Origin of the sequence: Nocardioides flavus (ex Wang et al. 2016), assembly GCF_014653115.1 — a bacterium.
Lineage (GTDB): Bacteria > Actinomycetota > Actinomycetes > Propionibacteriales > Nocardioidaceae > Nocardioides > Nocardioides flavus.
Window position 1 is genome coordinate 1 of the sequence record NZ_BNAD01000018.1, and the last position, 53,592, is coordinate 53,592.

The 53,592-nt window shown below is 69.6% G+C and carries 55 protein-coding genes, 1 tRNA gene and 1 rRNA gene; 36 read left to right on the forward strand and 21 right to left on the reverse strand.

Annotated elements, in window-relative coordinates; genetic code table 11:
* Positions 1–2 precede the first annotated feature (2 nt).
* A 5S ribosomal RNA gene (gene rrf / locus IE200_RS18640) occupies positions 3–120 on the forward strand.
* Between the two features lie 209 nt (positions 121–329).
* Positions 330–728 carry a single-stranded DNA-binding protein gene (locus IE200_RS18645; RefSeq protein ID WP_191280999.1) on the forward strand — a complete coding sequence of 133 codons (399 nt, stop codon included), beginning with the start codon at positions 330–332 and terminating at the stop codon, positions 726–728.
* Here IE200_RS18645 and IE200_RS18650 read toward each other — a convergent pair.
* Complete coding sequence (locus IE200_RS18650) at positions 703–1,821, reverse strand: DUF1015 family protein (RefSeq protein ID WP_191281000.1); 1,119 nt, start codon at positions 1,819–1,821, stop codon at positions 703–705. The two genes, IE200_RS18645 and IE200_RS18650, sit on opposite strands and share 26 nt — an antisense overlap.
* 48 nt (positions 1,822–1,869) lie before the next feature.
* Here IE200_RS18650 and IE200_RS18655 point away from each other — a divergent pair, with 48 nt between their 5' ends.
* The 8 genes from IE200_RS18655 to IE200_RS18690 are packed head-to-tail and all read left to right on the forward strand — an operon-like array spanning position 1,870 to position 10,481.
* Positions 1,870–2,889: an HAD-IIA family hydrolase gene (locus tag IE200_RS18655; protein WP_191281001.1), complete on the forward strand. Its 1,020-nt coding sequence runs from the start codon at positions 1,870–1,872 to the stop codon at positions 2,887–2,889.
* A 10-nt stretch (positions 2,890–2,899) separates the two neighbouring features.
* Complete coding sequence (locus IE200_RS18660; RefSeq protein ID WP_191281002.1) at positions 2,900–3,097, forward strand: hypothetical protein; 198 nt, start codon at positions 2,900–2,902, stop codon at positions 3,095–3,097.
* A gap of 6 nt (positions 3,098–3,103) precedes the next feature.
* A complete protein-coding gene (locus tag IE200_RS18665; RefSeq protein ID WP_191281003.1) occupies positions 3,104–3,943 on the forward strand; it encodes a TlyA family RNA methyltransferase in 840 nt (279 codons plus the stop codon).
* Complete coding sequence (locus IE200_RS18670) at positions 3,940–4,905, forward strand: NAD kinase (RefSeq protein WP_191281004.1); 966 nt, start codon at positions 3,940–3,942, stop codon at positions 4,903–4,905. The genes IE200_RS18665 and IE200_RS18670 overlap by 4 nt, the downstream gene beginning before the upstream one ends.
* Complete coding sequence (gene recN, locus IE200_RS18675; protein WP_308433029.1) at positions 4,844–6,670, forward strand: DNA repair protein RecN; 1,827 nt, start codon at positions 4,844–4,846, stop codon at positions 6,668–6,670. The genes IE200_RS18670 and recN overlap by 62 nt, the downstream gene beginning before the upstream one ends.
* 15 nt (positions 6,671–6,685) lie before the next feature.
* Positions 6,686–7,885: a putative cytokinetic ring protein SteA gene (gene steA, locus IE200_RS18680; RefSeq protein WP_191281005.1), complete on the forward strand. Its 1,200-nt coding sequence runs from the start codon at positions 6,686–6,688 to the stop codon at positions 7,883–7,885.
* Positions 7,882–8,775: a copper transporter gene (locus tag IE200_RS18685; RefSeq protein ID WP_191281006.1), complete on the forward strand. Its 894-nt coding sequence runs from the start codon at positions 7,882–7,884 to the stop codon at positions 8,773–8,775. The genes steA and IE200_RS18685 overlap by 4 nt, the downstream gene beginning before the upstream one ends.
* Positions 8,776–8,786: 11 nt before the next feature.
* A complete protein-coding gene (locus IE200_RS18690) occupies positions 8,787–10,481 on the forward strand; it encodes a CTP synthase (RefSeq protein WP_191281007.1) in 1,695 nt (564 codons plus the stop codon).
* 40 nt (positions 10,482–10,521) lie between these two features.
* Here the strand turns inward: IE200_RS18690 and pepN are convergent, their stop codons facing one another.
* Positions 10,522–12,969, reverse strand: coding sequence for an aminopeptidase N (gene pepN / locus IE200_RS18695; RefSeq protein WP_191281008.1), 2,448 nt, complete (start codon positions 12,967–12,969; stop codon positions 10,522–10,524).
* A gap of 45 nt (positions 12,970–13,014) precedes the next feature.
* Between pepN and IE200_RS18700 the strand changes: the two genes are divergently transcribed.
* From IE200_RS18700 to der, 14 genes are all read left to right on the forward strand, one after another.
* Positions 13,015–13,659, forward strand: a complete 645-nt coding sequence (locus tag IE200_RS18700) for an NUDIX domain-containing protein (RefSeq protein ID WP_191281009.1) — start codon at positions 13,015–13,017, stop codon at positions 13,657–13,659.
* Positions 13,660–13,738: 79 nt separating this feature from the next.
* Complete coding sequence (gene ald / locus IE200_RS18705) at positions 13,739–14,854, forward strand: alanine dehydrogenase (protein ID WP_191281010.1); 1,116 nt, start codon at positions 13,739–13,741, stop codon at positions 14,852–14,854.
* A complete protein-coding gene (gene xerD, locus IE200_RS18710; protein ID WP_191281011.1) occupies positions 14,847–15,776 on the forward strand; it encodes a site-specific tyrosine recombinase XerD in 930 nt (309 codons plus the stop codon). The genes ald and xerD overlap by 8 nt, the downstream gene beginning before the upstream one ends.
* Before the next feature lie 55 nt (positions 15,777–15,831).
* A complete protein-coding gene (locus tag IE200_RS18715) occupies positions 15,832–18,429 on the forward strand; it encodes a DEAD/DEAH box helicase (protein ID WP_191281012.1) in 2,598 nt (865 codons plus the stop codon).
* Positions 18,430–18,698: 269 nt separating this feature from the next.
* Positions 18,699–19,607, forward strand: a complete 909-nt coding sequence (locus IE200_RS18720; protein ID WP_308433030.1) for a ParA family protein — start codon at positions 18,699–18,701, stop codon at positions 19,605–19,607.
* A complete protein-coding gene (locus IE200_RS18725) occupies positions 19,592–19,954 on the forward strand; it encodes a hypothetical protein (RefSeq protein ID WP_191281013.1) in 363 nt (120 codons plus the stop codon). The genes IE200_RS18720 and IE200_RS18725 overlap by 16 nt, the downstream gene beginning before the upstream one ends.
* A complete protein-coding gene (locus IE200_RS18730) occupies positions 19,951–20,841 on the forward strand; it encodes a segregation and condensation protein A (protein WP_191281014.1) in 891 nt (296 codons plus the stop codon). The genes IE200_RS18725 and IE200_RS18730 overlap by 4 nt, the downstream gene beginning before the upstream one ends.
* Positions 20,838–21,563: an SMC-Scp complex subunit ScpB gene (gene scpB / locus IE200_RS18735; RefSeq protein WP_191281015.1), complete on the forward strand. Its 726-nt coding sequence runs from the start codon at positions 20,838–20,840 to the stop codon at positions 21,561–21,563. The genes IE200_RS18730 and scpB overlap by 4 nt, the downstream gene beginning before the upstream one ends.
* Entirely contained in the window at positions 21,560–22,363 is an 804-nt protein-coding gene (locus tag IE200_RS18740) for a pseudouridine synthase (RefSeq protein ID WP_191281016.1), read from the forward strand. Before scpB ends, IE200_RS18740 begins: the two co-directional genes overlap by 4 nt.
* A gap of 25 nt (positions 22,364–22,388) precedes the next feature.
* The gene (aroH, locus tag IE200_RS18745; RefSeq protein WP_191281017.1) at positions 22,389–22,766 is read left to right on the forward strand and encodes a chorismate mutase; all 378 of its coding nucleotides are present in this window, start codon (positions 22,389–22,391) and stop codon (positions 22,764–22,766) included.
* Complete coding sequence (locus tag IE200_RS18750) at positions 22,759–23,844, forward strand: prephenate dehydrogenase (protein ID WP_191281018.1); 1,086 nt, start codon at positions 22,759–22,761, stop codon at positions 23,842–23,844. Before aroH ends, IE200_RS18750 begins: the two co-directional genes overlap by 8 nt.
* Before the next feature lie 11 nt (positions 23,845–23,855).
* Entirely contained in the window at positions 23,856–24,563 is a 708-nt protein-coding gene (cmk, locus tag IE200_RS18755; RefSeq protein WP_229856810.1) for a (d)CMP kinase, read from the forward strand.
* Complete coding sequence (locus IE200_RS18760; RefSeq protein ID WP_191281020.1) at positions 24,560–25,321, forward strand: lysophospholipid acyltransferase family protein; 762 nt, start codon at positions 24,560–24,562, stop codon at positions 25,319–25,321. Before cmk ends, IE200_RS18760 begins: the two co-directional genes overlap by 4 nt.
* A 6-nt stretch (positions 25,322–25,327) precedes the next feature.
* On the forward strand, positions 25,328–26,695 hold the full coding sequence (gene der, locus IE200_RS18765) for a ribosome biogenesis GTPase Der (protein ID WP_191281021.1): 1,368 nt from the start codon (positions 25,328–25,330) through the stop codon (positions 26,693–26,695).
* A gap of 3 nt (positions 26,696–26,698) precedes the next feature.
* On the opposite strand, the gene IE200_RS18770 is transcribed toward der, so the two are convergent.
* Positions 26,699–27,370, reverse strand: coding sequence for a M23 family metallopeptidase (locus IE200_RS18770; RefSeq protein ID WP_191281022.1), 672 nt, complete (start codon positions 27,368–27,370; stop codon positions 26,699–26,701).
* 168 nt (positions 27,371–27,538) lie between these two features.
* On the opposite strand from IE200_RS18770, the gene IE200_RS18775 reads away from it, so the two are divergent.
* Positions 27,539–27,612 (forward strand) — tRNA-Pro (locus tag IE200_RS18775).
* A gap of 104 nt (positions 27,613–27,716) precedes the next feature.
* Here the strand turns inward: IE200_RS18775 and IE200_RS18780 are convergent.
* Positions 27,717–28,898 carry a tyrosine-type recombinase/integrase gene (locus IE200_RS18780; protein WP_191281023.1) on the reverse strand — a complete coding sequence of 394 codons (1,182 nt, stop codon included), beginning with the start codon at positions 28,896–28,898 and terminating at the stop codon, positions 27,717–27,719.
* A gap of 4 nt (positions 28,899–28,902) precedes the next feature.
* Positions 28,903–29,121 (reverse strand): helix-turn-helix transcriptional regulator, encoded by a 219-nt coding sequence (locus IE200_RS18785; protein WP_191281024.1) that lies wholly within the window; start codon positions 29,119–29,121, stop codon positions 28,903–28,905.
* 475 nt (positions 29,122–29,596) lie between these two features.
* Between IE200_RS18785 and IE200_RS18790 the strand changes: the two genes are divergently transcribed.
* A complete protein-coding gene (locus tag IE200_RS18790) occupies positions 29,597–29,806 on the forward strand; it encodes a helix-turn-helix domain-containing protein (protein WP_229856812.1) in 210 nt (69 codons plus the stop codon).
* Between the two features lie 6 nt (positions 29,807–29,812).
* Positions 29,813–31,003: a tyrosine-type recombinase/integrase gene (locus tag IE200_RS18795; RefSeq protein WP_191281025.1), complete on the forward strand. Its 1,191-nt coding sequence runs from the start codon at positions 29,813–29,815 to the stop codon at positions 31,001–31,003.
* An 8-nt stretch (positions 31,004–31,011) separates the two neighbouring features.
* Here IE200_RS18795 and IE200_RS18800 read toward each other — a convergent pair whose 3' ends face one another.
* From IE200_RS18800 to IE200_RS18825, 6 genes are all read right to left on the reverse strand, one after another.
* The gene (locus IE200_RS18800) at positions 31,012–32,328 is read right to left on the reverse strand and encodes a hypothetical protein (RefSeq protein ID WP_191281026.1); all 1,317 of its coding nucleotides are present in this window, start codon (positions 32,326–32,328) and stop codon (positions 31,012–31,014) included.
* Positions 32,328–32,624, reverse strand: coding sequence for a hypothetical protein (locus IE200_RS18805; protein WP_191281027.1), 297 nt, complete (start codon positions 32,622–32,624; stop codon positions 32,328–32,330). The genes IE200_RS18800 and IE200_RS18805 overlap by 1 nt, the downstream gene beginning before the upstream one ends.
* Before the next feature lie 111 nt (positions 32,625–32,735).
* On the reverse strand, positions 32,736–33,314 hold the full coding sequence (locus tag IE200_RS18810; protein WP_229856813.1) for a hypothetical protein: 579 nt from the start codon (positions 33,312–33,314) through the stop codon (positions 32,736–32,738).
* A gap of 15 nt (positions 33,315–33,329) precedes the next feature.
* Positions 33,330–33,476, reverse strand: a complete 147-nt coding sequence (locus IE200_RS18815) for a hypothetical protein (RefSeq protein WP_191281028.1) — start codon at positions 33,474–33,476, stop codon at positions 33,330–33,332.
* A 108-nt stretch (positions 33,477–33,584) separates the two neighbouring features.
* Positions 33,585–34,801, reverse strand: a protein-coding gene (locus tag IE200_RS18820; protein WP_191281029.1) for an IS3 family transposase whose coding sequence is annotated in 2 segments (ribosomal slippage) — positions 33,585–34,514 and positions 34,517–34,801 — 1,215 coding nt in all. Because the reading frame shifts where the segments join, the coding sequence is not laid out codon by codon here.
* 49 nt (positions 34,802–34,850) lie between these two features.
* Positions 34,851–35,078 (reverse strand): hypothetical protein, encoded by a 228-nt coding sequence (locus tag IE200_RS18825; protein WP_191281030.1) that lies wholly within the window; start codon positions 35,076–35,078, stop codon positions 34,851–34,853.
* A 150-nt stretch (positions 35,079–35,228) separates the two neighbouring features.
* Here IE200_RS18825 and IE200_RS18830 point away from each other — a divergent pair, with 150 nt between their 5' ends.
* From IE200_RS18830 to IE200_RS18840, 3 genes are read left to right on the forward strand one after another with little or no spacing between them, the layout of a single operon-like run.
* Complete coding sequence (locus tag IE200_RS18830; RefSeq protein WP_191281031.1) at positions 35,229–35,945, forward strand: dual OB domain-containing protein; 717 nt, start codon at positions 35,229–35,231, stop codon at positions 35,943–35,945.
* The gene (locus IE200_RS18835; RefSeq protein ID WP_191281032.1) at positions 35,942–36,553 is read left to right on the forward strand and encodes a DUF488 domain-containing protein; all 612 of its coding nucleotides are present in this window, start codon (positions 35,942–35,944) and stop codon (positions 36,551–36,553) included. Before IE200_RS18830 ends, IE200_RS18835 begins: the two co-directional genes overlap by 4 nt.
* On the forward strand, positions 36,553–36,993 hold the full coding sequence (locus tag IE200_RS18840; protein WP_191281033.1) for a DUF488 domain-containing protein: 441 nt from the start codon (positions 36,553–36,555) through the stop codon (positions 36,991–36,993). Before IE200_RS18835 ends, IE200_RS18840 begins: the two co-directional genes overlap by 1 nt.
* A gap of 3 nt (positions 36,994–36,996) precedes the next feature.
* On the opposite strand, the gene IE200_RS18845 is transcribed toward IE200_RS18840, so the two are convergent.
* From IE200_RS18845 to IE200_RS18860, 4 genes are all read right to left on the reverse strand, one after another.
* Entirely contained in the window at positions 36,997–38,814 is a 1,818-nt protein-coding gene (locus IE200_RS18845; RefSeq protein WP_191281034.1) for a nuclease-related domain-containing DEAD/DEAH box helicase, read from the reverse strand.
* A 98-nt stretch (positions 38,815–38,912) separates the two neighbouring features.
* Positions 38,913–40,676, reverse strand: coding sequence for a TraM recognition domain-containing protein (locus IE200_RS18850; protein WP_191281035.1), 1,764 nt, complete (start codon positions 40,674–40,676; stop codon positions 38,913–38,915).
* Entirely contained in the window at positions 40,673–41,161 is a 489-nt protein-coding gene (locus IE200_RS18855; protein ID WP_191281036.1) for a hypothetical protein, read from the reverse strand. The genes IE200_RS18850 and IE200_RS18855 overlap by 4 nt, the downstream gene beginning before the upstream one ends.
* A gap of 2 nt (positions 41,162–41,163) precedes the next feature.
* Complete coding sequence (locus IE200_RS18860; protein WP_191281037.1) at positions 41,164–42,225, reverse strand: ArdC family protein; 1,062 nt, start codon at positions 42,223–42,225, stop codon at positions 41,164–41,166.
* A 221-nt stretch (positions 42,226–42,446) separates the two neighbouring features.
* Between IE200_RS18860 and IE200_RS18865 the strand changes: the two genes are divergently transcribed.
* Genes IE200_RS18865 through IE200_RS18875 form a run of 3 tightly spaced genes read left to right on the forward strand, consistent with a single transcriptional unit; the run spans position 42,447 to position 45,755 of the window.
* Entirely contained in the window at positions 42,447–43,532 is a 1,086-nt protein-coding gene (locus IE200_RS18865; protein WP_191281038.1) for a tyrosine-type recombinase/integrase, read from the forward strand.
* 31 nt (positions 43,533–43,563) lie between these two features.
* On the forward strand, positions 43,564–43,923 hold the full coding sequence (locus tag IE200_RS18870; protein WP_179661755.1) for a helix-turn-helix domain-containing protein: 360 nt from the start codon (positions 43,564–43,566) through the stop codon (positions 43,921–43,923).
* A 38-nt stretch (positions 43,924–43,961) separates the two neighbouring features.
* A complete protein-coding gene (locus IE200_RS18875; protein WP_191281039.1) occupies positions 43,962–45,755 on the forward strand; it encodes a hypothetical protein in 1,794 nt (597 codons plus the stop codon).
* A gap of 338 nt (positions 45,756–46,093) precedes the next feature.
* Here IE200_RS18875 and IE200_RS18880 read toward each other — a convergent pair whose 3' ends face one another.
* Positions 46,094–46,453, reverse strand: coding sequence for a winged helix-turn-helix transcriptional regulator (locus tag IE200_RS18880; RefSeq protein ID WP_179652831.1), 360 nt, complete (start codon positions 46,451–46,453; stop codon positions 46,094–46,096).
* Between the two features lie 122 nt (positions 46,454–46,575).
* Between IE200_RS18880 and IE200_RS18885 the strand changes: the two genes are divergently transcribed.
* From IE200_RS18885 to IE200_RS18895, 3 genes are all read left to right on the forward strand, one after another.
* Positions 46,576–46,992: a DoxX family protein gene (locus tag IE200_RS18885; protein ID WP_188782382.1), complete on the forward strand. Its 417-nt coding sequence runs from the start codon at positions 46,576–46,578 to the stop codon at positions 46,990–46,992.
* A complete protein-coding gene (locus tag IE200_RS18890; protein WP_013601282.1) occupies positions 46,989–47,471 on the forward strand; it encodes a luciferase domain-containing protein in 483 nt (160 codons plus the stop codon). The genes IE200_RS18885 and IE200_RS18890 overlap by 4 nt, the downstream gene beginning before the upstream one ends.
* Before the next feature lie 86 nt (positions 47,472–47,557).
* On the forward strand, positions 47,558–48,016 hold the full coding sequence (locus IE200_RS18895; protein WP_179652835.1) for a VOC family protein: 459 nt from the start codon (positions 47,558–47,560) through the stop codon (positions 48,014–48,016).
* Between the two features lie 370 nt (positions 48,017–48,386).
* On the opposite strand, the gene IE200_RS18900 is transcribed toward IE200_RS18895, so the two are convergent.
* The 5 genes from IE200_RS18900 to IE200_RS18920 all read right to left on the reverse strand — a co-directional run.
* Complete coding sequence (locus IE200_RS18900; protein WP_191281040.1) at positions 48,387–49,043, reverse strand: hypothetical protein; 657 nt, start codon at positions 49,041–49,043, stop codon at positions 48,387–48,389.
* A 90-nt stretch (positions 49,044–49,133) separates the two neighbouring features.
* A complete protein-coding gene (locus tag IE200_RS18905) occupies positions 49,134–49,589 on the reverse strand; it encodes a PaaI family thioesterase (RefSeq protein ID WP_229856814.1) in 456 nt (151 codons plus the stop codon).
* A gap of 22 nt (positions 49,590–49,611) precedes the next feature.
* On the reverse strand, positions 49,612–50,232 hold the full coding sequence (locus IE200_RS18910; RefSeq protein ID WP_191281042.1) for a TetR/AcrR family transcriptional regulator: 621 nt from the start codon (positions 50,230–50,232) through the stop codon (positions 49,612–49,614).
* Between the two features lie 325 nt (positions 50,233–50,557).
* On the reverse strand, positions 50,558–52,897 hold the full coding sequence (locus IE200_RS18915) for an MMPL family transporter (protein WP_191281043.1): 2,340 nt from the start codon (positions 52,895–52,897) through the stop codon (positions 50,558–50,560).
* A gap of 36 nt (positions 52,898–52,933) precedes the next feature.
* Positions 52,934–53,592, reverse strand: a 659-nt coding sequence (locus tag IE200_RS18920) for a TetR/AcrR family transcriptional regulator (RefSeq protein ID WP_229856815.1), incomplete at its 5' end; no start/stop codon positions are given.

The window sequence follows — 53,592 nt, forward strand, 5'->3', positions numbered from 1 at the left end:
GTTACGGCGGCCATAGCGAAACGGGAAACACCCGGTCCCATACCGAACCCGGAAGTTAAGCCTTTCAGCGCCGATGGTACTGCAACCGAGAGGTTGTGGGAGAGTAGGACGCCGCCGGACAAACATTGTGAGAGCGGGGCCACCTTCGGGTGGTCCCGCTTTTGCATGCCCGGAAGCTGCCGCGGCCCGGCTCTCGCGTGCCGCGGGATCTCGGGCGTGCACCACGTACCGTCCACAGCCTCCTGCTGGGGCGACTTCTCCCCAGGCCACGAGCGCTGACCTGTCGAATGTCGCTGACGGCCGGGAGGGTAGGTCACAGGAGGTGAACTGTGACGAAGACACAGAAGACGGGTGCACAGGCGGAGCTCGGGGACACGACCACCGACGACGTCGTCAACGAGGTCCGCCTCGTCGGCCGGTTGAGCGCTCTGCCGGAGACGGTCGAGCTGCCGAGCGGTGACGTGCTGGTGACGTTCCGGGTATCGGTCCCGACGCCGGCGCCGACCAGCGGATCCCGAGGGACTCCCCGGCGTCGGGTCGACTCGATCCCCTGCACGGCCTGGGCTCCGCGGCTGCGGCGCGGGATCGGCACCTGGCGGCCTGGAGACCTCGTTGAGGTGGCGGGCGTGGTGCGCTGCCGCTTCTACCAAGCGGGCGGAACAACGCGCTCGCGCGTCGAGGTGGAGGCGTCGTCGGCGCGGATCATGCGTCGTTCATCGGCCGCATGAGGACGCCCAGGCTCGGCTTCGGCTGGAAGGACGTGGCCTTCTCGGGCAGGAGCCCGCCGGACTCGACGATCGCCCGGACCTGCTTGAAGTCCGGGCTCGGCAGGAGCACGGCTGGGGTGCTGTCAGAGGCGGCCGCGAGCGCGTCGTCGACGCTGTGGTGGTAGTCGACCCGCTTCGGTGGGTCGGCGAGGCGGGTGAGGACCTGCTCGTGCAGCCATGACACGGCGGCCTGATGGTCCAGGTCGCCCGGTCCCACCGTGTACCAGTCGGTTCGGTCGGTCAGCACGAGGTGGGTGCTGTCGAGGGCACCGAGTGCGCGGACGCGGTCGTGTCGGGCGACGTCGGCGCCGGTGGTGCGAGCAGCCCCGACCAGCGCAGGGAGGTCGGCACCAGGCAACGTGCGGTGGATGGCGCCCAGGAACAACGGAGTGTCGTACTGGTCGACGAGCATCGCGAGGCCGGCGTCCCACGCCGTGCCGGGGTGCTGCTCCTGCAGGCGGAGGTAGGCGGCGTACCGATGGTGGCCGTCGGCGATGAGGCAACGCGAGGTGGCCAGCAGGGCGCTCACGCGGGCCAGCTGCTCGGCGTCGCGGATCGCCCAGATCCGCTGGCGCTGTCCCGCCCGGTCGAGGTAGCGCCAGTCGGGCGTGCCCTCGGCGATCGCGGTGATGACCTCGCGCAGGCGTTCGGGGCCGTGGTGGACGAGCAGGATCGGGGCCGGGTTGAGCGACATCTGCGCCATCCGGTCGGCCAGCTCCCCGGCTTGCTCCGGATGGATCGCTTCGTGCGGCCACACCGCTCGCTCCGTGGGTGCCGCGGCGCGTCGGGACACGCGGAGGGCTCCGACCAGACCGCGGACGGTGAGGCCACCGGACGTGTACTCGTGGAGGTAGAGCGCAGGAGCAGTGTCGGCGACCGCTCGTCCGCGCGCGATCCACTCGGTGAGCCGGTCCGCGACGTCGCGGTAGGGTCGCGCCAGTGCTCGCGCGGAGGCCGGGTCCCCGACGCGTCCCGGCGCGAGCATGAGTGCCCGGAAGGGCAGGAGCTCGAGGGGCTTCGCCACGTAGGGGGGCACGATGGTGGCGGAGTCCATCGGAGCATCGTAGGGGGACGAACGTCACGATCCGGAGAGGGGTTCAGCATGCTCGAGGAGTCCACGGCGCCCGTCGTCGAGGCGCACGACCTGGTCATGTTCGACCTCGACGGTGTGGTCTACGTCGGCGGAGAGGCGATCGCAGGCGTCGCTGAGCGCATCGACCGCGTACGGGCGAGCGGGCGGCACGTCGCCTTCGTGACCAACAACGCGTCGCGCACACCCGCGCAGGTGGCCGCGAAGCTGTCCGGAGTCGGCGTCGCAGCGCAATCCGCGGACGTCGTCACCTCGGCACAGGCGGCGGCGCGACTGCTCGTGGAGGCCCACGGCGAGGGAGCCCGCGTCCTGCTCCTCGGCGGTGAGGGCCTCGAGGTCGCGCTGGTCGAGGCCGGACTCGAGCCGACGGACGACCCCAGCTCTGCGGTCGCCGTGGCCAGTGGCTACGGGCCCGACGTCCGCTGGCGCGACATCATGCGGGTCTCGACGCTGGTCAGGGACGGGCTGCCCTACGTCGCCAGCAACGCGGACCTCACCATCCCGACGCCGTACGGGCTTGCGCCGGGCCACGGCGTCCTCGTGCGCACGATCACCGGCTTCGCCGGGGTCGAGGCTACGGTCGCCGGCAAGCCCGAGAAGCCACTGATGGAGGAGACCGTGCTGCGAGTCGGGGGTGACCGCCCGATCATGGTGGGGGACCGCCTCGACACCGACATCGAGGGCGCGCACGCCATCTCCGCGCCGTCCCTCCTGGTGCTCACCGGGGTGACGTGGCTGGAGGAGCTCGCGGCCGCCACGCGCCGGCTCCGTCCGACCTACATCTCGCCGACCCTCGAGGGTCTGTTCGAGCCGCACGCGGCACCCGCGGTGGACGGCGCGAGGGCCGAGCTCGGGGGATGGACCGCCCAGGTCGTCGCCGGGCGCCTCGACGTGTCGGGACAGGGGAGCGACGCGGACTGGTGGCGCGTCGCGGCCACCGCCTGCTGGCTCCACCTCGACGCGTCGGGGGAGGTGGCGGACGTCTCCGACACGACGCCGCCCGGACCCGTCCGGCAGCTCGGCGCCGAGTAGGCTCGCGCCCATGAGCGAGGTGTCCGCCGACGAGTCGACCGGCGTCGAGGCCGTCGACCGCGTGCTGGCCGAGGTGGCCGGCCTGACGGACACGCCGGTGGCCGCGCACGTCCAGGTCTTCGAGCGTGCCCACGACCAGCTGCGCCGTGCCCTCGACGCCCAGCCGGTGGCCCAGGCCAGCCCGACGAGCGACGACCGGGACGCCTGAGCGACCGTGCCCCCCAGACGACTTCGCCTGGACCAGGAGCTCGTCCGACGCGGCCTGGCCCGCTCACGCGAGCACGCCAGCGAGCTGGTGGCCGCAGGTCGCGTGACGGTGTCCGGCGTCCGCGCGACCAAGCCGGCGACCGGTGTGACCACTGACGTGGCCATCGTGGTGAAGGACGACCCCTCGAGGGTGGACTACGTCTCCCGTGGCGGACACAAGCTCGCCGGCGCGCTGGCCGCCTTCGCCGCCCACGGCCTCACCGTGCAGGGCAAGCGCTGCCTCGATGCCGGCGCCTCGACAGGGGGCTTCACCGACGTGCTGCTGCGTGCGGGTGCCCGCGAGGTCGTCGCCGTCGACGTCGGCTACGGGCAGCTCGCATGGTCGCTGCAGAGCGACGAGCGCGTGGACGTCCACGACCGCACCAACATCCGCGAGCTCACCCTCGACGTCATCGGCGAGCCGGTCGACCTCGTGGTGGGTGACCTCTCGTTCATCTCGCTCGCGCTGGTCCTCGACCCGCTGCTGGCGGTCACCCGTCCGGACGGCGAGCTCGCCCTCATGGTCAAGCCACAGTTCGAGGTGGGCAAGGACCGGGTCGGCAAGGGAGGCGTCGTGCGCGACCTCGACCTGCGCGCCGAGGCCGTCACCACCATCGCCGACCTGGCCGCAGAGCGTGGGTGGGGTGCGGTCGCGGTGACCGTCAGCCCGCTCCCCGGGCCGTCCGGGAACGTCGAGTTCTTCCTGCTGCTGCGCCGCGGTCCTGCCTCGATCGGAGCCGGTGAGATCCGTGCCGAGGTGGAGCGCACCCAGGCGCTGGGGGTGGCGGGTGAGAGGGTGGATCCGTGAGCAACGAGAGCCCCGCGCGCCGAGTGCTGGTGCTGGCGCACACCGGCCGTGCCGAGGTCCGCGAGGTCGCGCGGGCCTGCGTCCAGAGCCTGACCGCGCACGGCATCGGCGTACGGCTGTTGGCTGACGAGGCCGCGGACCTGGGACTGGAGGACGCCGACGGGCTCGTCGAGACGACCCTCGCGGACCACGTGCCGGGCGAGGGCTGCGAGCTGGTGCTGGTCATCGGCGGCGACGGCTCGATCCTCCGCGCCGCCGAGCTGACCCACGAGACGAGCACGCCCCTGCTGGGGGTCAACCTCGGCCATGTCGGGTTCCTCGCCGAGGCCGAGCAGGAGGACGTGGAGTCCACGATCGCCGCCATCGTCCGGCGCGACTACACCGCCGAGGACCGACTCACCCTCGACGTGCGCGTCATGGTGGGCAAGGAGGTCCTCTTCTCGACCTTCGCCCTCAACGAGGCCAGTGTCGAGAAGGCCGCCCGCGAGCGGATGCTCGAGGTGGTCGTCGAGGTCGACGATCGCCCACTGTCGCGGTGGGGGTGCGACGGCGTGGTGTGCGCGACGCCGACGGGCTCGACCGCCTACAACTTCAGTGCCGGCGGCCCGGTGGTCTGGCCCGAGGTGGAGGCGCTGCTGATGGTGCCGCTGAGCGCCCATGCCCTGTTCGCGCGGCCCATGGTGGTGGCGCCGACGTCGGTGCTCGCCGTGGAGGTGCTCGCCAACACCGAGGGCTCCGGGGTCCTGTGGTGCGACGGTCGCCGTACGGTCGACCTGCCGCCCGGGGCCCGCATCGAGGTCCGGCGCGGCGCGCGTCCGGTGCGGCTGGTGCGACTGCACCAGGCTCCCTTCACCGATCGCCTGGTGGCGAAGTTCGACCTGCCGGTCGAGGGGTGGCGGGGTGCCTCCGAGCGCCGCCGTCGCGACGGCGCTGACGCGGACGGCGGCGAGCGGGATGCTTGAGGAGCTGCGGATCAGCCACCTGGGCGTGATCGAGTCCTCCACGCTGGAGCTCGGCCCTGGGCTGACGGTGATCACCGGCGAGACCGGCGCCGGCAAGACGATGGTCGTGACGGCGCTCGGCCTGCTGCTGGGCGGTCGCGGTGACTCGGGCGCCGTACGCTCCGGCGCCAGGCAGGCGCGCGTCGAGGGTGTCGTCGCGAGCGGGTCGCTCCCCGGCTTCCGGGAGGCCGTCGAGGAGTCCGGGGGCGAGGTCGAGGACGGCCAGGTCGTGCTGGCGCGCAACGTGGCGGCCCAGGGCCGGTCGCGGGCCTGGGTGGGCGGCGCCGCCGTACCGGTGACCACGCTGGCCGAGGTCGCCGAGCCGCTGGTGGCCGTGCACGGCCAGTCCGACCAGCACCGCCTCCTCAGGCCGGGTGCCCAGCGCGCGTCGCTCGACCGCTTCGGGGGTGACCCGTTGGCCGCCACCGCCGCGACGTACGCCGAGGCGTGGGCCGAGCTCGTGGCCACCGAACGCACCCTGGTCGAGGTCGTCGGTTCCGCGCGCGAGCGAGCGCGCGAGGCCGACCAGCTCCGCTTCGGCCTCGGTGAGGTCGAGGCCGTGGACCCGAGGCCGGGGGAGGACGCCGAGCTCGCCGCGGAGGAGACGCGCCTGGGCTTCGCCGACACGCTGCGCACCGCGGCCGAGACGGCGCGCGAGGCGCTCTCCAGCGAGGACGGGGCCGTCGATGCGATGGCGACCACGAGCGCGGCGCGACAGGCGCTGGAGGGCGTGCGCGACCACGATGCGGCGGCCGGAGAGCTCGCCGACCGTCTTGCCGAGCTGGGCCACCTCCTCGTCGACGTGGCAGGGGACGTCGCGTCCTACGCCGCGTCGCTCGACACCGATCCCGCACGACTCGCCGCCGTCTCCGAGCGCCGGGCCGCGCTGACGGCGCTGACCCGCAAGTACGGCGAGACCATCGACGAGGTCCTGGCCTGGGCCCAGGACGGCGCCAAGCGGCTGCTCGACCTCGAGGACACCGACGGCCGGATCAGCGAGCTCGAGGAGCGCCGCGACCGCCTCCGCGCGGAGCTGGGACGCCTCGCGAGCACCCTGAGCGCGCAGCGGACCGAAGCCGCCCGGCGGCTCGGGACCGCCGTGAGCGACGAGCTCACGTCCCTCGCGATGCCCCACGCCACCGTCACGATCGCCGTGCGGCAGCAGGAGACCCCGGCACCCGAGACGCCCGCCGGCCCGCAGCTGCTGGTCGACGGTCGCTGGCTGCGGGCGAGCGTGCACGGTGTCGACGACGTCGAGTTCCTGCTCGCCGCCAACTCCGGTGCCGACGCCCGGCCGCTGCACAAGGGCGCGTCCGGGGGTGAGCTCTCGCGGGTGATGCTGGCGCTCGAGGTGTCCCTCGCCGAGACCGGCTCCGTGCCGACCTTCGTCTTCGACGAGGTCGACGCCGGGGTCGGCGGCAAGGCTGCCATCGAGGTCGGCCGTCGGCTGGCCGCGCTCGCGCGCACCTCGCAGGTGCTGGTCGTCACGCACCTGCCGCAGGTCGCGGCGTACGCCGACCGGCACGTGGTGGTGCACAAGTCCAGCGACGGGTCGGTCACCACGTCGGGCCTGGTGTCCCTCGCCGAGGAGGACCGCGAGCGCGAGCTCTCCCGGATGCTGGCCGGCATCGACGACTCCGACACCGCTCGTGCCCACGCCCGCGAGCTGCTGGAGACCGCCGCGCCCGAGCGGGCGTGCCTCCCCGAGGGGCGGCGTCGCGGCTGACACCATGGCGCGGTCATGAAGTTCGCAGTCCGCTCCCGCTCAGCCCCTGCCCTTCCCGGCGTGCACGGCACAGCCCGGGTCCACCGACGTACGGCCGGCGCGCTCGGACGCCTGCGCGAGGGTGACGTCGCGGTGCTCGACCACCTCGACATGGACCGGGCGACCGCCCAGGCGCTGGTCGACGCCGGAGTCGTGGCGGTGGTCAACGCCGGGCCGATGATCTCCGGGCGCTACCCCAACCTCGGGCCCGAGCTGCTGGTCGGCGCCGGCGTGACGGTGGTCGACGACGCAGGCCCGGAGGTCTTCGAGCGGCTGAGGGACGGCGTCACGGTCCGGATCGACGGGGGAGAGGTGCACGCCGGGGACACGCTGGTCGCGTCGGCGCGTGAGCTGACGCCCGTCCTGGTGCGTGCCGAGATGGACCGGGCGCGCGCGGGCCTGGTGGCGCAGCTCGAGAGCTTCACCCACAACAGCACCGAGTTCCTCCGACGCGAGGAGGACCTGCTGCTGCACGGACGCGGCGTGCCCAGGACGGCGACCGAGATGGCCGGTCGTGCGGTCGTGGTGACCGTCCGATCACACGGGTGGGAGTCGGAGCTGCGTGGCATCCGTCCCTTCGTCCGCGAGCAGCGTCCGGTCCTCATCGGAGTGGACCGGGGCGCGGACGCACTCGTCAGCGCCGGGCACCGCCCGGACGTGGTCGTGGTGACCGGCGGAGCCGACGACCTGCCGCCCGCCGCCGTCCTGCGCAAGGCCCGTGACGTCGTCGTGCTGGTCGAGCGGGGCGCTCCCCGTGCCGTCACCGAGCCGTTCGAGCGCCTCGGCATCCGGCCGCTGCGCTTCGAGACCACCGCGACCACCGAGGACGCTGCCCTCCTGCTGGCCTCGGCCAGCGAGGCGTCCCTGGTCGTGGGGGTGGGGATGCACGCCACCCTCGACGAGTTCCTCGACCGCCGCCGCCCCGGCCTGGCCAGCACGTTCCTCACCCGGCTCAAGCTCGGGCCCGACCTCGTCGACGCCGCGGCCCTGCCGCGGCTCTACGACGGGGCCGTCCGCCCCCGGCACCTCGCCGCAGCGCTCGCCGCAGGTGTGCTGGCGCTCACGGCGGCCGTCAGCGTGACCCCGGTGGGCCAGCAGTGGGTGGACGAGCTGTCCCCGACCCTCACGAGCAACACGTCCGACCTGCTCGACAACGTACGAGGAATCCTCCCGTGATCACCCTGCGCCACCACCTGCTCACCATCGTCGCGGTCTTCCTCGCCCTCGCGGCCGGGATCGTCCTCGGCGGCGGCCCGCTGTCCGACGTGGGTCAGACCGTCGCCACGGCCGGCAAGGAGGACGAACCGGAGCCGGTCGAGGACCGCGCTCGCACCGACTACACCGAGAGCGTCGTCACCGCCCTCGGGCCCGGCACCGTGGGCGGTCGGCTGGCCGAGCGCTCGGTCGCACTCATGACGCTGCCCGGCGCCGACGAGCAGGTCGTCACCGCGCTCGGGGAGCAGGTGGCAGCGGCCGGCGGCACCGTGAGCGCGCGCTACGACCTGGGCGAGGACCTCGTCGACCCGAGCCAGAAGTCGCTCGTCGACACCCTCGGCAGCCAGCTGCTGACCCAGCAGGCCGAGGGCGACGTCGCCGCGGACGCCTCGACGTACGACCGGATCGGCGCGCTGCTGGGGCTCGCGGTGGCGTCCCGTGAGGCCGAGGGCCAGGAGGTCAACGGCAAGGCACGCGCGATCGTCGACGCCGTCAGCGGCGCCGGCCTGATGGCGGCCCCTGACGGGGTCGCCCAGCGTGCTCCACTGGTCCTGCTGGTGCTCGGGACCGACGCCCGCGACGACGGCTCCGACGCCATCCTGGCCGGGCTGGCGAAGGGACTGGCCGCCCAGTCCGTCGGAGTCGTGCTCGCCGGGACCACCGCCGACGGGGACGCCGGCCAGCTCGGACGGTTCCGCGCCGACCCCGCCGCGGCCGAGGTGGCGAGCCTCGACGGCATCGACACCGTCGCCGGGCGCGTGGCGACGATCCTCACCCTCCAGCGCTCGCTGACGACCCGCGGTGGTGCGTTCGGTGCGTCGGGTGCGGACGGACCGCTCCCGCTCGGGTAGGATCGAAGCCCGTGAAGAGCCGTACGCCGACCAAGCACGTATTCGTGACCGGAGGCGTCGCCTCCTCCCTCGGCAAGGGGCTCACCGCCTCCAGTCTGGGCAACCTGTTGAAGGCGCGCGGACTGCGCGTCACGATGCAGAAGCTGGATCCGTACCTCAACGTCGATCCGGGCACGATGAACCCCTTCCAGCACGGCGAGGTCTTCGTGACCAACGACGGTGCGGAGACGGACCTCGACATCGGTCACTACGAGCGGTTCCTCGACACCGACCTCAACCAGATCGCCAACGTGACGACCGGGCAGGTCTACTCCACGGTCATCGCCAAGGAGCGCCGCGGCGACTACCTCGGCGACACCGTCCAGGTGATCCCGCACATCACCAACGAGATCAAGGACCGGATCCTCGCGATGGGCGGCCCGGACATCGACGTGGTGATCACCGAGGTCGGCGGCACGGTGGGCGACATCGAGTCGCTGCCGTTCCTCGAGGCCGCGCGGCAGACGCGCCACGAGATCGGGCGCGACAACTGCTTCTTCATCCACGTCTCCCTCGTGCCCTACATCGGGCCCTCGGGTGAGCTGAAGACCAAGCCGACGCAGCACTCCGTGGCCGCCCTGCGCTCCATCGGCATCCAGCCCGACGCGATCGTGTGCCGCGCGGACCGCGAGCTGCCCGAGGGGATCAAGCGCAAGATCGCGCTGATGTGCGACGTCGACGACGAGGCGGTCGTCACCGCCGCCGACGCGCCGTCGATCTACGACATCCCGAAGGTCCTGCACCGCGAGGGCCTCGACGCCTACGTGGTGCGCCGCCTCGACCTCCCGTTCCGCGACGTCGACTGGACGACGTGGGACGACCTGCTCCGCCGCGTGCACCACCCGTCGGAGGAGGTCACCGTCGCGCTCGTCGGCAAGTACATCGACCTTCCCGACGCCTACCTGTCGGTCAGCGAGGCGCTGAGGGCCGGCGGCTTCGCGCACGAGGCGAAGGTCAACATCCGTTGGGTCGCCTCCGACGAGTGCGAGACCGAGGCCGGTGCCGCGAAGCACCTCGCCGACGTCGACGCGGTGCTCGTGCCGGGCGGCTTCGGGGTGCGCGGCATCGAGGGCAAGCTCGGGGCGCTGCGCTACACCCGCACCCACGGCATCCCCACGCTCGGCCTGTGCCTGGGCCTGCAGTGCATGGTGATCGAGTACGCCCGCAACGTCGCCGGGCTCGCCAAGGCCGGCTCGACGGAGTTCGACCCCGACACGGTCGAGCCGGTGATCTCCACGATCGAGGAGCAGAAGAAGTTCGTCGACGGCGCCGGCGACCTGGGTGGCACCATGCGCCTCGGGCTCCAGAAGGCCGAGCTCCTCGAGGGCAGCGTCGTGCGCGCTGCGTACGGCGCTGCGACGGTGGAGGAGCGCCACCGGCACCGCTACGAGTTCAACGACGCCTACCGCGAGACGCTGGCCCAGGCCGGCCTGGTCTTCTCCGGCATCAACCCCGAGCTCGGCCTGGTCGAGTTCGTCGAGCTGCCCAAGGACATGCACCCCTACTACGTCGCCACGCAGGCGCACCCCGAGCTGCGCTCGCGCCCGACGCGGCCGCACCCGCTCTTCGCCGGTCTCATCGGTGCGGCGATCGAGCGGCAGCGCTCGGAGCGGTTCCCGATCGACGAGTCGGGGCTGCGCCGCAAGGACGAGGACGCCGAGGTCTGAGACCCGGGTCGAGGAGGTCGCCTCGACCAGCAGGTCTGCGTCAGAGCTGGCGGGCCTGCAGGATGCGCCCGAGGACGAACGAGTTCGACCGGAGCTGGTTGCGGGCGTACGCCATGAGGCTGTCGTCCTCGGCGGCCGTCTCGGCGGCCGCGAGGAACTCGGCGTCCCCGGCACCGAGCGGGTACATCGCGCGGATCGTGAGGCCCTGGTTGAGCAGACCGCCCTTGAGGGTGTGCAGCTCGTCGAGGTAGCGGTGCGTGAACGGCGCCAGCAGGTCGGCCTGGCCGGGGCGCCAGAAGGTGGAGCCGAGGACGAGGGTCTCGCGGCTGGCAGGCACGGAGTAGTCGACGAAGAAGGCGCGCCACACCTCCTCCTTGGCCGCGAGGCTCGGGTGGGCAGCGAGCACCGCGAGGCGTCGCATGCCGGCGTCGGGGTCGGGGTCGGCCTCGAGGAGCCGGGCGACCCGGTCCTCGTCGTAGTCGCCGAGCTCGGAACGTCGCACCGCCATCCGCCACGCGAGATCGAGGTCGGTGGCCTCCTGCGCCGCAGCCTCCAGCGTCGCCCAGTGGGACTCGGTGGACGCGGATGCGGCCAGCGTGCGGAGCGCTGCCTGCCGGGCGTCGGGCAGGTCCACCAACCGGGTCGCCGCGTCCGCCAGGCCACGCAGCAGCTCCGGTGACTCGGTGGCCGGAGCCCACCGGTCGGCCACCTGCAACGCCTGGGAGAGGAACGGCTCGACCAGCGCCGGGCTGGTCTCCGACGACAGGGCGCGGTTGAGGGCGCCCGAGACGTCGCGGGGCGCGACGTCACCGAGCAGCAGGAGCTGGCCCGCCGTGGCGGCCACCAGCGCTCGGTCGAGCGGGTCCTCGAGCTGGTGGATCCTGTCGAGCATCCGGGTGAGCGAGACGGCGTCGGGCTTGATCGCGGCGAAGGTGTGGTCGCCGGCGTTGAGCAGTCGCAGGTCGCCGGCAGGAAGGTCCACGGGAGTCCTGAGGCCGTCGATCTCGTGGGACGAGCGCCCCACGACCACCAGCTCGTCGCCAGAGGCGTCGAAGACGGCGATGTCGAGGCGGTGCGGCCGGGGCTCCTGGTCGTCGGGGGTCTCGACCACGAGCTCGTCGTCGACCAGCGAGATCACGTCGGTGCCCGCCTCGTCGAGCCAGGCCTTGGTCCAGGCCGACAGGTCGCGACCGGACGCGCGGGAGTAGCAGTCCATGAGGTCGTCGAGTCGCGTGTTGGTGAACGCGTAGCGGCTGAAGTAGTCACGCAGGCCCTCCACGAACGCGTCCTCGCCGATGAAGGCGACGAGCTGGTGCAGGACGCTCTGTCCCTTGACGTAGGTGATCGCGTCGAAGTTGGACATGGCCGCAGAGACGTCGGGGACGTCACCGCGGATCGGGTGCCGGGCCGGGCTCATGTCCATCTCGTAGGCGGTGCGCTTGGAGACGGCCAGGAACGTCGCCCACTGGTCGGTGAACTCGCTCGCACCCGCCATGCCCCAGTTGGCCGCCCAGGAGGCGAAGGCCTCGTTGAGCCAGAGGTCGTCCCACCACTGCATCGTCACGAGGTCGCCGAACCACATGTGGGCCATCTCGTGGAAGATGAACTCCGCCCGCACGGCCCGCTGGGCGTGGGTCGGCGGAGTGCGGAAGAGCTGCCCGTCGCCGTAGGTGACGCAGCCCCAGTTCTCCATCGCGCCGCCGAGGTTGGGCACGAACACCTGGTCGTAGCGCTCCTGCGGGAACGGGTAGCCGAACCGCTCACCGAAGAACGCGAGGCCCTGCCGGGTCAGGGTGACCATGTCGTCGAGGTCGCGCTCGAGGACGGGTACCAGCGACTGGCGGCAGTAGAAGCCGAGGTCGTAGCCGTCGTGCTGGCGGCGCACCTCGTGGAACGGGCCGGCATTGACCACCACGACGTACGTCGAGAGGCGCGGGGTGTCGGGGAAGGTCCAGGTCCGGGCGGCGCCGGTCCCGGCGTCGACGACCGACTCGGGGGCGCCGTTGGACGTCACCACCCACGCGGACGGAGCGGTCACCACGAAGCGGTGCGGCGCCTTGAGGTCGGGCTGGTCGAAGCAGGCCCACACGCGGCGTGCCTCGTCGGGCTCGAGGCTGGTCCACACGTAGACGAGCCCGTCGGTGGGGTCGACGGTGCGCAGGATGCCCTCGCCGCGACCGGTGTTGGTGGTGGCGGCCTCGACGACCAGGACGTTGTCGGCGGCCAGCGGAGGCAGCGGGAGGCGCCCGTGCTCGACCAGTGACACGTCGACCTCCTGCCCGTTGAGGGTCGCGCGGCGCACGTCCATCGCGACGTCGACGAACGTCGTCGCGCCGGGGTCGGAGCAGGTGAAGGTGATGGTGCTGACCGAGGCGAAGAGGTCACCCTCGAGCAGCCCGGTCATGTCCACCGCGATGTCGTAGCGCTGCACCTCGAGGAGGTCGGAGCGGACGGCAGCTTCGGACTTGGTGAGGCTCGACAACGTCATGGAGGTGACCGTACTCACTCTGTCCATCCGCGCTAACGTCTGGGCATGCCGGACAACGATGCTGCGCCGCACTCCGTGCAGGTAGGCGGAGCTCCTCGCGAGCCGCTCGCCGACCGCCCGATGTCGTGGCCGGTGGTCGCCAGCCGGGACCTCCACCGCGACGACTGGGTGGTGGCGCTGCGCGAGGATCGCATCACGCGACCGGGACACCCCGAGGAGTTCACCCGGATCAGCCTCGAGCACCCCGGCGCCGTCGTGGTGCTCGCAGTGGACGACGACGAGCGGGTGATGTGCCTGCGCCAGTACCGCCACACGAGCGGCCACGAGTTCGTCGAGCTTCCCGCCGGGCTCTGCGACGCCGGCGACGAGCCCCCGGTGGAGACCGCGAAGCGGGAGCTGCGCGAGGAGGCCGAGCTCGAGGCGAGCGAGTGGCGCCCGCTGCTCAGCACCTACGGCAGTGCCGGGATCAGCGACGAGGTGCACGACATCCTCCTGGCGCGCGGGCTGTCCCACGCCTCGCGCGGAGACTTCGCCCTGCGCCACGAGGAGGCCGAGATGGAGCGCTTCTGGGTGCCGATGGACGACCTCCTCGACGCGGTGCTCGAGGGCCGGGTCCGGCAGGGGCCGCTGGTGCAGGCGGTGCTGGTCTATGCCGTGCTCAAGCAGCGCGGCGCCCTCGACGCCCCCTGAGGCCTCCCGGGAGTAGTCTCGCTCCCGCTGTGAGGCGAGCCACACCGTGGTGGCCACCCGTACCCCTGAGGAGCAAGGCATGAAGGTCGGCGTACCCAAGGAAGTCAAGAACCGCGAGTACCGCGTGGCCCTGACCCCCATCGGCGTGCACGAGCTGGTCCAGCACGGTCACGAGGTCGTGGTCGAGAAGTCCGCCGGCGTGGGCTCGCAGATCCCCGACGAGGAGTACGTCGCCGCGGGCGCCACCATGCTCGACACCGCCGACGACGTGTGGGGCAGCGCCGACATGGTCCTCAAGGTCAAGGAGCCGGTCGCCGAGGAGTACGCGCGGATGCGGGAGGGCCAGACCCTCTTCACCTACCTCCACCTCGCCGCCGACAAGCCCCTCACCGAGGAGCTGATGCAGCGCAAGGTCACCGCGATCGCGTACGAGACCGTCCAGCTCCCGTCCGGCGGCCTGCCGCTGCTCTACCCGATGTCCGAGGTCGCGGGCTGCCTCGCGCCCCAGGTCGGCGCCCACGCGCTGCTCAAGGCCAACGGCGGCCGCGGCGTCCTCATGGGCGGCGTGGGCGGCGTGGCCAACGCCAAGGTCGTGATCATCGGCGCCGGCGTCTCGGGCCAGAACGCCGCCAACATCGCGCTCGGCATGGGCGCCGACGTGACCCTGCTCGACACCGACCTCGACAAGCTGCGGATGTCGTTCTGGCGCTACAACAACCGGGTCCACGGCCTTGCCTCCTCCAAGCTGGCGATCGAGCAGCAGGTGATGGAGGCCGACATGGTGATCGGCGCGGTGCTGATCCCGGGGGCCGCGGCGCCGAAGCTGGTGAGCAACGAGCTGGTCTCGCGGATGAAGCCGGGCTCGGTGCTCGTCGACATCGCCATCGACCAGGGCGGCTGCTTCGAGGACTCCCACGCCACGACCCACGACGACCCCACCTACGAGGTCCACGACTCGGTCTTCTACTGCGTGGCCAACATGCCCGGCGCGGTGCCCAACACCTCGACGTACGCCCTGACCAACGCGACCCTGCCCTACGCGGTGGCGCTGGCCGACAAGGGTTGGCAGCAGGCGCTGCGCGACGACCGAAGCCTCGCGCTCGGGCTCAACACCCACGACGGCCGGCTGACCAACGCGCCGGTCGGCGAGGCCGTCGGCATCGAGTCGGTGCACCTCGACGACGTCCTTGGCTGACCCGGGGGTGCGCCGGGCCGTCCGGACCTACCTCGACCACCTCGCGGTGGAGCGCGGGCTCGCCGCCAACACGCTGAGCTCGTACACCCGGGACCTGGGCCGCTACGAAGAGTTCCTGGCCGGCCAGGGGATCGACGACCTGGACGCGGTCACCGAGGCGACGGTGGCCGCGTTCCTGGTGAGCCTGCGGGAAGGGAGCGAGGGACACCCGCCGCTGAGCGCGACGTCGGCCGCTCGTACGGTCGTCGCGGTGCGCGGCTTCCACCGGTTCGCGGTCTCCGACGGTCTGGCGCAGTCCGACCCGGCAGCAGCGGTGAAGCCGCCGACCCCGGCCAAGCGGCTGCCGAAGGCGCTCCCGCTCTCCGACGTCGAGGCCATCCTCGAGGCGGCGGGGGCGCCCGAGACGGTGCTGGCGCTGCGCGACCGCGCCCTGCTGGAGCTGCTCTACGGCACGGGCGCCCGCATCTCCGAGGCGGTGGGTCTCGACGTCGACGACCTCGACGCGGTCGACGGCACCGTCCTGCTGCGCGGCAAGGGCGGCAAGGAGCGCCTGGTGCCGGTCGGCGGGTACGCGCGCGACGCGGTTGCCGCGTACCTCACCCGCGCGCGCCCCGAGCTGGTCGGTGCCGGGCGCGGGGGACCGGCGATGTTCCTCAACTCCCGTGGGGGCAGGCTCTCGCGGCAGAGCGCGTGGGCCGTGCTGGTCAAGGCGGCCGAACGCGCCGGCGTGACGGCCTCGGTGTCGCCGCACACGCTGCGGCACTCCTTCGCCACGCACCTGCTCGACGGCGGGGCCGACGTCCGCGTGGTGCAGGAGCTGCTCGGGCACGCGTCCGTGACGACGACGCAGGTCTACACCCTCGTCACCGTCGACAACCTGCGCGAGGTGTTCGCGACCGCTCACCCGCGCGCGCGGGACTGAGCCCCGGCCCACCTCCACCTGCCAGCGGGTGGTCGCCGGGTGGTTGGATCGACCCATGCCGGACTCCGCTCGCCTCGACTCCCGGGTCCCGACCGGCGCCGACCCCGACGCCGTCTACGACGCCTTCACCGGCTGGGCACGTGACCGGGGCCTGGACCTCTACCCGCACCAGGACGAGGCGGTCATCGAGCTCCTCGGCGGCAACCACGTCATCCTCGCCACCCCGACCGGCTCCGGGAAGTCGATGGTCGCGATCGGCGCGCACGTGGCCGCACTCGCCCGTGACGAGGTGAGCTTCTACACCGCGCCGATCAAGGCGCTCGTCAGCGAGAAGTTCTTCGCCCTGATCGAGGTCTTCGGCGCCGACAACGTCGGGATGCTGACGGGCGACGCGGCGGTCAACCCCGACGCACCGATCATCTGCTGCACCGCCGAGGTGCTGGCCAACATCGCGCTGCGCGAGGGCCGGTCGGCCGACGTCGGGCTCGTGGTGATGGACGAGTTCCACTTCTACTCCGAGCACGACCGGGGCTGGGCCTGGCAGGTGCCGCTGCTCGAGCTCGTCGATGCCCAGTTCCTGCTCATGTCGGCCACGCTGGGCGACGTCTCCTCCTTCGTCGAGGACCTCCGCAGGCGCACCGGTCGCGAGACCGCCGTCGTCGACGACGCCGAGCGGCCGGTCCCGCTGAGCTTCCGGTGGTCCATGGAGCCGCTCGACGACACCCTCGCCGAGCTCGTCTCCACCGGGCAGGACCCGGTGTACGTCGTCCACTTCACCCAGGCGGCCGCGGTCGAGCACGCCACCAACCTCCTGCGGCACCCGCCAGCCAAGGTGGACAAGGACGCGATCGCCGAACGGATCGGCGCCTTCCGCTTCGGCGCCGGCTTCGGCAAGACCCTCTCGCGGCTGGTCCGCAACGGCATCGGCGTGCACCACGCGGGGATGCTGCCCAAGTACCGCCGCCTGGTGGAGACGCTCGCGCAGGCGGGCCTGCTCCGCGTCATCTGCGGCACCGACACCCTCGGCGTCGGGATCAACGTCCCGATCCGCACCGTGCTGTTCACCGGCCTCGCCAAGTTCGACGGCACCAAGCAGCGGGTGCTGCGGACCCGGGAGTTCCAGCAGATCGCGGGCCGTGCGGGGCGCGCGGGCTACGACACGGCCGGCTACGTGGTCGTCCAGGCACCCGAGCACGTCATCGAGAACGAGCAGGCCAAGGCCAAGGCCGCGGCGCGCGTGGCTGCGGGCAAGAAGAAGTCCAAGGCGCAGCTGAAGAAGCCGCCCGAGGGCACGGTCGTGTGGACCGAGCAGACCTTCGACAAGCTCGTGGCCGGCGTGCCCGAGCGGCTGGTGAGCCGGATGAAGGTCGACAACGCGATGCTCGTCAACGTCGTGGCCCGCGAGGAGGACGCCTTCGCGGTGGTGCGGCGGCTGACGACCGACAACCACGAGGACCCCCGCGGCCGCGTACGGCTGGCCCGACGTGCGCTGCGGCTCTCGCGCTCCCTCATCCGCACGGGCATCGTGACGCGCCTCGACGAGCCCGACGAGCACGGCCGGCGCTTCGTGCTGACGGTCGACCTGCCCGACGACTTCGCCCTCAACCAGCCGCTCGCCCACTTCGCGCTCGCCGCCTTCGACGTGCTCGACCCCGAGTCGGAGACGTACGGGCTCGACGTCGTGTCGGTGGTCGAGGCGGTGCTCGAGGCACCCCGGCAGATCCTCATGGCCCAGCAGCACGCGGCCCGCGGCGAGGCGATCGGGGAGATGAAGGCCGACGGCCTCGAGTACGACGAGCGGATGGCGCTGCTGGAGGAGATCACCTGGCCGCAACCACTGCGCGAGCTCCTCGAGGCCCTCTACGAGACCTACCGCCAGACCCATCCGTGGCTACCCGACGACGCCCTCGGGCCGAAGTCGGTCGTGCGCGAGATGTGGGAGCAGGGGATGGGGTTCACCGACTTCGTCGGCCGCTACCAGCTCGCCCGCTCCGAGGGCCTGGTCCTGCGCTACCTCACCGACGCCTACCGCACGCTGCGCCAGACGGTGCCCGAGGCCCATCGCGCCCCCGAGGTGGAGGACGTCATCGACTGGCTGGGGGAGACGGTGCGCCAGACCGACTCCTCCCTGCTCGACGAGTGGGAGGCGCTGTCGGACCCCGACCACGTCCCCGGCTCCGTCGCGCACCACGAGCCGCCGCCACCGCCGCGCCCGTTGTCGAAGCAGGAGCGGGCGTTCCGGGTGATGCTGCGCAACGCGATGTGGGCACGCGTCGACGCTGTTGCGCGCGACGACCTCGACACGCTCGTACGCCTCGAGCGCAACGCCGCCGACCGCACCGAGCCGCCGCGTCAGGTCGTCGTCGGCAGGTCGGTGTGGGACGCAGCGCTCGAGGGCTACTACGCCGAGCACGACCGCGTGCTGACCGACGCCGACGCCCGCGGCCCGGACCTGCTGGTGGTGGGGGAGGAGCGGACGGGTGAGCCCGTCGGGGTCGAGGAGGGCGCGACCGCGCGCGTGCGCGACGTACGCCAGACGATCCACGACCCGGAGGGCCACCACGACTGGGTGATCGAGGCCGTCGTCGACTGCGACGCGACCGACGCGTCCGGCGAGCTGGTGCTGGCGACCGCCGCGATGAGGCGCCTGTGAGGGCGGGTTCCGGGGGCGCGTAGAGTCCCGCGCGAAACCGGTGCCGTGACTGTCGACGTGTCGACAAAGTCGGACGTCGTCGACGTGGTCCAATCGGGACGTCGGTCGGTGCACCACGCACACGACGCACCCGAGGAGGAGTGGACATGAGCGGTACGGGTTTCCACGGTTCGAACGGCAGCAGTGCCTCCCAGGTGCCGCCGCTCGTCCGACCTCCGCAGCCGCACACCAGCCCCCAGCCCGGCCCGACACCGCGAGACGAGCAGCCCGTGACCCAGCCCATCCCCTTCGAACGCCCTGTCCAGACGCGTACGGTGACCGCCCCCGCGGCCGAGCAGCCGCTCGGACCGACCGGGCGCCCGATGCCCGTGTTCCCGGAGCCGGCTGCGCTCACGGAGCACGGTGGCGCCCGCGTCGTGTCGATGTGCAACCAGAAGGGCGGCGTCGGCAAGACCACCACCACGATCAACCTCGGGGCGTCCCTCGCCGAGTTCGGCCGCCGGGTGCTGCTCGTCGACTTCGACCCCCAGGGGTCGCTCTCGGTCGGGCTCGGCCTCAACCCGCACGAGATGGACCTGACGATCTACAACCTGCTGATGGACCGCGAGGTCACGCTGGACGAGGTCGTGGTGCCCTCGGGCATCGAGGGCATGGACCTGCTGCCGTCCAACATCGACCTCTCCGCGGCCGAGGTCCAGCTCGTGCACGAGGTGGCGCGCGAGCAGACCCTGCAGAGGGTGCTCGCGCCGGCGCTCGCGCACTACGACGTGATCCTCATCGACTGCCAGCCCTCGCTCGGCCTGCTGACCGTCAACGCGCTGACCGCCTCCGACGGCGTCATCGTCCCGCTCGAGTGCGAGTACTTCGCGCTGCGGGGCGTCGCGCTGCTCAAGACGACCATCGACAAGGTCCGCGAGCGGCTCAACCCCAAGCTGGAGATCGACGGCGTCCTCGGCACGATGTTCGACGGCCGCACGCTCCACAGCCGCGAGGTGATGGAGCGCCTGGTCTCCGCCTGGGGCGACAAGGTGTTCCACACCGTGATCCGCCGGACCGTCAAGTTCTCCGACGCCACGGTCGCCGGTGAGCCCATCACCTCGTACGCCTCGTCGTCCACGGGCGCCGACGCCTACCGCCAGCTCGCCAAGGAGGTGGTGACCCGGTGGCCCGCCGAGTGAGCATGCCGGCCGCGGACGACCTGTTCCGGCCGACGTCCACCGCGGAGGACGCGGCCACGAGCGAGGCCGGCAAGCGCCCGCGCCGCGTACGGGCGGTGGCCGACGATGCCGAGCCCGCCGGGCCGAGGCGTCCGAGCGGACGGGTCCGCCACGACGAGAAGATGACGGTCTACGTCACCTCCGACGAGCTCCTCGACATCGAGCACGCCCGCCTCGTGCTGCGACGCGAGCACGGCCTGGCGGTCGACCGCGGGCGACTGGTCCGCGAGGCCCTCGCCATGGTGCTCGCCGACCTCGAGACCCAGGGCGCCGACAGCGCCCTGGTGCAGCGGCTGCTCGAGGAGTGAACGCCACCGCCGACCCCGCGGCGGGCGCGCTGGAGCCCGGGAGCGAGGCTCCGGCATTCGCCGTCCGGCTGGACAACTTCGAGGGCCCCTTCGACCTGCTCCTCGGCCTGATCTCCAAGCACAAGCTCGACATCACCGAGGTCGCGCTGTCGCAGGTCACCGACGAGTTCATCGCCCACGTCAAGAACCTCGGCGACGCGTGGGACCTCGAGCAGACCACGTCGTTCCTCGTCGTGGCCGCGACGCTGCTCGACCTGAAGGCGGCCCGGCTGCTGCCGCAGGGCGACGTCGAGGACGAGGAGGACCTCGCGCTGCTCGAGGCGCGCGACCTGCTCTTCGCCCGCCTCATGCAGTACCGCGCGTTCAAGCAGGTGGCCTCCGTGCTGGAGGAGCGGCTGGCCTCGGAGTCGCGGCGCCACCCGCGCGCCGTGGGGCTGGAGGAGCGCTTTGCCACGCTGCTGCCCGAGGTGCTCATCGGCATCGGCCTCGACGACTTCGCCCGGCTCGCTGCGAGGGCCATGGAGCCGAAGCCCGTGCTGGAGGTGTCCCTCCAGCACATCCACGCGGCCAGGGTGAGCGTGCGCGAGCAGGCGCAGGTCGTCGTCGACCGGCTGCGCCGCAGCGGCACGATGACCTTCCGCGCCCTGTGCGGGGACTCACCCGACCGGCTCACGACGGTGGCGCGATTCCTCTCCCTCCTCGAGCTGTTCCGCGAGGGTGCCGTGTCGTTCGACCAGGTCACCCCCCTCGGCGAACTGACCGTGCGCTGGACGGGGGCCGAGAACGGGGAGGTCGACATCCACGACGAGTTCGACGGCTCGCCCGTCGACGACGAAGATGGGGCCGTGGCGTCGGTGGCGCCCGGCGAGGCCGAGGAGGACCAGTGAGCGAGCAGGACGAGGTCGAGACCCTCGCCGTGGCGGTGGCCGAGCTGCGCCCGGCGCTCGAGGCCATCCTCATGGTGTCCGACGAGCCGCTCGCGACGGTCCGGCTGGCGTCGGTCGTCGGCCACCGCGTCGAGGAGGTCGGGGCGGCGCTCGTGGCGCTGGCGAGCGAGTACACCGACCAGGGGCGTGGCTTCGAGCTGCGTGAGGTCGCCGGCGGCTGGCGCTTCTACTCCCGCCCCGAGTTCGCCGCCGTCGTCGAGTCCTTCGTGCTCGAGGGCCAGCAGGCACGGCTGACCCAGGCGGCGCTCGAGACGCTGTCGGTGGTCGCCTACAAGCAGCCCGTGTCGCGCGCCCGGGTCTCCGCCATCCGCGGCGTCAACGTCGACGGCGTGATGCGTACGCTCCTGTCGCGTGGGCTCGTGGAGGAGGCCGGGCAGGACGAGCACAGCGGCGCGAACCTCTATCGCACGACGTCCTACTTCCTCGAGCGCATCGGCGTCTCCTCGCTCGACGAGCTGCCCGAGCTCGCCCCGTACCTGCCGGACATGGACGACCTCGAGGACGAGCTGGCCAGCGTCGCCGGCCTCGACGCTCCGGCGCCCCCGCCCGAAGCCGCACCCGAAGCTGCATCCGCACCCGACCCCGCGCCGTCCCCGGCGCACCACCACTCCCCGCACTCCGGCTCCGGCACCGAGCCCGACGGCGGGACCGAGGTCACATGAAGCCGCACGACGCCCCCGACAACGACCAGCCCTCCTCGCAGCGGCCCGAGACCGACGAGGACGGCCTGATCCGCCTGCAGAAGCTGCTGGCGCAGTCGGGCGTGGCGAGCCGCCGCAAGTGCGAGGAGCTGATGCTCGACGGCCTCGTGGAGGTGGACGGCGAGGTCGTCACCCGCCTCGGCACCAAGGTCGACCCGCGTACGGCGGTCGTGCGCGTGGACGGCAAGCGGCTGCCGCCGATCAGCGACAAGGTCCACCTGGTCCTCAACAAGCCGCGCGGCGTGGTGTCGACCATGTCCGACCCCGAGGGGCGCCGCTGCCTCGGCGACCTGGTCGCGGACCGGCCCGAGCGGCTCTTCCACGTCGGCCGGCTCGACACCGACACCGAGGGCCTGATCATCCTCACCAACGACGGCGACTTCGCCCAGCACCTGGCCCACCCCTCCCACGAGGTCGACAAGACCTACGTCGCCGAGGTGGACGGCGAGGTGCACGTGCGCACGATCCGAGAGCTGCTCGCCGGCGTCACCCTCGACGACGGCCCCGTCACCGTCACCCGCGCGCGGGTGGTCGGCGGCGACCCGCGGCGCGAGGGCAGCAACCGCTCGATCGTGGAGCTGACGATCCACGAGGGCCGCAACCGCATCGTGCGTCGGCTCCTCGACCACGTCGGGCACCCGGTGCGGCGCCTGACCCGCACGCAGATCGGTCCGGTCACGCTGGCGCGCCTGGGGCCGGGGGAGATGCGCGAGCTGACCGTGGCCGAGCTCGGCGAGCTGATGGACAGCGCGCAGCTCTGAGCCCGTGCGCGGCTAGGCTCCTCGCGTGGCAGTGAGAGCAGTGCGTGGCGCGACCCAGCTCGAGGAGGACACCCGCGAGCACATGCTGGACCGGGTGGCCGAGCTGGTCACCGACGTGATGGAGGCCAACGGGCTCGAGGTCGACGACTTCATCTCGATCATCTTCACCGCGACCAGCGACCTCACCAGCGAGTTCCCGGCGTACGCCGCGCGGCAGCTCGGCTTCTCCGACGTGCCCCTGGTGTGTGCGCGCGAGCTGGAGATCGAGGGCTCGATGCCGCGGGTGGTGCGTCTGATGGCGCACGTGGAGACCGACCTGCCTCGCTCCGACGTCACGCACGTCTACCTCCACGGGGCGGCCAACCTCCGACGCGACCTCAGCCGGACCACCAGCCATGACTGACGACTCGCTGCCGGCCCTCGTCGGGCCGGTCGAGGTCGTCGGCGCCGGGCTCATCGGCACCTCGGTCGCCCTGGTGTGCAGCCGCCTCGGCCTCGAGGTCGTGCTGCGTGACACCTCCGAGGAGAACCTCCGAACCGCGCACGGACTCGGAGCCGGTCGCGCCGTCACCTCCTCCGACCGACCCCAGCTCGTCGTGGTGGCCGTGCCGCCGGCGAGGATCGCCGACGCGATCGTCGGTGCGCTCACCCGCTCGGGCGCGGTGGTCACCGACGTCGGCAGCGTGAAGGCGGCACCGCTGGAGGCGGTCGCCGCACGCGTCGGTGCCGCCGACCTCGCCCGCTACGTCGGGTCGCACCCGATGGCCGGCAGCGAGCGGTCCGGCCCGCTCGCGGCCAGTGCCGCGCTCTTCGACGGCCGCCCGTGGGCGGTGACCCCCCACGCGGGAGCCGATCCCCGCGCCGTGGGCCTGGTCGAGGCACTCGTCCTGGAGTGTGGCGCCGCACCCGTCCGGATGGCGCCCGACGAGCACGATCGCGCGGTCGCGCGGATCTCGCACCTGCCGCACCTCGCCGCGGTCCTCGTCGCCGGACGCCTCGCGTCCGCGCCGGCCGAGCACCTCGCGCTGTCCGGGCAGGGAGTGCGTGACGTCACCCGGGTGGCGGCGAGCGACCCCGCGCTGTGGCACCAGATCCTCGAGGCCAACAGCGAGGCCGTCCTCGACCTTCTGGCCGAGGTCCGCGCCGACCTCGACGCCCTGATGCGGGCGGTGGCGGCCGACTCCGCACCCGACCTCGTCGAGATCCTCGCCCGCGGCAACGCCGGCACCGCGGCCATCCCCGGCAAGCACGGTGGACCGGCTCGTCCGACCCGGTCCGTGTTCGTCTCCGTGCCCGACCACCCGGGCGAGCTGGCCCGCCTGTTCGGCGACGCCGGCGAGATCGGCGTCAACATCGAGGACGTGCACATCGACCACGACCCGGGCCGGCCGGTCGGCCTCACCGAGCTCGTCGTCGAGCGCGGCAGCGCCGACCGTCTGCTCGCGGCTCTCGAATCCCGCGGGTGGACGACCCACCGGTAGCCTTCTCGCCCGTGACCCACGTCGACAGCACCCCCCGTGACACGCACCGCCTCGTGATCGCCGTCGACGGCACGTCCGGCTCGGGCAAGTCGAGCACCTCGCGCGGCGTGGCCGAACGGCTCGGGCTGCGCTACCTCGACACCGGCGCCATGTTCCGGGCGATGACCTGGTGGCTGCTGCGCGAGGGCGTCGACGTCCTGGACGCGGCGGCAGTCGCCACCGCGGCCGGTCGCCCGGCCATCGAGTCGGGCACCGACCCCAGCCGCCCCACGATCACCGTCGACGGCGTCGACGTGTCGGTGGAGATCCGCAGCGACGAGGTCACCGGGGCGGTCAGCCCGGTCAGCGCGGTCCCGGAGGTGCGGGCGCGGCTGCTCGAGCTGCAGCGCGCGGTGATCGGAGACGGTGGCATCGTCGTCGAGGGCCGCGACATCGGCTCCGTGGTGTGGCCGCAGGCCGAGGTCAAGGTCTACCTCAGCGCCGACCCCGACGCCCGAGCCCAGCGGCGCGCAGCCGAGCAGGGCGGCAGTGACGTCGCGAGCACCCAGCAGTCGCTGCTCGAGCGGGACCGGATCGACTCCGGGCGTGCGACCGCGCCGCTGACGATGGCGGAGGGTGCCGTGCACGTGGACAGCACGCACCTCACGCTCGACGAGGTCATCGACCGGATCGTCTCCCTGGCGTCGGGCACCGGGGCCCCGGGGACCCGGGACGCGTGAGCGGGGCAACGCCCGCCCCGGAGCTACCGTCCAGCGCCGAGCGGCACCCGTCCACCCGCCTGCTGCGCCGCCTGCGCCGCCCGGCCGCCGCACTCGTACGACGGCGCTGGCCCGTCGAGGTGCACCACGCCGGGCGGGTCCCGGACGCTGGGGGAGTGGTGCTCGCGGCCAACCACGTCGGGGCGATCGACGGCCCGCTCCTCGCGGTCTTCGCGCCCCGTCCGGTCCACGCGCTGACCAAGGAGGAGATGTTCGCCGGCCGCCTGGCCGGGCTCCTCCACGCATCCGGCCAGATCCCGCTCGACCGCTTCAACCCCGACCCCGGCGCGATCCGTACGAGCCTGAGGGTGCTGCGCGACGGCGGGGTGGTGGGGATCTTCCCCGAGGGCACCCGGGGCGACGGCCAGCTGCACCGCTTCCACCACGGCGCCGCCTACCTCGCGCTGGTGACGGGCGTCCCCGTCGTCCCGGTCACGATGATCGGCACGCGTCCGGCGGGCGGCGGGACCAACGCGCTCCCGGTCCGCGGGGAGCGGATCGACATCGTCGTGGGACGGCCGTGGCGGACGACACAGCAGCCGTGGCCGCGCACACGGGAACACGTGGCTGCCACGTCGGTGTTGTTGCGGGGGCACATGCTGTCCGAGCTGGCGACCGCGCTGGCCGACACGCGCCGATCCTTGCCCGGGCCGCTTCCTGCGGGACAATCCGAGGACGACCCCGACACCGGGCTCGTCGAGCCATCCAGAGAGCTGTGATCTTCCATGACTGAGTACGACGCCGGCGTCGAGGCCACGTCCGCCGACGAGGCGACCGGCCCCACCCCCGTCCTGGCGGTCGTGGGCCGGCCCAACGTCGGCAAGTCCACCCTCGTCAACCGGATCATCGGTCGCCGCGAGGCGGTCGTGGAGGACCGTCCGGGCGTGACGCGTGACCGCGTCTCCTACGACGCCAACTGGGCCGGTCGCGCCTTCACGGTCGTCGACACCGGCGGCTGGGACCCCGACGCCCGCGGGCTCGCCGAGCGGATCGCCGGGCAGGCGGAGGTGGCCGTCACGCTCGCCGACGCCGTCCTGTTCGTGGTCGACGCGACCGTGGGCATCACCGACGCCGACGAGGCGGTCGTACGGATCCTGCGCAAGTCGGGCAAGCCCGTCGTCCTGGCCGCCAACAAGGTCGACGACCAGCGGACCGAGGCCGAGGCCTACGGCCTGTGGAACCTCGGCCTGGGCGAGCCTTTCGCCGTCTCGGCGCTCCACGGGCGCGGCTCCGGCGAGATGCTCGACGCGATCCTGGCCGCGCTCCCCGAGACCCCTCAGGAGTCCTTCGACGAGGTGGGCGGCCCGCGTCGCATCGCCATCGTCGGCAAGCCCAACGTCGGCAAGTCCTCGCTGCTCAACATGCTCGCCAAGGAGGACCGCGTGGTCGTCGACAACGCGGCCGGCACGACCGTCGACCCCGTGGACGAGCTGATCACGCTGGGAGAGCGCACCTGGCGCTTCATCGACACCGCGGGCATCCGCAAGCGGGTCAACCAGGCCTCCGGCCACGAGTACTACGCGTCCCTGCGCACCACGACCGCGATCGACCGCGCCGAGGTGGCGGTCCTGGTGCTCGACGCCAGCGAGACCGTCTCCGAGCAGGACATGCGGATCATCCAGACGATCCGTGACGCCGGTCGGGCGATGGTCATCGCCTTCAACAAGTGGGACCTCGTCGACGAGGAGCGCCGCTACTACCTCGAGCGCGAGATCGAGCGTGACCTCGTGCAGCTCAAGTGGGCTCCGCGGATCAACTTCACCGCCCGTACGGGTTGGCACGTCGACCGGCTCGTGCCGGCCATCGACAAGGCGCTCGAGGGGTGGGAGACCCGCATCGGCACCGGCGCGCTCAACACGTTCCTGGGCCGCCTCGTCGCCGAGCACCCGCACCCGGTGCGCAGCGGCAAGCAGCCCAAGATCCTGTTCGCCACGCAGCCCTCGACCGCGCCGCCGACCTTCGTGCTCTTCACCAGCGGCAAGCTCGACGCGGCGTACGAGCGGTTCATCGAGCGGCGCCTGCGCGAGGAGTTCGGCTTCGTCGGCACCCCGATCGTCATCCAGCAGAAGCCGCGCGAGAAGCGCAAGCGCTGACGCTCAGGGAGCGAGCCCGGCGTCGCGCAGCCAGTCCATCGGGTCGACGGGGCTGCCGCCGGCGGGGCGGACCTCGAGGTGCAGGTGCGGGCCGGTCGAGTTGCCGGTCGACCCGACACTGCCGATGACGTCCGCGACCCCCACCTCCTGGCCGACCACCACGGTCACGTCCGTCTGGTGGCAGTACCAGACCTCGGTGCCGTCGGGCAGCTCGAGGACGGTGCGCAGCCCGTACGGCCCGGCGTAGGACACGTCGGTCACCACGCCGTCGGACACCGCGACGAGGGGCTCGCCGGTCCCGGCGCTGAAGTCCTGGCCCCCGTGCTCGGCCTCCCACAGCGGGCCGGTCAGCCCGAAGCCCGCCGAGACGTCGTAGGAGGCCAACGGCAGCACGACGCGCACCGCGTCCGGGTCGCCGTGGTAGCCGTACCGCGCCAGCAGCTCCTGGCGTCCGATGAGGGCACGGTCGCGCGCGTCCGCCTGCCGGTTGAGGGCGGCGAGACGCTGCTCGCGCTCGGCCACCTGCCGGGCCAGCTCGATCGCCTGCTGCTGGCGCCCGTCCTCGCGCACCACGACCTCCGGGGCAGCGTGCGCCGCCGACGCGCCGAGCGTGAGCGCGACAGCGGTCGCGGCCACGGTGGCCGCGAGACCGGCACGGAACGGAACGGAAGACACGGTGAACCCCCCACAGGTTGACGGTTCATCTTGAGTCGCCGTCGCCGAGGCGGTGGGTGATTCACCGACAAATGGCCCGGTCGGACTAGACGGGCGGGGCGATTCCACGCGAGCCGTGGGGCTGCGGTAGTGTTCCCCTCGCTCCGCAGGCCTCGCGCCGGGAGCGTTCGGGCTGTGGCGCAGCTTGGTAGCGCACTTGACTGGGGGTCAAGGGGTCGCAGGTTCAAATCCTGTCAGCCCGACCGAAGAACCGCCTCTGACTTGCGGAAACGTGGGCCAGAGGCGGTTTCGGTTTTGACGTGGATCCTCGGAATGGTCGTTTACTGGTCGTAAACGATTTCGCGGCCTACGAATCCGAGCTCGCGTCGTCGCCCTCAGCCAGCCGCTCGAGGAGGTCGGAGAGGTCGGCCGAAACCGGCGGCTTGGCAATGTAGTGGTCTCGGGTGACCTGGCTCGAGGAGTGGCCGAGTTGGCGCGAAGCGAGCTCGGACGTCGCTGACTCGGAGATCAGTGTCGCCACCGTCTTGCGGAACGTGTGCGGGGTGACCCATTCGTAACCGGTGTCCTTGCGGATCTGCCGCCACCTCCGCTCGATGTTGACGACCTGATGCCACGTGCCGTTGCGGGTCGCGAAAACTGCGTCGTTCTCATTGGGAGTCGCGAACTCCCGGCGCACCCGGAGCAACTCGGCCGCGAACCGGGGGAGAACCACGGTTCGCCGGCTGGTTTCGGTCTTCGGTGTGGCCTTCCTGTAGGTGCCTTTCCCTGTCTCGGTCTTGATCGTGCCTGACACTGTGAGGGTCGGCAGATCTCCCTCGAGATCCAGGTCACTCCAGCGCAAGGCGAGGATCTCGCCAATGCGGCACCCGGTGGCGAGCATCAGGTCGATGATGTCGGCCATGTCACCGGTGGCTCTGGGTCCGGGCCGGTCCGCGTTGACCCACCGGCGTACGGCTGCGCGGATCTCAATCAAGTCCTCGATCCGCAGGGCCTTGGTCTCCTGCTTGGGTCGGTGAACCCGGGTTGTCCTGCGGGCCGGATTCGTCGGGATCGCGTCGTGTCTGACCGCGAGGTCGAGCATGGCTCCGAGGACGACCTTGGCCTTGCGTTGCCGGTTCACGCTCTGATCGCGCAGCCTTAGCAGGAGCCGGTCCAGGCGCCCCGTGGTGGCCTCGCGGAGCTTCAGACCGCCAACACTCGGTAGCACCAGGTTGTCCAGCACCCGGCGGTACTCGTTGATCGTGGTCTGCTCGATCCGTCCTTCGGCCTCGAGGCCAGTGATCCAGAGGTTGGCGAGATCCATCAGCCGGGTCTCCGCGGTGATGAGCTCACCCGCTGGCGCGGTGCGCGTGCCAAGCACGTCTCGAAGCGCTCGCTCCGCAGCTGCCTTGCTCGGACCAGTCGCAGTCACGCGACGAGTGTTGCCGTCGTGGTCGCGGAACCGGGTCAGTGCGCGGTAGTTGCCGTTGCGGATCTTCTCGGTGGTGATGGTCCCCCATGTGCCGAGGGGGAGTGGTGGCCTGGCCATGGCCCTACTCGCCTGCTGCGGGCTCGAGATGCTCGACGATCCACGCGTCGAGGTCCGCGCGGCGGTAGCGCAGGCAACCGCCCATCTTCACGGCGCGTGGGCCGAACCCGGCCCGGCGTGTCCGCCAGGTGTAGAGCGTCGCCTTCGGGATGGCGAGGTAGGCCGCAGCCTCGTCGATGGTCAGGATCAGGCTCTGGTGACTGGTGTCGACGGTGGTACTCATCGTGTGCTCCTTCGTGATCACGAGGACAGGTTTGCCCTCGTAACTGAAGGTGTGCAGCCCACACCGCGCAGGCTGTGGAGAATTGATTCCTGTTCGACCTCCTGGAGTTATTGAAGGTGTCACGCCGAGCGGTGGGTGCCAACTGGACCGACCGACTGGACTCTCTCGGCGCCCTCTGCTGCTACGTGACGTCGGTGGTCGGGTCGTGATCGAGCTTGCTGTGTTTTGCGCTCTTGGCCAGAGGTCGCAGGTTCAAATCCTGCCCCCGCTACAAAGTTTCAGGCTCGGAATCAACCGATTCCGAGCCTGAAAGCATTTAGAGATTTGATCCAGGTACCACTTACGGTCCAAAAACCCGGTCCAGGAACGTCCCCGCGGCCTCAGCGGCGATCTGGCTGCGGAGTCACTCCGATAGTTGCGGAACGACGCGGTCTGCGCTTTGCACCTAACGTGCATGGAGACCACAGCACCAACGATGAGCGGCCTCGAGCCGCTGATGAGCATCGAGGAACTCTCGGAGTACCTCCACGTGCCGGTCAGGACGCTGTACGACTGGCGCCTCGCCGGCAAGGGCCCCTGCGCCATCCATGTCGGCCGACAGCTGCGCTACTTCGTGAGCGACGTTCACGAGTGGCTCGCGTGCCAGCGGGAAGGACGCCCCGGGGCTTCGCCGGAGGGGTCGTGAAGTCCCATGGCTAGGCCCCGCACGCCGATCGGCACGTTCGGAGACATCTCGTACATCAGCGCGAGTGGAGGTCAGGTCCGTGCCCGCACCCGCTTCCGGGACACCGACGGCAAGGTCCGCCGGGTCTCCGCAACTGGCACAACCAGGCGCGATGCGGAGCGCAACCTCAAGAAGGTCCTTGCGGACCGCACCTCGCAGGGAGCGGCCGGCGAGCTCACGGCCAACAGTTCCTTCACGACGCTCGTCGACGTCTGGCTGGAGGACTTGGATCTTCAGGACAAGCTCGCCGAGAGCACTCGCGCTCTCTACGAACGCAACATGCGCCAGTTGGTGCTGCCGGTGTTCGAGGGCTACAGCCTTCGCGAGATCACCGTTGGCAAGGTCGACCAGTTCATCAAGCGCCTGGCGACGGCTAAGAGCTACAGCACGGCCAAGCAGGCGCGAACGGTCCTTAGTCTGGCCTTCGGGCTTGCTGTCCGTTACGACGCTCTTGAGAAGAACCCGGTTCGCGACACTGCCCGTCTCCACAAGCCGCCTTCGGAGACGATGGCACTGACACTGGATCAGGTCGAGGCCATTCGGGCGGCGGTGCGCAACTGGCGGCGTGCCCCAGGGACGCCGGGCCCACCGCCCGACGGCCAGTTGGAGCACATCATCGAGATCATGCTCGGCACCTCGGCTCGGATCGGAGAGGTTTTGGCGATCCGGCGCTGCGATGTCGACGTCACGGTATCGCCGGCGACAGTTCGGATCTGCGGCACGATCGTGTCGCCGGCCGGAAAGCCCACTTATCGGCAGCACCATCCGAAGACCCAAAAGTCGACGCGTGTGGTCTCGGTGCCGAGCTTCGTGGCTGAGGTTATTCGGCAGCGGCTGGTGCTGATCGGGCACGAGGACCCGGAGCACCTGCTGTTCTTTACGCGCAATGGGACGCCGCTGACGACCAACAACATCCGTCGCCGTCTCCGTGCGGTCTTGTCGGAAGCTGGAATCGAGGGCGTCACGCCGCATGCGTTTCGTCGCACCGTGGCGACCGTGCTTGACCGGGCCAGCGGCCCGGACCTGGCAGCGGAACTGCTCGGTCACACCTCGTCCAAGATCACCAAGGAGCACTACATCCAGCCCGACGAGGCGGTGGATCCAGTGACAGCGGAGATCCTAGAGTCGTTGGCCCCGAAGCGTCCTGACGGGGCGTGAGGCCACGGTCACAGCGACGGGCCAGACTGGGCGCGCCGGGGCTCTGGTCGGTGATTGAGGGCGGCCGCGAACTCTGCGCGGCTCGCGGCCGCCCTCGTCGGTGCTTTGGAAGCAGGAGGCGGTGCGCGGAGTTCGTCACGGACGATGTCGAGGAGGGCCGGGCAGACGTCGGCGGTGATCGGCGTGAAGCGGTGGCGGGTCGGCGTCACCCTGGCCGAAACGCCCGTATCCAGCCTCGGTAGGGGGACGCGGGCGAAGTAGATCCGCTCGCGTGCTCCCTGCTGGATCACCTCAGCGATCCGGTCGTCGATTCCTCGAAAGAGATTGTCGAGGTGCCGGAGTGCATTGGAGTCGGCCGCGGCGTCGAGTACATCAAGGTGCTGGACGCGCGCCGCTGCGAGCGCTGCCTCGCCCGCTGCCGGTCCGCCGTTGCCGAGCATGCCGCCGATGTCGCGGGTTGCACGGGCGAGTCGCAGATACGTTCCAGAGCGGGCCTTCCACTCCTGGGCCAGGTCGGGGTGGGTCGCCGTCACGAGATCGGCGGTGTCCCGAGACACGATCCGCTGAGAGTCGAGAATGAGGCGCAGACTCCGGGCATCGGGGAATGAACCGAGTTGGAACAAGAGGTTGTTCTCGGCCTGGACTACGCCAACGATCCCTGGGAGTCCGGTGCCGTCGATCGGGGTGATCCGTGGTCGCCATCCTCGGAGATCGATCGTGTAGTCGGGCTCGTCGCGGCCGGCGAATGTTGAGCAGGTCTCGGCGGCCCGATTGAGCCATCCAGCATCCTTGAGAGGCTGCCACTGCGGGATGTTGCTGTACCTCCGGTCGAGCGCGACGAGGCCGCGCACAACGTCGGAAGCATCCTTGAGGAGCGTCATGCATTGCACGCGTGTCAGGCGCCCGTGGCCCAGTCCGGCGTCGAAGTCGTGCTCGCCGAGGGCTGCTGCACGGGCGACGTTGCGCCAAGTCTCGACCATCGGAAACTGCTGCTCTGTCGTGAGTTCCTCGAGCGAGGGCGGGCCACTCGAGTGTTCGATCGTGATGTCGAGGCGGTGGCCCAGTTCGTCAGCGGGGCCGCGGGTCCGGGTGCTCGTCCCGAGGAGGTTCATTCGCGGATTCGCCGCCCGAACAGCTTGAACACTCCACACGAGCGCGGACTGTCGGTAGCGGGCGATCTGTTCGCCGAGAAGTCGGCGCTCATCAACGGTGGTGGTCTCTGGGATTGTGTGGCTGCCGGCTCCGCCCAGTCGCTGCTGAATCCGGTGTTGACGAAGGAGCGTGCCGAGTTGGGTGCGGAGCTGGCCGCCGTTCTCGGCGTACATCAGCTTGCGTCCAGGGCCCTGGCTGCGTCGAGCATGTCGAGAACGAGCTCGACCTGGAGGACGTCGATGCCGTGGCCGACGAGGTCTTCGATCGCTTGCTCGGCGATGGCAAACAGCACGTCGCGGTGTTCGCCGGGGACCTCGGTGATGCCGGGGACGTAGTCGCCGTGGATCCAGTCGAGCTGCAGCAAGACGCGCTCGTACTCCGCGGAGGCGTCCTCCGAGCTCGCCCGGTCTGCCAGCGCTGCGACGTACGAGCGGGCCTCGGCGAGGGTGACTGCGTGTGCGAGCAGCATGGGTGATTCCTTTCGACGAATCTGCTTGTTCAGTTCAGGTGGCCGGTCGCCGGTGGCGTGCTGTGAACCGTGTGGCTTGTGGATGGATGCGCCTGAGCTCCAGCGGTGCAGTCATCCCGCGAGGCTGGCTCTGACCCGCTCCTCGATCCGTCGTCGTGCGGCTATGTCCTCGACGACGAACTCGATGAAGTCCGCACCCCGGTTCTCGATGACTACTTCTGCCGCGGGCGGCTGCGGATCCTCGCCTGGCCACGACGTCTGGCGGGTCGCTCGGTCCTTCTCGAGGCGGGTGCCGCAGGTCGCGACCCACTCGCGAAGCCGATGGCGGGCGTCGGCGAAGTCGCGGTGCCACATCAGCGGCGCGGACGGTGAGCCGTCGGGGTCGTAGGAGTTCAACCAGTGCAGGTGAAGTGCCGAGAGTTCCCAAACGAGCTCGTCGTGCCGATGCCAGTACGGCGGAATGACCGTCGGCGGCAACCCGTAGGTGGCACGGAGCCAGTCCACCCAGGCGTTGAGGTCGAGCCACTCGGACTCCGCCTCCTCGCTGGAAAGCAGATTCCAGTTGAGCGGTCGGAGTGGCAGCTCAGGGTCGTCTGGATCGCTGTATTCGGCTGAGCCAGCGAATATCGGATGGACGCTGGCGTCGAACGCGGGCTCGAACAGTGACCCCTGTCCGTTGTTCTCGGGCATCGGCGTCGAGCTCCGTCAGAGGCCGACGACTCGCGGCGGCTCGCTGGCGACCGTCATCTGGTCGCTCGGCGGCTCCGGCTGGTTCGCCGGCGCCCGGTCTACGGAGTAACGCGTCCAGGTCGTGTCGTGACCGATGTGGCGGGCGACGAACTGCTCGCGCATGACCGTCTGCTCGTTCCAGGTCGACTCGTACTCGGTAACGTAGCCGGACGCCACGAACTGGTCGCCGACCCGGAACGGGTCTGCTGCACGAACGGGTGACAGTTTCGGTTAGGCCGCCTTGATCACGGCCGGATTCATGATCAACTCGTACTCGACCGGGGTCAACCGTCCAAGAGAGGCCTGTCGACGGCGTCGGTGGTAGGTCCTCTCGATCCAAGTCACGATCGCGATCCGCAGCTCCTCGCGCGTCGCCCACGCTCGCCGGTTGAGGACGTTCTTCTGCAGCAACGCGAAGAACGACTCCATGGCCGCGTTGTCGCCAGCCGCACCGACCCGGCCCATCGAGCCAACCATCGAGTGACGGTTGATCGCGTGGACAAACTTCCTGCTTCGGAACTGCGACCCGCGGTCGGTGTGAACCACACAGCCAGCCACATCACCACCTTCGATGCGGCGGCGAGCAACGGCATTGTTCAGCGCCGCGACCGCCAGCGACGACTTCATCCGTGAGTCGATGGAGTAGCCGACGATCCGGTTGGAGTAGACGTCCTTGATCGCGCAGACATAGAGCTTGCCTTCGCCGGTCCAGTGTTCGGTGATGTCGCTGAGCCAGAGCTCGTTCGGGCTGTTGGCTATGAACTCGTGCCGGGTCACCCCGTGCCTGTCGATGACGGCGCACAGGTCGTCGTGGACCGGCGGCCCTGGCTTCTTGCCGTTGCTGCCGCGCTTCTTGCCGTGCGAGGACCACCAACCCAGCTCAGAGCAGATCCTCCAGGCCGTCCGCTCGGCCATCGGCTCGCCGGCCTCATTGGCCTCATCGACCAGGAAACGGTAGCCGAACTCAGGGTCGTCGCGGTGAGCGTCGAACAGAGCGTTGGCGCGGTAAGCCGCCCTCAGTTCGGCGTCGGTGATCGGGCACTTCAGCCAGCGGTAGTAGGGCTGGCGTGCGATGTCGAGCACCCGGCACGTCACCGCGACGGGCACCCGCACCGGGGCGTCCTTGGCGGCCAGCTCGCGGACGAGCGGGTACATCATTTTCCCGGCACGTTGGCCTGCGACAGATACGCAGCAGCGCGACGCAGGACCTCGTTCTCCTGCTCGAGGAGCTTGATCCGCTTGTTCGCTTCACGCAGCGCATCAGACTCAGCCGCGGGGGTGGCGCGGCTTGATGATCGGGACGAGTTCCGTTCGTCGATCGACAGCCACCGTTTCAGGCACGACGGCGAGATGCCGAAGTCCTTCGCGACCTGGGCCATCGAGGCATCCGAGTCCTTGTAGACCCGGATCACGTCCTCGCGGAACTCCTTGGGGAACGCCTTCGGCATGGTGCACATCCTTCCAGCGCCGACTCATCGACGCAGATTCAGATGTCACCTATCCGTGCAGCAGACCCAACCGTGCGTACGCGCGCTTGGCGGACTCGCCGTACATGACGAGACTGTGGAAAGTCGGCTCGAGCTTCGTGAACGCTCCGTCGGCTTCCTTGCGCCAGTGCTCGACGCCGATGCGCGCGAAGAATCGTGCGTCCTTTGAGTCAGGCTTGCTCAGTTCGGGCGCTGTGGCGATGAACCCGTGGAGGCTCAACTGTGTCGGGATGGTCATATCTCTGACTCCTGCGGTATCGCGGAGCCTCGGGTGGCGTCCGCTCTCAGGAGTCAGGTGTTGCTGCGGGTCCGTGGCGGCCGATGTGCGCAATCGAGCGCGATGTGTCGGGCCGTTGCTCTACCGTCGGATCGCGGGGAAGGAGTTCGGATGGCGGTCCTGAAGACCATGGTCTGCTTGGCCAACTCGAAGAAGCACGGCGGGACCTGCTTTGCCGGGATCGAGCTGCTGGGTTCCCGGACGGGTGGATGGATCCGCCCGATCAGTTCGCGTCCTGGTCACGAGGTGAACCTCGTCGAGCAGGCGCTCAGCGATGGTTCGCAACCCTGCGTCCTCGACGTTGTGACGGTGGGCGTTCTCCGGCCGGTACCAACCGGCTGCCAAACCGAGAACTGGCTACTGGACCCCTCCTATCGCTGGACGCGGGAGGGATCGTGGTCCTTCTCCGACCTCGACGGGCTTGTGGACACGCCGCCGACCCTCTGGAGCAATGAGTCGTCATCGACGGTTGGGATCCACGACCGGGTGGCGGAGAAGCACCTCGACCGGCATAGCCGTTCGATTGGACTCATTCGCCCCGAGACCTCCCAGGTCGTTGTCGCGACGAACCCTTGGAGCAGGGGGCTCGAGGTGCGGCTGCTCTTCACGTACAACGCTGTCGAGTACGAACTGAAGATCACGGATCAGGCGTACTTTGCTCACTACCTGGCTTGCGGGGCGGGGCATTACCCACTCAGCCCCGGCACGCTCGTGACGGTAAGCCTTGCCGAGCCGTACACGGCTCCCCAACCGGGTGCCGAGGCATACTCGTACAAGGTCGTCGCCGCGATCATCGAGCCAGAAGGATCCCCAGGAGGTGCCCCGTGAACGAGGACGGCACCATCTACACGGTCGGGCACTCCACTCACGAAATCGAGACGTTCCTCGAGCTGCTGGCTAAGCACGAGATCTCGGCGGTTGCGGACGTCCGGTCGACACCGGCGAGCCGGTTCAATCCGCAGTTCAACCGTGAAGCTTTGAAGGCGGCGCTGGGGCGAGTGTCGATCGGGTACGTCTACCTTGGCCGTGAGCTCGGTGCGCGCTCGGATGATCCCAGCTGTTACGTCGACGGCAAGGTTCAATACGAGCGGCTCGCCAAGACTCCGGCCTACGGGGCAGGCATCGAGCGACTCATAACGGGACGAGCGGACCACAGGATTGCCATCATGTGCTCGGAGCGGGAACCGTTGGACTGTCACCGCACAGTGCTCGTGACTGAATCCTTGTTCGCGCTGGGTGTTCCCGTTGTGCACATCCTCGGAGATGGCGCGCTAGAACCCCACGACGAGACTCGTGCGCGCCTCCGTGAGATTCACGGACTCGCTGAGCCGGACCTGTTCCATTCCACTGAAGAACTAGTGGCACAGGCTCTCAGTCGCCAGGAGGAGCGGATCGCCTACGTCGACAGCGATCGTCAAGAGGCAGTAGGCGACTGATGACTCACATCTTCACAATTGGATTCACCAAGAAGCCGGCACGCACCTTCTTCGGTTTGCTGAAGGAGTCTGGAGCTGCGGGTCTCGTCGACGTCCGTCTGAACAACGTCTCGCAGCTCGCAGGCTTCGCCAAACGCGACGACCTCGAGTTCTTCCTCAACGAGATCTGCGGTATGTCGTACACCCACCTCACCTCGCTCGCTCCAACGCAGCCGATGCTGGATGCCTTAAAGAAGCAGGGAGGAGACTGGAAGGTCTACGAGTCCGAGTTTCTTGACCTCATGCGCGAGCGTCGGATCGAAGAATCCATCCGACCGGAACTGCTCGACAACACCGTCCTTCTCTGCAGTGAAGAGAAGCCGCACCATTGTCACCGGCGGCTCGTGGCGGAGTACCTCCAAGCCAACTGGGACGACGTCCAGATCACCCATCTTGGGTAGTGCTCATTCCTCGGCCTTGTAGGCCTTGATCAGTTCCTCGATGAACGTCAGGTGCGGGTTGGCTGAATCCTCGACCGCCACGATCGTGGTCCCTAGCTGACCGCGAGAGAGCGCGATGTGGCTCATGATCCGGCTGTTGCGAGTATGCGCTTCCGCGCTGCTGACCCCGTTAGCGAAGTCCAGGATGACGACGCGAGAGGCTTCGATGCCACGCGAGGAGTGGATCGTCGCCAGGCGCACATGGCCCTCGGGAACAGCGGCGTCCCGCGCTTCGCCGTCGATTTGGTCATGGACAGGCACACCAAGCATTGCCAGCGCGTCACGAGCCCACTTCGCCTCGAATGACTTTCCGTCACCTCGCGCACACAGGATGGCCAGATCCCGGCGCTTGCCTTCCGATGCCAACTTCTCCAGAATCGAGTTGAAGACCGCCACGTAAGCGTGGAGCTTTGCCTGACGCCAATCACTTCCCTGAGGCAAGGACACCCGGATGACCTCAGGCAACTCTCCGCCCGGTGTCATTTGGGTGCCCTCAAGATCCAGCATCTCTGACTGGTCCTCAGCTCCCACGCGGATCGGATGCTTGTTCACCCACTCCGGGATTGCGCCAAGGTCAGGCGACTTCTCGAAAACCGCCTGCGCGACGAGATAACCTGCGGATGAATTTCGGAAGTTGCGGCGCAGGGTCTCGACCACACCGTCGGCGCGAGCCTGAGCCAGGAACGCTGAGGGCTCACCAGTCTTGTTCGGCGATCCGTACAGTTCTTGGCCGGGGCCGTCGGCAAGGAACCACTCGGCCGTGGGTGCGGCCAGATGGCTCAGAAATTCGAATGCGTCGTCTGCCATGTCCTGCCCCTCGTCAACGCACACCGTGCAGAAGGTGCCGCCGAAGGTCTCCAAATCATCGGCGAGCTGCTTCCGCAGTTCATCGACATGCGTGATCACGATTCGGTTGATCACCTCATCGCCTAGATTCTGGCTCGCCATGATGCCGCGCAAGGTAGACGCGAGAACGCGGTTGAAACAGGTAAAGAGCACCGCGCGTCCAGCGCGGGCGTGAGACACCGCAATCTCTTGGAGGCGGACGGTCTTACCCGTCCCCGGAGCGCCCCGGAAAATCGTCGGAGGCCTGTTGCCGGGTTGTAGGTACTTCTGGCTGATCGGAGACGGCGCTCCGAGCTGACGCCGCAGGACCCCGCCGCGTTCCTGATCAGCCTGGCTCGGCGCCGGCAGTGGACCAGGCTTGATCAGGTCTGTGAACCTCGCGATTTGGTCCGCCGTAGGGATGGGGTCCTTTGCGCTCCGTCCCTTGGCTGGGACCTCGCGGATTGCAAGAAGTCGTCTCCAAAGCTTCGTCGATGATTCGAGATCTTCGGCGAAGATCAGACTTTCGGCGTGGAGCACCACCTGTGGATCGTTGAATCGGGCGACAAAGGCCTGCCTCGTAATCCTCGGGAAGGCCGCGGTCATCAGGAAGAACGGTGCTCGCGATCCGGGGAACCGACCGAGGTAATTCCTGAGATCCATCGTGGCGAGGCCGATCTGGTCCACAGGATGCGGGCCTGACCGGCCTGTGATCACGCAGTGCTTCAGCCCGTAGGTCTCGATCAGGTCGAGGCTGATGCCCTTGACTTCGATCGTGAAGATGCCGATGTCCGGCTGTAGCAGGATCGCGTCAAGGTCGCCCACGCCCTGGAGATAGTCGACGTTGCCCCACACGTGAGTGCGGGCGTCACCGAGTTCGACCAGGCGCTCCAGGAAGGCTCGCTCGGCGGCGTGGCCCTTTGCTTCTGGAAGGGTCGTGTGTAGGCGTGCTGGCATGCTCGAACTCGTTCATCGGAAGACGTTGAGCCGACCCTAGTGAAGCGGACGCAGCCGCGCGCCCCAATCAGTGAAGGCACCTGCCCGCTGGTCGTTGCCTAGCGACGGCGGAGAGCCGCCTCGATCGCGGTCCGGTCGGCCGCAAGAGCCGCGGCGTCGTGGCGATCCGTCCACGGCCGCAGGTCGGTAACGATCGGCGGTGCGCTTCGGAGCAGGACGAGCGCCGTCCCGAAGGGAAGTGTCCGAATCGCTTCGGGCGGCATGACCGGCACACGGCGCATGGATCTCTGCAGCGACCGGGAGCCGTAGTCGCCCACAGAGATCGTGTCGGTGCGCTCGTCGCGCTCGCCGATCAGGGACGACAGATCCTGGAGGTCGCGTGCCGCTGAGGTTCCGCCGAGGACCACTTTCACGATAGACGCGTCCCAGATCGCGCCGGCAGCGTGGTCTCCCCACTTGTCGCGGGCCTGCGACAGGGACTGGAGCACCGGCATGGTCGTGATCCCGGTTCCGCCGCCCTCGGCCATGAGTACCGGAAGCGACGGGAGTGGCGAGAGGTTGCCGATCTCGTCGAGCGCCATCAGGAGGGGCGGGTCGAGCCGCGCCCCAGGTGAAGCGGCGGCGAGGTGCCGAGCTGTTTCGACGAGGTCCTCGATGAACGCCGCGACGAGAGACCACGATGCGCCGGCGCCCGCGCCGGTTGCGAGCAAGTAGAGCGTGCCATTGCTGGTCAAGAACTCGCTCGGATCGAACTGCTCGCCGGGGCCGGGGGAGACGGCGTCGAGGACCCTCGGGTCCGCGAGGCACGACAGCGCTAGCGATACCCCCATCCAGATCGAATCCCGTGTTCGTGGGTCGGAGTGGATCATCGACTCGAGCGAATCGGCCCATCCCGGGGCGGCGTCCCTGTGGCTGCTCAGGATGGCGACCGCGTCCGCTGCGGCCGACGGGGAGAGTGTCCATGCGAACAGTTCGGCGGGGCTGCGTCGGTCAAGCGCCGCTGCGTGAAGGAGCGACTGCAGCGCCGTCCGCGTCTTGCCCTCCCAGAAGCCGCCGGACTCAACTCCGCCGGTCGAAAGGCCAGTGGCCGAGGCGAGTCCTGTTGCTCGGATCATCGCGGTGAGAGGGTCCTCGCACCCGCGCACCGGCGACCAGCGCAGCCCCGCCGGCAGACCGTCGGCCAACCGTTGCGGGTCGAACACCGCGACCGGTCCGCGAGCGCGGCGGGCGGAGATGGTCGCAGCAATGTTGTCGGGGCGAGTGGCGGTCGTGATGACCGCGCCGGGGGCGTCGAGGATCGAGTTGATGACCAGGTGCAGGCCCTTCCCCGAACGTGGCGGGCCGAGCAGGAGCACTGAGTCTTCGACGGACGCCCAGACCTCGGTGCCGCGGGCGCGCCCGAGCAGGTACCCGACATCGGCCGCCGATGGGTGCGGTAGAGACGGACGGAGTGTCCGCCCGCGACTCAGCAACGCTTTGCGCGAGGCGGTCGCGCGGACGTCGTGGTGGGAAGCAACACCGGCCAGACGGTGCGGGTCCCGCCGGTTGCGGGACTGAAATCGGCTCACTCTGCGCCACGCCACGCAGGCGGTTCCTACGACCGCGGCGATCAGGAGCGCCATGACCTCCCAGTACGCCCATGCGGAGAGCTCTGGACTGCCGAGCGCCACGCCAGGGGATCCGGGGTCCGCGAGCACTCGGAGACCGGAACTCCAGCCACGAATCGGCTGGTCGGCGCCTGTAACCCAGGCGGCCAGCGTTCCCGCGAGTCGCAGGATGGCGGCGAGCAGACCAGTGAAGGCGATCGCGATCAGCCCGAGGTTGACCAAGTCGTTGTCGACCGACTGGCTGTGGGTGTTCATTCGCCGAGCACCCTGATCGCGCCGGATGTACGACCAACCAGAACGACAACGCCTCGGTGGGCTGCCAGGAGCGCCGGCGGAATTCGAGGGGCATCGCCCGCGTCGCCGCGCTGCCGGGCGACAACGACGGCGACAGAGACCTCCTCGTCCGGCAGAAACGGCTGCTCACTCTGCTTTCGGGCCGTGCGCTTCGGCGGCGCCGTGCGCTCTTGTGGCCTGGTTGGCGTGACGATGTCGGTGAAGGCGGAGCCGTCTGTTTCGTGAACTTCGACGCGCAACGGGGTTCCGAGGTCGTTCGCGATTGACTCGAGTGTCGATTTGAGGTCGTTGCGGTGGAGGGCGCCGTCGGGGGAGTAGGGCTCCCGGTCGAGGCGGACATCTAGATGGCCTCGGTCGTCAACGGCGACCTCAATGAGCGGCATGACGACGGGCACGCGCAGGGTCGCGTTCTCGTCGCGCCGGTATGGCGTTGTGCTGTTCAACATCGCTAGATCCCCAGTGCTTCGCTCGTCTGGCGCCGAGCGGCTGGCGCGTCAACTGCAGGGGTTCCTCGCTGGGCGCCGATGGAATCTCTGTCGAGGCCCGGTGGCGTACCGTCGACGACCTTGGCCGTCGGGAGGTTGTCGAGGATCTTCAGCGATGCGGCCCGCACCCTGTCCGCGGTGGCTTGAACGACCTCGACCGGAGGCTTGCCCGGGACATCGCTGGCCCAGGTCGACACGTAAGGGACCGTGTAGCTAGACGTGTCGAGTCCGTGCGCAGCGCCGACCATGAGAGCGACCGACTCGGCTTCCACCTCCGCCACGCCCCGGTGCATGACTGCATCGATGTTGTCGGGTCCGTGGAGCAACACGTGGCCGAGTTCGTGGGCCAGCGTCTTCACCTGGGCGGCGTCGTCCATGTCCATCCGGACCGACACCTCATGGGTCAGGTAGTCGGTGAGGCCGTTCGCGCCGCCGATCGACCGGGAGCTCGACACCAGTCGGAGCTCGAAGCCGGCGGCAACGATCTGGTCGGCGAGACCGTCCCAGAGGCCGTCGGGTGCCTGGCCCCGTAGGAGCGCGGGCCGCGGAGGCTCGGGGATCGGATCTCCCTCGGTTTGGGAGATGTCCCAGACGTGCGCGGGCTTGAGCCCGATCAGCCGAGATCGAACGGATTCGCCCCACTTTGGCTTCTCGCCCCGCGCGAGCCGCCGCCACGACTCCGGGTTCTCCGGGCTGGCGGAAGCGAAGCGAGCCGTGACTGGCGCCAAGATCGCGTATCCGCCCTGGCCCTTCATGACATGGCGGTTGAGGCTGAGCCACTGCTTGAAGCCGGCGACGTACGTGGGGACCGGGCTGGGCACTCTGCCCTCTTGGTACGCCGCGTTGTGCTGGCTGTAGATCAGGAGAGTGTTGTTGAATGACCGGGACCGGAATCGCGCCGCGAACTCCAGTGCGCCGCGCCAGTCATCGCCCGTCACCAGGGCAGTGACCGAGTCCGTGAGCTTCTGGTGGAGTGCGTCGAGCTTTGCTTCGCGCGCCTCGACGTCTCGTGTCTGCGTCCGCATTACTGGCCTCCGTCCGTCGTTGCCTCACCAGCGAGGTGTCCGGGCGGAGCCGTAATCTCTAGGAACTCAGGTTCGGTCGGACGTCCATGCGCTCCGATCTGCGTTTGTGCAGGTGGCGTCGGTTGAGTTCCCGGAAGGGCTTGAACTGAGTGGCCGTCGCCGTGGCTGACGGTTTTACTGTAGTATCGACGCATGATCGCCTCGCTTGAAGATGGTGACTGATGGGTTTGGTGGCGTTGCCGGGCGGCAGCGCTGTTGATCCGGCACTTATAGGTGCGCAGGCGGTCCAGGACTTCGAGCAGGAGCTGGTGGACCAGTACGCGTTGGCGATGTCGGCGGCAGGTCTGACTGACCGCCACATCGGCGGGACTCGGGCGATCGTCATCGAGTTCGCTCGCTCGCTGTCGACTCCGCTGTGGGAGGCCACCTGTGCGGACGCGGACGCGTTCTTGGCCCAGCAGCGGCGGATGGGGCTCAGCGTGTCGACCCGGGCGGGCAAGGCCGGCGCGCTGGCGGGCTTCTACGAGTTCGTGATCGCCCGCTACGAGGGCGCGATCCGCCGCACGACCGGTGTCTTGGTCGAGCAGCCGATCGATGAGTTCAATCGCCAGTCCGGGGCATCGCTGGGCAAGGTCCGGGTTCCGCCGTCGGATGAGGAGATCGACTCGCTGTTCACCGCCTGGCGTGGGTCGGTCCCGCAGGCACGCAAGTACCTTCCCGCGGCCCGCGACTACTTCGCCGCCTCGCTGTGGCGCCGACTCGGGCTGCGTATCAACGAGACCGTCATGCTCGACATCCGCGACTGGCGCCCCGATCTGGGTGAGTTCGGCAAGCTCCACGTCCGCCACGGCAAGGGCTCGGGCGGCCGCGGACCGAAGCCGCGGCTGGTGCCCGGAATCAACGGCGCGAACCAGTTGATCGACTGGTGGCTGGCCGAGGTCCGTCCGCAGTACGGCGAGGATTGGGGCGACATGGACGCCCCGCTGCTGCCGTCTGAGCGGTTCGACCGCGATCTCGACCGGTGCGGACGTGTCGGCGCGAACGCGCTGCGCCGCGCCCTCGGAATCCAGGTCGACCGGTGGCTTCCCGCCTGGTCGGGACGGATGACGCCACACGTGCTCCGGCACTACTGCGCATCGTCGCTGTACGCGGCCGGCATGGACATCAAGGCGCTCCAAGAGCTCCTTGGACACCAGTGGCTTGCAACGACTTCGGGCTACCTTCACGTCCGCAGCGACCACATCGAACGCGCGTGGAACAGCGCGAGCGACCGCATTGAAGCCCGCCTGGGCCTTCGCAACGACTGACCCGACCGACGAACCGAAGGAGAGGATCCAGATGCAGTGGAGCCTGCGGCTGCGGGCCGCGGAACGAGGGATCTGGAAGTCCGCGCAGCTGCGCAGGATGCTGGCAGAGGCCGGGCTCGAGATCTCCGCCGGCAAGATGTCGTCGTGGTGGGCCGGGACCCCGCCGACGATGCGCCTCGAAGAACTCGACGTGCTGTGCGCCGTGCTCGACTGCACCCCGAACGACCTGATGACACCCGAACCGGACAAGGTCGCCGCGCGCCGTCCCCGCAACACCGACGCCGCCAACGGCAACGGCGGAAACGGGAATGGCGATCCGAACGGCAACGGCGGCACGACACCGTCGGTCACGCCGCGGCTCGGCAAGCCCCGCTCGACCCCGCCGATGTAGCCCGCGCCCGCATCGACCACGGAGACGACGAGCACCGCATGCCCGCGCCCGGACCCAACGCGGCGTTGCGGCTGCCGCCCAAATGCAACGCCTGTCAGAGCAACCGCGTCGCGTGGACCAGCCCGAGGGTCGACTTCTGCTACCAGTGCCTGCCCGGCGGCCCGTTCCCGCCGCCGCCCTGCGGCCGTTGCAGGGCAAGCACCGACTACTTCAGTCAGGGACTGTGCAGCCGGTGCCATCCCCGCAGCCCCGAGCACATCGGGTCCTGCAAGGGCTGCCTGGCCTGGGGCGTCTACCCCCGCCATAACTGGACCTGCTGGTCGTGCCGCTGGTGGCAGAGCCACTACCCCAAGGGCACCTGCGCCTACTGCGGCCGTGCCAGCCACGTCAGCGACCGAGGAGCCTGTCGTCTGTGCCTCGAGAACGCCAGACTCGAGCAGGGGCCCGCCCGTGCCCCCGATCTGGTCGGCGCGAACAACGACAGCCAGCAGCTGTTCTTCGCCAACATGGTCTTCAAGCGGCGCGTGACACCGCTGCCCGACTACGTCCGCTGGGACGGCCAGTGGTCGCAGAAGAACAAGAATCAGCTGCCCTACAAGCCAGACACCCGGTTCGACGAGCACGCGCTTGAACAGCTGGTCCTGTTCGACATGGACCCCGATCCCGAAGTGCTGCGCCAACGCCTCTTGGTCGAGGACAGCGAACTGACCCGGTACTGCGCGTCCATCGTCGCCGACCACGCCCGCCGCTACGGCTGGAGCGTCAGGCAGCGCAATGCCGTGATCCAGTCCCTGCGCCTGCTGCAGATCCTGCGGCCCACGCCCACCGCGAAGGTCCGCGCCAGTGACGTCGTGGCGTTGCGCCGCTACGACGGCACCATCACCTCCACCCTCGACGTCCTCGCCGAAGCCGGACTCCTGATCGAGGACGTCCCAACCCGGGTCGAGCGGTACTTCAACGCCAAGTTCATCGAGTCCGGAGCCCTCCCGGACACCATGCGCGAGCACCTCAAGCTGTGGCTTCAAATCATGCTCGGCGGATCCCGACAAGCACCCCGCCAGCTGCCCCGCGAACCCGAGACCGTCGAGATCCACATCCAAGGGCTCGCGCCCGTAGTGCAGACCTGGGTCGAAGCCGGGCGCCAGTCGTTCGCCGAGATCAGCAAGGACGACATCCTGGCCGCCCTCGCCTGCCTGCCCGCCGGCACCAGCCACCGCCACTTCGCCGAGAACGGCCTGACGTCGCTGTTCAAGATCCTCAAGGGCCGCCGACTCGTCTTCACCAACCCCATGAAGGGCATCGACCTCACCCGCATCGCCACGAACCTTCCGCTGTCGCTCGACGTCGCAGTGATCCGGGGGGAACTGGACTCGCCGAACCCGGCCGTCGCACTCGCCGTCGCTCTGGTGGCCTTCCACGGACTGACCGGCAAGCAGGTCCGCGAGCTGCAGCTGACCGACATCATCGACGGCCGACTTCACCTCGACGGCCGAGACATCCCGCTCGCCGCACCCGTCAGGACCCGGCTCAGCGCCTGGCTCGACCACCGCAACCGAACCTGGCCGGCCACCGCGAACCCGCACCTGCTCATCAACCGACGAACCGCGCCGCGCCTCGTCCCCGGTGGCCCGTCCTTTCCCTGGAAGGAAAGCCGCATCCGCCCGAGCGCCCTGCGCGAAGACCGCATCCTGCACGAGATCCACGCCACCGGCGGCGACGTACGCCGCATCTACGACCTCTTCGGACTCAGCGTCGAAGGCGCCACCCGCTACCTCAAGACCGTCGAGCACCCCGACCTGAGGAACGAGGACCACCCCGGCAACCGGCCATGACCATTCCTCTCCCAACCGATCGGCGCGGGCCAACGGTCGTCGCAACATCTCCACGCCACGGACAAGCAACCGCGGCGCGCACGATTCGGACACTCTGGCGCTGCTGACTTTGGTCACGGGCCGCAGCGTGGCGGCTCAGCGTCCCCGCATCCGTCCCCCCGAACCGTCGAATGGCGGGGGGACGTGGCGCCCTACACCGCGTTTATGCAGGTCAGGCGGCGTCCCCCCGAAACATCAAGGAGATTCCAGAGCCGGTGGCTCGAGTGGTGGAGGAGGAGTCCCGCAAGCGGATCCACTTCTCGCGGAGCTCGACGCGACAGCGTTCGTGGTCGGTCTGCTTACCGGCGTCGCGAGTCCGCGGCGCTGCGGCCCTGCGCCGAGCTGGTCGATCCTGGAGGTTCCCACGCCGCAGCCCATTGGGCTATGGACTCGATCACCGGCGCCAGGGAGTGGCCCTTGGTCGTCAGCGTGTAGTGCACGGTGGTGGCGGAGGAGGCGCGTTCCACCACGCCCTCGCGCTCGAGCTCGCGGAGCCGCTGGGCGAGGAGCCGATCGGTGAGCCCGGGGATTCTTGAGCGGATCTCGCCGAAGCGGTCGGCTCCGTCGAGGAGTGCGCGGATGATCGGGCCGTTCCAGCGCCGCCCGATCAGCTCGACCGCGCGGTGGAAGACCGGACAGTAGCCCTGTGTCTCGTCCATGCAGACAACCTCCGCGGCCGACGAGTCGCCGGACCTTGACTCTTGCCAACGCCGTTCCCGGAATGATACTCCTAGCGTCACTTACAAAGAGTAAGTGACTAATTCGCATACGAGGAGCTCTCATGGACGTTCTGGTCCTCATCGGCCGGATCCTTTTCGCGCTACTGTTCCTGGGCGCCGGGATGGGCCACTTCAGCCAGCGGGAGATGATGACCGGCTACGCGGCGAGCAAGGGTGTGCCGGCCGCCGGGTTGATGGTGCCCTTCTCTGGTGCGGTGAGCATCCTGGGCGGCCTCATGGTGGCCGTCGGGGTCTGGCCCGACCTCGGTGCCCTGCTGCTGGTCGCCTTCCTGGTGCCGACGGCGGTGCTGATGCACGGCTTCTGGCGCGAGACCGACCCGGCGAGCAAGGCCAACGAGCAGACCCAGTTCCTCAAGGACCTGTCCCTCGCGGGTGCCGCGCTCGCCCTGTTCGCGTTCTTCGCCTCCGCGGGCGACGAGCTCGGCCTGCTCGTGCTCGGCCCGGTGTTCACGCTGTGACCGGCTTACTGGTCGACCTGCCCGCCCGCGGCGGCGCCAGGCCGCGCACTACCCCGAGCAATCCGCACACTCAGCTCGATCAACAACCGGACGACGATCGGCCGCGCCGCCTCCTGGAGGAGCGGCTCGCCCAGCTGCCGGACGTGGTCTGGCGCCCCAGCATGATCTCGGTCCCGGGAGCGCGCGCCCTGACCCTGCCGGAAGACGCCGCGCAGGGCCCGCCCGAGGCCTTCATGATCGGCACCGAGTTCGCTCACCTGCACCCCGCCCCGGACCACTCACTGCACCTGGTGCTGCCGCCCGACGTCGCCTCCCGCGTAATCGAGACAGGCTGGGCAGAGCAACACCCGATCGCCCGCCGCGGCCTGATCACCTCGGGCGCGGTGATGATCTACGCACCCCGCGACGAGGAGGAGGCAGAGCTGGTCTCCCAGATCGTGACCGCCGCCTTCGAGTACGCCACCAACCCCCCGGCCTGACCAGCCGTACTGACAGAGCGCCGACGTGCCCGGCATCCGGGCCACTCGGGTCCGGACCAGTCGAACAAAGATCGGAGTCATCCATCATGCGCATCCACGAGCTCGGCCACCTGGTGCTCTACGTCCGCGACCTGGAGCGCTCACGGCGGTTCTACCGAGACGTGCTCGGGTGGAACGAGATCCGCGGGGAGGTCCCCCTGCCGGTCCCCGCGGCGGCGTTCTCCTCCGGACGCACCCACCACGAGCTGCTGCTCATCGAGGTGGGCCCGGCCGCGGCGCCGATGCCCCCGGGGCACCGTGTGGGCCTGTACCACTTCGGCCTCAAGGTCGGCGACGACGACGACGACCTGCGCGAGGTCGTGCGTCACCTGACCGAGCACGGGGTGCAGATCCAGGGGGCCAGCGACCACACGGTCACCCACTCGCTCTACATCGCCGACCCCGATGGGCACGAGATCGAGCTCTACGTCGATGTGATGGCCACGGAGGAGTGGCTCGCCGACCCCTCGGTGGTCTTCGCCCCGATCCGTCCCCTACGTCTGTGACCCTCCGTGGATGCCTGGAGCGGCGCAGGCCGCAGCGTCTGGCCATCGGCATCCAGTCCGCTGCCCAGATCACCGGCCGTGCTGAGGTGACAAGGCCGGCACCGTGTTGCTGCGCTACTCACTTACGACAATCATGCCGTCTCTCAGATGAGTATGGCGGCGGCCGATTGCGCGATGGGTTACGAGGCGTGGAGAAAGGGAGCGAGCCCCGCACGCGCGGGGGGTCCGATGGCCGCGGTTTCCGTGCTCCTCGCAATCCAGCATGCCCCGGTGCGGGGCCGGCTGACGGTTCACCTGCATCGAGCGCGTCACTGTGAACCGCCTGGGCGTGTCCGGAGACTACGGATCGTGGTGTTGAGGTCCCATTCGGTCAGCGGATGTTGGGGCCGGTCTTCTCGTCGAGGTTACGCACGTGCCGCTCCACTCTCCGCAGGGTCCGTTGGAGGTTCTCGAAGTAGCCGGGGAGTTCTTCGAGGACGGCGGTGCTTCGGTTGAGCCGGTCCAGACTTCCGGGCAGTGGTCCGGTGGTGGAGGCGAGCCTGCGCAGCGGCCGTTCCATCTTGTCCAATGGTTCGACGAGGCTTTGGTCGAGGCCGGCGAGGCGGCCGTCGAGCCGGCGCAGGGAGGTCTGGAGGTCGCCGAGCTGGCCGGACAGTCGCGCGAGTTTGGGTGCGGCCTCGCCGAGGGGTTTGGAGGTGCGTTGCAGCGTCTCGAGGTCGCGCAGAAGTCGGTCGACCTGGCCGGCGAGGGTCTCGATGTGCGGCGCGACAAGCGACAGGTCTTTCGTCGCTCTGACGACCGGCGGGGTGACCTTCTTGACGTTGCGGTCGATCCGCTGGACTTGGTCGAGGGTGTCGGGGGCCCGGTCGACGACCTCGAGGGTTTCGGGCATGCGGGTGGCGGCCTTGGCGAGGGCCGGGATGTGGGGGATGAGCAGGGCGAGTCCGAGGGTCAGGACGAGGAGGACCAGCGCGACGAGGGCCGCGAGCGCGCGTACCGCCCAGAGCGGGAGAGCGTTGTGAAGCATGAGGAACCATCCTTGCGTTGACGGGCAGCGGGTCCCGCTGTTCGCTTCGGGCGACGGTGTGGTGCGTTGTTCACCCGCCCGATGCTGCGGTCACTGCGTGCCCCGGGTGAAGTGGTCGACGCCGACGGTGAGGAACACGGCCGTTGATGTTCCGACCAGGGATCCGTCGCGGTCGGTCAGGCTGGCGGCGAGGAACAGTTTGCGGCCCTCTTGATTCGTCACGCGTGCCTCCATCCGGTAGGGGACGCCGATCAGTACTGGCGCTCGGTAGTCGACCGTCAGCTGGCGGGTGACCGCGGGGGTTCCGACCAGGTAGAGCAGGAATCCGTAGAGGTCGTCGATGACGGTGGCGACTGCGCCGCCGTGGGTGATGCCGGGTGCGCCGATGTGCCGGTTGTCGAAGGTGTGCTCGGCCACGACGCCGTCCCCATGGCGGCGAACCTGGAGGTGGTGGCCGTGCGGGTTGTCGGGTCCGCAGCCCAGGCACTGCTCGTGGTGGGGCGGCAGGTCGACTCCTTCCGCGTGCGGGCGGAACTTCTCAGCCAAGGTGGCAAGCATCGATGGCAGGTCAGTCATGGGGTGGACGGCCTCTCAGGAGTTGGGCCCAGGCGGCGAGGACCTGTTCTTGGCGGTGGCCTGGGTGGGAGGTGAGCAGGCCGCTGACCCCCCTGCCGAGCAGGAGGTCGAGGGTGAGCCGGATCGTGACCGGGTCGTCGGTGACGTAGGTGCGACAGATCTGCGCAAGCTCGTCGTTGACGCGCTCCTCGGCTGGGATCAACTGGGCTCGCAGATCGGGGTGTGAGCGGGCGGCCACCCACAGTTCCAGGGTGGCGGCGTACAGCGGACCCGAAAGAGCCTCTGCCAACAGCCCGAGCGCAGCCTCCTGCCGCTCGATCCGACTCCGAGAACGCTTCGCCCCTTGAGGCGTGGCCGGGGACAGGTCGGCCAACGCCTCGCGTACTCGCCGCAAGCGCTTCTGTGCCAGATACTCGACCGCCGCGACCACCAACTGGTCTCGGGTCCCGAAGTGATGCAGCTGTGCGCCTCGTGACAGACCGGCCTTCGCGGCCACGGCGGCACTCGTGGTACCGGTGTAGCCCAGGTCGACCAGGCACGCCACGGTGGCCTCCAACAGCACGTGACGGGTGGCTGCGGAGCGTTCCTCCTGCCGCCTTGCCTGCACTGACACAGCCACACCTTACATGCAGGCACGAATGTATGTAACTTTGGGTGCGTCGAGTTCCTCGCATCCGAGGGCGGGCCATCCTGAACGAAGCCGGGACCCGACGTCTGTCGGTCAAGGGGTTCGGCGATGCTCGACGACGACGACCGCTACACCTCCGCCACGCTCGCGGAAGGGTCTCAGGTCAGTCCGGCCGTGATAGCCGCCGAATGGCCGAGGCAGCGACGTTTCCTGCCCAGCGAATTGGAGGGAATACGGGAGCGCTGGTCCGGTTGCCGGCGGGGGGTCCTGGGCGTTCCCCAGAAGTCCGGCTCTGGATGCTTCGGTTCGCTCAGTTGCGGACCTCGATGTTTTGTCGGTCGGTTGCCTCGGCCTGCTGGTTGAGCATGGTCAGCAGCTTGTCGCCCTCGATGTCGAGGTCGGGCAGCACGCGGTCGAGCCAGCGGGGCAGCCACCATGCTCGCTCGTCGAAGACGGCCATCAGGGCCGGGACGAGCGTCAGCCGGACGACGAAGGCGTCGATAAGGATACCGGCGGCGAGAGCGAAGCCGATCTGCTTGATCATGATGTCGTGGCTGAAGATGAAGCCGGAGAACACCGCGACCATGATGATCGCGGCCGCGACCACGACGCGGCTGGCCTGGTCGAACCCGCGCACGACGCTCTGGCGGGCCGGCTGGCCGTGGATGTGTGCCTCCCGCATCGAGGAGACCAGGAAGACCTCGTAGTCCATGGCGAGCCCGTAGAGGATGCCGGTCACGATGATCGGCATGAAGCTCATCAGCGGGCCGCCGGTGTCGAACCCGAAGAGGCCACTGAGCCAGCCCCACTGGAAGACGGCGGTGGTGGCACCGAAGGTGGCCAGGATGCTGAGCAGGAAGCCGGCGGTGGCCTTGAGTGGGACGACGACCGAGCGGAAGACCAGCATCAGGATCAGAACGGAGAGCACGATGATGATGCCGAGGTAGAGCGGTAGGACGTCGGCGAGCTTGTCGGACATGTCGATCCCGATGGCGGTGAACCCGGTCACGCCGAGTTGCACCTGGTTGTCCTGGGCGATCGCGTTGTCGGGCTCGCGCAGCGACTTCACGAGGTCGCTGGTGGCCTCGTCGCTGGGGCCGGAGGTGGGGATGACGCTGAACACGGCCAGGTCACCGGCCTCGTTGACGCCAACGGGGGCGGCCAGCACGACGTCGTCTCGGCCCTGGAACTCCCCGAGGAGTTTCGCGGTCAGCTCGGGTGTGACGCGGCCTGCGGTGCCGGTGGGCTCTGCGGTGACCAGGAGGGGGCCGTTGAATCCCTCGCCGAAGCCCTGGGAGACCGCCTCGTAGCTCTGCCGGGCGGCGGTGTCCTGGTTCGCGGTCTCGCCGGTTGGGATACCCAGGTTCATACTGGCCGCCGGGATCGCCATCACGCCCAGGATCGCGACCACGCCCGCGATGACGGGCCACCGGAACCTGATCACACCCTTGACCCAGTGGTCGGCGACGCTGTGCGACTCCGCCTCCACCCTTGCGCGGCGTCGGGATCGGGCCTTGTCGGAGCAGATCCGCTCCCCGACCAGACCCAGCAGTGCGGGCAGCAGGGTCAGGGCGATGAGCACGGCCAGGGCCACCGTGGACGCCGCGACCAGGGCCATCGTGGACAGCATCGCGATACCGATGACGGTCAGCGCGCTCAGCGCGATGAGGACGGTCACGCCGGCGAAGAAGACCGCGCTACCCGCGGTGCCGACCGCTCTGCCGGCCGCCTCCCGCGCGGTCAGGCCTTGGTCGAGGATCAGCCGTCGCTGCCGGTTGACCACGAACAGCGCATAGTCGATGCCGACGGCGAGGCCCACCATGAGACCGAGCACTGGGGTGGCGGAGTTCATCTCGACGGCCGTCGAGAGCGCGTACGCTCCGCCGACGCCGATGCCGACCCCGACCAGCGCGGTGACCAGAGGCAGGCCGGCCGCGATCAGGGAACCCAACGTGAGCACCAGCACCAGGGCGGCGACGGCGAGACCGACGACCTCGCCGATGCCGACCGGGATCTCGATGGCCTTCAGCGAGTCGCTCGGGAGCACGGTGATCCCCGTTCCCTCCTCGGCACGCTCCACCACCTCGACCACCGAGGTGACGTCGTCAGCTGTCAACGAGGTCGAGGCGACCGTGAACTGGAACTGGAACAAGGCGACCTGCCCGTCCGTGGACACCAGCACGCCGGGCACCGGGGTCCCGTCCACCACCAGCGGCTGGTAGGAAGGCGCCTGCCCCTGGTCCGACCCGGCTGGGGGATCGGCCGGCGCATCTTCCTGAGGAGTGCCCGGTCCGCCCTGCTCCCCGGTACCCAGAGCGGCGTCCAGGGGGTTGACGACCTTCTCCAGGTCATAGACGTCGCCGACGGTGCCGCTGATCACCGCAAGTCGGTCCGGAGTGTCGAGCCGCTCACCGTCCGGGGCAGTGAAGACCACACTGGCCTGGCCCCCCGAGGCGGCGGGGAGCTCGTCGGCTACGCGGTCGAGCACGGTCTGGGCCTCGGTGCCCTCAATCTTCATCTCCGAGCTGACGCTCACCCCGTTGATAGCGACCGCGCCGACTACCACTGCGAGGGCGGCGAGCCAGCCCGCAATGAACAGCCACGGTTTGCCGAACGCAGTTCGTCCGAGCCGGTACAAGAAGGTGGACATGGGCCTGGTGCTCCTTGAGGGCAAGTGGGGCGGCGTCTAGAAGCCGTGGCGCAGGTAGTCGAATGTGATATCGAGGAATGAGCTGTAGTCCATCGACGTAGAGCTGAGGTCGCTCTCACCGCCGAGGTGCACATCGAGGGTCCCCTCGAGGGCGGCCATCACGGCGCCGTACACGGCACCGAACAGCAGGGGCACGTAGACGGTGGGGTACCGGTCTCCCGCCACCGAGGCCAAGAGGTCCTGTGCGGTATGGCGCATGCGTTGCTGAACGCCCAGTACGTAGGGCTCCAGGGTCGGGTACTGCCGCGCCATCGCCATCAGCTCGCGCATCCTCACCAACGCGTCTGCGGTGAACTGCGTCCTCATCACGGCCAGCAGGGCATCGAGCAGGGACAGATCAGCGGGAAGGCCGGTCAGGATCGCACTCGCGTCCTCGACACCACCGAACGCGACCGAAGCAACTGCCTCCTCCTTGCAGGAGAAGTGGTTCGCGAAGGTACGGCGCGAGTACCCCGCCCGCTCCACCACGTCCGCAGTGACAAACCCCGACAAGCCGCGCTCACGGGTCGGGACTGCTGCACGGATAGGTGACATCTGATCTGTGGTGCCGAGAGGTGCCGCTGGAAGGATGTGCACTGTGCCGAAGCCGTACCCCCAGGAGTTCCGCGACGACGTGGTCCGTGTCGCGAGGAACC

Coding starts and splice junctions, on each gene's coding strand:
- IE200_RS18780 (WP_191281023.1), bottom strand. CDS start 28,898: ATGGCCAGGCCACCACTCCCCCTCGGCACATGGGGGACCATCACCACC.
- der (WP_191281021.1), top strand. CDS start 25,328: ATGACTGAGTACGACGCCGGCGTCGAGGCCACGTCCGCCGACGAGGCG.
- IE200_RS18875 (WP_191281039.1), top strand. CDS start 43,962: ATGCCCGCGCCCGGACCCAACGCGGCGTTGCGGCTGCCGCCCAAATGC.
- IE200_RS18895 (WP_179652835.1), top strand. CDS start 47,558: ATGCGCATCCACGAGCTCGGCCACCTGGTGCTCTACGTCCGCGACCTG.
- IE200_RS18825 (WP_191281030.1), bottom strand. CDS start 35,078: ATGACCATCCCGACACAGTTGAGCCTCCACGGGTTCATCGCCACAGCG.
- pepN (WP_191281008.1), bottom strand. CDS start 12,969: ATGACGTTGTCGAGCCTCACCAAGTCCGAAGCTGCCGTCCGCTCCGAC.
- IE200_RS18815 (WP_191281028.1), bottom strand. CDS start 33,476: ATGCGCGAGCAGTTCGTCGCCCGCCACATCGGTCACGACACGACCTGG.
- IE200_RS18655 (WP_191281001.1), top strand. CDS start 1,870: ATGCTCGAGGAGTCCACGGCGCCCGTCGTCGAGGCGCACGACCTGGTC.
- IE200_RS18790 (WP_229856812.1), top strand. CDS start 29,597: ATGAGCGGCCTCGAGCCGCTGATGAGCATCGAGGAACTCTCGGAGTAC.
- IE200_RS18885 (WP_188782382.1), top strand. CDS start 46,576: ATGGACGTTCTGGTCCTCATCGGCCGGATCCTTTTCGCGCTACTGTTC.
- IE200_RS18840 (WP_191281033.1), top strand. CDS start 36,553: ATGACTCACATCTTCACAATTGGATTCACCAAGAAGCCGGCACGCACC.
- IE200_RS18845 (WP_191281034.1), bottom strand. CDS start 38,814: ATGCCAGCACGCCTACACACGACCCTTCCAGAAGCAAAGGGCCACGCC.
- IE200_RS18880 (WP_179652831.1), bottom strand. CDS start 46,453: ATGGACGAGACACAGGGCTACTGTCCGGTCTTCCACCGCGCGGTCGAG.
- IE200_RS18660 (WP_191281002.1), top strand. CDS start 2,900: ATGAGCGAGGTGTCCGCCGACGAGTCGACCGGCGTCGAGGCCGTCGAC.
- IE200_RS18865 (WP_191281038.1), top strand. CDS start 42,447: ATGGGTTTGGTGGCGTTGCCGGGCGGCAGCGCTGTTGATCCGGCACTT.
- IE200_RS18855 (WP_191281036.1), bottom strand. CDS start 41,161: ATGTTGAACAGCACAACGCCATACCGGCGCGACGAGAACGCGACCCTG.
- IE200_RS18870 (WP_179661755.1), top strand. CDS start 43,564: ATGCAGTGGAGCCTGCGGCTGCGGGCCGCGGAACGAGGGATCTGGAAG.
- IE200_RS18900 (WP_191281040.1), bottom strand. CDS start 49,043: ATGCTTCACAACGCTCTCCCGCTCTGGGCGGTACGCGCGCTCGCGGCC.
- IE200_RS18810 (WP_229856813.1), bottom strand. CDS start 33,314: ATGCCCGAGAACAACGGACAGGGGTCACTGTTCGAGCCCGCGTTCGAC.
- IE200_RS18750 (WP_191281018.1), top strand. CDS start 22,759: ATGACTGACGACTCGCTGCCGGCCCTCGTCGGGCCGGTCGAGGTCGTC.
- IE200_RS18915 (WP_191281043.1), bottom strand. CDS start 52,897: ATGTCCACCTTCTTGTACCGGCTCGGACGAACTGCGTTCGGCAAACCG.
- IE200_RS18650 (WP_191281000.1), bottom strand. CDS start 1,821: ATGGACTCCGCCACCATCGTGCCCCCCTACGTGGCGAAGCCCCTCGAG.
- IE200_RS18700 (WP_191281009.1), top strand. CDS start 13,015: ATGCCGGACAACGATGCTGCGCCGCACTCCGTGCAGGTAGGCGGAGCT.
- IE200_RS18805 (WP_191281027.1), bottom strand. CDS start 32,624: ATGCTGCTCGCACACGCAGTCACCCTCGCCGAGGCCCGCTCGTACGTC.
- IE200_RS18800 (WP_191281026.1), bottom strand. CDS start 32,328: ATGTACGCCGAGAACGGCGGCCAGCTCCGCACCCAACTCGGCACGCTC.
- IE200_RS18740 (WP_191281016.1), top strand. CDS start 21,560: ATGAAGCCGCACGACGCCCCCGACAACGACCAGCCCTCCTCGCAGCGG.
- IE200_RS18785 (WP_191281024.1), bottom strand. CDS start 29,121: ATGAGTACCACCGTCGACACCAGTCACCAGAGCCTGATCCTGACCATC.
- IE200_RS18830 (WP_191281031.1), top strand. CDS start 35,229: ATGGCGGTCCTGAAGACCATGGTCTGCTTGGCCAACTCGAAGAAGCAC.
- IE200_RS18715 (WP_191281012.1), top strand. CDS start 15,832: ATGCCGGACTCCGCTCGCCTCGACTCCCGGGTCCCGACCGGCGCCGAC.
- IE200_RS18850 (WP_191281035.1), bottom strand. CDS start 40,676: ATGAACACCCACAGCCAGTCGGTCGACAACGACTTGGTCAACCTCGGG.
- ald (WP_191281010.1), top strand. CDS start 13,739: ATGAAGGTCGGCGTACCCAAGGAAGTCAAGAACCGCGAGTACCGCGTG.
- IE200_RS18795 (WP_191281025.1), top strand. CDS start 29,813: ATGGCTAGGCCCCGCACGCCGATCGGCACGTTCGGAGACATCTCGTAC.
- IE200_RS18860 (WP_191281037.1), bottom strand. CDS start 42,225: ATGCGGACGCAGACACGAGACGTCGAGGCGCGCGAAGCAAAGCTCGAC.
- steA (WP_191281005.1), top strand. CDS start 6,686: ATGAAGTTCGCAGTCCGCTCCCGCTCAGCCCCTGCCCTTCCCGGCGTG.